At 71.1% G+C, this 55,333-nt stretch carries 53 protein-coding genes and 1 pseudogene (1 of these 54 cut by a window edge); 22 read left to right on the forward strand and 32 right to left on the reverse strand.

Annotation, left to right across the window (positions count from 1 at the left end):
• The 12 genes and pseudogenes from D9R14_RS17600 to D9R14_RS23425 all read right to left on the reverse strand — a co-directional run.
• A partial coding sequence (locus tag D9R14_RS17600) for a MutS N-terminal domain-containing protein (protein WP_500692519.1) occupies positions 1 to 1,239 on the reverse strand: 1,239 nt, incomplete at its 3' end.
• A 92-nt stretch (positions 1,240 to 1,331) separates the two neighbouring features.
• Complete coding sequence (trmB, locus tag D9R14_RS17605; RefSeq protein ID WP_121624660.1) at positions 1,332 to 2,036, reverse strand: tRNA (guanine(46)-N(7))-methyltransferase TrmB; 705 nt, start codon at positions 2,034 to 2,036, stop codon at positions 1,332 to 1,334.
• A 161-nt stretch (positions 2,037 to 2,197) separates the two neighbouring features.
• Complete coding sequence (gene metK, locus D9R14_RS17610) at positions 2,198 to 3,391, reverse strand: methionine adenosyltransferase (RefSeq protein ID WP_121624661.1); 1,194 nt, start codon at positions 3,389 to 3,391, stop codon at positions 2,198 to 2,200.
• A 108-nt stretch (positions 3,392 to 3,499) separates the two neighbouring features.
• Positions 3,500 to 3,907, reverse strand: coding sequence for a helix-turn-helix domain-containing protein (locus D9R14_RS17615; RefSeq protein ID WP_121624662.1), 408 nt, complete (start codon positions 3,905 to 3,907; stop codon positions 3,500 to 3,502).
• Positions 3,908 to 4,008: 101 nt separating this feature from the next.
• The gene (gene lnt, locus D9R14_RS17620) at positions 4,009 to 5,625 is read right to left on the reverse strand and encodes an apolipoprotein N-acyltransferase (protein ID WP_121624663.1); all 1,617 of its coding nucleotides are present in this window, start codon (positions 5,623 to 5,625) and stop codon (positions 4,009 to 4,011) included.
• A gap of 47 nt (positions 5,626 to 5,672) precedes the next feature.
• The gene (locus D9R14_RS17625; RefSeq protein ID WP_121624664.1) at positions 5,673 to 6,641 is read right to left on the reverse strand and encodes a hemolysin family protein; all 969 of its coding nucleotides are present in this window, start codon (positions 6,639 to 6,641) and stop codon (positions 5,673 to 5,675) included.
• A 23-nt stretch (positions 6,642 to 6,664) separates the two neighbouring features.
• A complete protein-coding gene (ybeY, locus tag D9R14_RS17630; protein ID WP_121624665.1) occupies positions 6,665 to 7,180 on the reverse strand; it encodes an rRNA maturation RNase YbeY in 516 nt (171 codons plus the stop codon).
• A 3-nt stretch (positions 7,181 to 7,183) separates the two neighbouring features.
• Positions 7,184 to 8,179, reverse strand: coding sequence for a PhoH family protein (locus D9R14_RS17635; RefSeq protein WP_245420866.1), 996 nt, complete (start codon positions 8,177 to 8,179; stop codon positions 7,184 to 7,186).
• Positions 8,180 to 8,295: 116 nt separating this feature from the next.
• Entirely contained in the window at positions 8,296 to 9,672 is a 1,377-nt protein-coding gene (gene miaB, locus D9R14_RS17640) for a tRNA (N6-isopentenyl adenosine(37)-C2)-methylthiotransferase MiaB (RefSeq protein WP_121624667.1), read from the reverse strand.
• Between the two features lie 930 nt (positions 9,673 to 10,602).
• On the reverse strand, positions 10,603 to 11,679 hold the full coding sequence (locus D9R14_RS17645) for a ParA family protein (protein ID WP_121624668.1): 1,077 nt from the start codon (positions 11,677 to 11,679) through the stop codon (positions 10,603 to 10,605).
• 667 nt (positions 11,680 to 12,346) lie between these two features.
• A pseudogene (gene queG, locus D9R14_RS17650) lies at positions 12,347 to 13,390 on the reverse strand (tRNA epoxyqueuosine(34) reductase QueG); the annotation flags it as partial.
• On the reverse strand, positions 13,387 to 14,076 hold the full coding sequence (locus D9R14_RS23425) for a glutathione S-transferase family protein (RefSeq protein ID WP_245420867.1): 690 nt from the start codon (positions 14,074 to 14,076) through the stop codon (positions 13,387 to 13,389). The gene D9R14_RS23425 and the pseudogene queG, both read right to left, overlap by 4 nt.
• Positions 14,077 to 14,365: 289 nt before the next feature.
• On the opposite strand from D9R14_RS23425, the gene D9R14_RS17660 reads away from it, so the two are divergent.
• Positions 14,366 to 15,172 (forward strand): undecaprenyl-diphosphate phosphatase, encoded by an 807-nt coding sequence (locus D9R14_RS17660; RefSeq protein ID WP_121624670.1) that lies wholly within the window; start codon positions 14,366 to 14,368, stop codon positions 15,170 to 15,172.
• Positions 15,173 to 15,183: 11 nt separating this feature from the next.
• On the opposite strand, the gene D9R14_RS17665 is transcribed toward D9R14_RS17660, so the two are convergent.
• Positions 15,184 to 15,414, reverse strand: coding sequence for a DUF1674 domain-containing protein (locus D9R14_RS17665; protein ID WP_394010529.1), 231 nt, complete (start codon positions 15,412 to 15,414; stop codon positions 15,184 to 15,186).
• A gap of 119 nt (positions 15,415 to 15,533) precedes the next feature.
• Between D9R14_RS17665 and secB the strand changes: the two genes are divergently transcribed.
• From secB to D9R14_RS17690, 5 genes are all read left to right on the forward strand, one after another.
• Entirely contained in the window at positions 15,534 to 16,016 is a 483-nt protein-coding gene (gene secB, locus D9R14_RS17670) for a protein-export chaperone SecB (protein WP_121624750.1), read from the forward strand.
• 439 nt (positions 16,017 to 16,455) lie between these two features.
• A complete protein-coding gene (locus D9R14_RS17675; RefSeq protein WP_121624672.1) occupies positions 16,456 to 17,751 on the forward strand; it encodes a molybdopterin-binding domain-containing protein in 1,296 nt (431 codons plus the stop codon).
• The gene (locus D9R14_RS17680) at positions 17,748 to 19,403 is read left to right on the forward strand and encodes a formylmethanofuran dehydrogenase subunit A (protein ID WP_121624673.1); all 1,656 of its coding nucleotides are present in this window, start codon (positions 17,748 to 17,750) and stop codon (positions 19,401 to 19,403) included. The genes D9R14_RS17675 and D9R14_RS17680 overlap by 4 nt, the downstream gene beginning before the upstream one ends.
• Positions 19,400 to 20,326, forward strand: coding sequence for a formylmethanofuran--tetrahydromethanopterin N-formyltransferase (fhcD, locus tag D9R14_RS17685; protein ID WP_121624674.1), 927 nt, complete (start codon positions 19,400 to 19,402; stop codon positions 20,324 to 20,326). The genes D9R14_RS17680 and fhcD overlap by 4 nt, the downstream gene beginning before the upstream one ends.
• The gene (locus D9R14_RS17690) at positions 20,323 to 21,129 is read left to right on the forward strand and encodes a formylmethanofuran dehydrogenase subunit C (protein ID WP_121624675.1); all 807 of its coding nucleotides are present in this window, start codon (positions 20,323 to 20,325) and stop codon (positions 21,127 to 21,129) included. Before fhcD ends, D9R14_RS17690 begins: the two co-directional genes overlap by 4 nt.
• Here D9R14_RS17690 and D9R14_RS17695 read toward each other — a convergent pair.
• The 7 genes from D9R14_RS17695 to D9R14_RS17725 form a co-directional block, all read right to left on the reverse strand.
• Positions 21,122 to 22,159: a hydantoinase/oxoprolinase family protein gene (locus D9R14_RS17695; RefSeq protein ID WP_121624676.1), complete on the reverse strand. Its 1,038-nt coding sequence runs from the start codon at positions 22,157 to 22,159 to the stop codon at positions 21,122 to 21,124. The two genes, D9R14_RS17690 and D9R14_RS17695, sit on opposite strands and share 8 nt — an antisense overlap.
• Entirely contained in the window at positions 22,156 to 23,124 is a 969-nt protein-coding gene (locus D9R14_RS17700; RefSeq protein WP_121624677.1) for an ATP-grasp domain-containing protein, read from the reverse strand. Before D9R14_RS17700 ends, D9R14_RS17695 begins: the two co-directional genes overlap by 4 nt.
• On the reverse strand, positions 23,097 to 24,041 hold the full coding sequence (locus tag D9R14_RS17705) for a RimK family alpha-L-glutamate ligase (protein WP_121624678.1): 945 nt from the start codon (positions 24,039 to 24,041) through the stop codon (positions 23,097 to 23,099). The genes D9R14_RS17700 and D9R14_RS17705 overlap by 28 nt, the downstream gene beginning before the upstream one ends.
• Before the next feature lies 1 nt (position 24,042).
• Positions 24,043 to 25,020 (reverse strand): methenyltetrahydromethanopterin cyclohydrolase, encoded by a 978-nt coding sequence (mch, locus tag D9R14_RS17710; protein WP_121624679.1) that lies wholly within the window; start codon positions 25,018 to 25,020, stop codon positions 24,043 to 24,045.
• A gap of 9 nt (positions 25,021 to 25,029) precedes the next feature.
• A complete protein-coding gene (locus D9R14_RS17715) occupies positions 25,030 to 25,926 on the reverse strand; it encodes a methylene-tetrahydromethanopterin dehydrogenase N-terminal domain-containing protein (protein WP_121624680.1) in 897 nt (298 codons plus the stop codon).
• Positions 25,927 to 26,069: 143 nt separating this feature from the next.
• On the reverse strand, positions 26,070 to 26,576 hold the full coding sequence (gene fae, locus D9R14_RS17720; RefSeq protein ID WP_121624681.1) for a formaldehyde-activating enzyme: 507 nt from the start codon (positions 26,574 to 26,576) through the stop codon (positions 26,070 to 26,072).
• A 215-nt stretch (positions 26,577 to 26,791) separates the two neighbouring features.
• Complete coding sequence (locus D9R14_RS17725; protein ID WP_121624682.1) at positions 26,792 to 27,826, reverse strand: aldo/keto reductase; 1,035 nt, start codon at positions 27,824 to 27,826, stop codon at positions 26,792 to 26,794.
• Between the two features lie 129 nt (positions 27,827 to 27,955).
• On the opposite strand from D9R14_RS17725, the gene D9R14_RS17730 reads away from it, so the two are divergent.
• Positions 27,956 to 28,555 carry a TetR/AcrR family transcriptional regulator gene (locus D9R14_RS17730; RefSeq protein WP_121624683.1) on the forward strand — a complete coding sequence of 200 codons (600 nt, stop codon included), beginning with the start codon at positions 27,956 to 27,958 and terminating at the stop codon, positions 28,553 to 28,555.
• 123 nt (positions 28,556 to 28,678) lie between these two features.
• Entirely contained in the window at positions 28,679 to 29,629 is a 951-nt protein-coding gene (gene htpX, locus D9R14_RS17735; protein WP_121624751.1) for a zinc metalloprotease HtpX, read from the forward strand.
• A gap of 41 nt (positions 29,630 to 29,670) precedes the next feature.
• Here the strand turns inward: htpX and D9R14_RS17740 are convergent, their stop codons facing one another.
• Complete coding sequence (locus D9R14_RS17740) at positions 29,671 to 30,546, reverse strand: NAD-dependent epimerase/dehydratase family protein (RefSeq protein ID WP_121624684.1); 876 nt, start codon at positions 30,544 to 30,546, stop codon at positions 29,671 to 29,673.
• Between the two features lie 55 nt (positions 30,547 to 30,601).
• Positions 30,602 to 31,045 carry a nucleoside deaminase gene (locus D9R14_RS17745; RefSeq protein ID WP_121624685.1) on the reverse strand — a complete coding sequence of 148 codons (444 nt, stop codon included), beginning with the start codon at positions 31,043 to 31,045 and terminating at the stop codon, positions 30,602 to 30,604.
• A gap of 105 nt (positions 31,046 to 31,150) precedes the next feature.
• On the opposite strand from D9R14_RS17745, the gene D9R14_RS17750 reads away from it, so the two are divergent.
• From D9R14_RS17750 to ftsH, 6 genes are all read left to right on the forward strand, one after another.
• Entirely contained in the window at positions 31,151 to 33,217 is a 2,067-nt protein-coding gene (locus D9R14_RS17750) for a pseudouridine synthase (protein WP_245420868.1), read from the forward strand.
• A 9-nt stretch (positions 33,218 to 33,226) separates the two neighbouring features.
• A complete protein-coding gene (rsmD, locus tag D9R14_RS17755) occupies positions 33,227 to 33,787 on the forward strand; it encodes a 16S rRNA (guanine(966)-N(2))-methyltransferase RsmD (protein ID WP_121624687.1) in 561 nt (186 codons plus the stop codon).
• Positions 33,788 to 34,194: 407 nt separating this feature from the next.
• Complete coding sequence (pal, locus tag D9R14_RS17760) at positions 34,195 to 34,686, forward strand: peptidoglycan-associated lipoprotein Pal (protein ID WP_121624688.1); 492 nt, start codon at positions 34,195 to 34,197, stop codon at positions 34,684 to 34,686.
• A gap of 156 nt (positions 34,687 to 34,842) precedes the next feature.
• On the forward strand, positions 34,843 to 35,739 hold the full coding sequence (gene ybgF / locus D9R14_RS23515) for a tol-pal system protein YbgF (RefSeq protein WP_121624689.1): 897 nt from the start codon (positions 34,843 to 34,845) through the stop codon (positions 35,737 to 35,739).
• Positions 35,726 to 36,796, forward strand: a complete 1,071-nt coding sequence (tilS, locus tag D9R14_RS17770; protein WP_245420869.1) for a tRNA lysidine(34) synthetase TilS — start codon at positions 35,726 to 35,728, stop codon at positions 36,794 to 36,796. Before ybgF ends, tilS begins: the two co-directional genes overlap by 14 nt.
• A 165-nt stretch (positions 36,797 to 36,961) precedes the next feature.
• Positions 36,962 to 38,890 (forward strand): ATP-dependent zinc metalloprotease FtsH, encoded by a 1,929-nt coding sequence (gene ftsH / locus D9R14_RS17775; RefSeq protein WP_121624690.1) that lies wholly within the window; start codon positions 36,962 to 36,964, stop codon positions 38,888 to 38,890.
• 245 nt (positions 38,891 to 39,135) lie between these two features.
• On the opposite strand, the gene D9R14_RS17780 is transcribed toward ftsH, so the two are convergent.
• Positions 39,136 to 39,483, reverse strand: coding sequence for a DUF6476 family protein (locus D9R14_RS17780; RefSeq protein ID WP_121624753.1), 348 nt, complete (start codon positions 39,481 to 39,483; stop codon positions 39,136 to 39,138).
• Positions 39,484 to 39,519: 36 nt separating this feature from the next.
• Here D9R14_RS17780 and D9R14_RS17785 point away from each other — a divergent pair, with 36 nt between their 5' ends.
• The 3 genes from D9R14_RS17785 (at position 39,520) to D9R14_RS17795 (ending at position 42,785) form a co-directional block, all read left to right on the forward strand.
• Positions 39,520 to 40,551, forward strand: a complete 1,032-nt coding sequence (locus D9R14_RS17785) for an RluA family pseudouridine synthase (protein WP_121624691.1) — start codon at positions 39,520 to 39,522, stop codon at positions 40,549 to 40,551.
• Positions 40,552 to 40,666: 115 nt separating this feature from the next.
• Positions 40,667 to 41,569 (forward strand): RNA polymerase sigma factor RpoH, encoded by a 903-nt coding sequence (gene rpoH, locus D9R14_RS17790; RefSeq protein WP_121624692.1) that lies wholly within the window; start codon positions 40,667 to 40,669, stop codon positions 41,567 to 41,569.
• A 94-nt stretch (positions 41,570 to 41,663) separates the two neighbouring features.
• Positions 41,664 to 42,785, forward strand: a complete 1,122-nt coding sequence (locus D9R14_RS17795) for a helix-turn-helix transcriptional regulator (protein ID WP_121624693.1) — start codon at positions 41,664 to 41,666, stop codon at positions 42,783 to 42,785.
• Between the two features lie 22 nt (positions 42,786 to 42,807).
• Here the strand turns inward: D9R14_RS17795 and D9R14_RS17800 are convergent, their stop codons facing one another.
• The 4 genes from D9R14_RS17800 to rpmH form a co-directional block, all read right to left on the reverse strand.
• Positions 42,808 to 43,476, reverse strand: a complete 669-nt coding sequence (locus D9R14_RS17800) for a VIT1/CCC1 transporter family protein (RefSeq protein WP_170168662.1) — start codon at positions 43,474 to 43,476, stop codon at positions 42,808 to 42,810.
• 102 nt (positions 43,477 to 43,578) lie between these two features.
• A complete protein-coding gene (gene yidC, locus D9R14_RS17805; RefSeq protein ID WP_121624695.1) occupies positions 43,579 to 45,417 on the reverse strand; it encodes a membrane protein insertase YidC in 1,839 nt (612 codons plus the stop codon).
• A complete protein-coding gene (gene rnpA, locus D9R14_RS17810; RefSeq protein WP_121624754.1) occupies positions 45,414 to 45,830 on the reverse strand; it encodes a ribonuclease P protein component in 417 nt (138 codons plus the stop codon). Before rnpA ends, yidC begins: the two co-directional genes overlap by 4 nt.
• Positions 45,831 to 45,856: 26 nt before the next feature.
• On the reverse strand, positions 45,857 to 45,991 hold the full coding sequence (gene rpmH, locus D9R14_RS17815; protein WP_121624696.1) for a 50S ribosomal protein L34: 135 nt from the start codon (positions 45,989 to 45,991) through the stop codon (positions 45,857 to 45,859).
• Positions 45,992 to 46,281: 290 nt separating this feature from the next.
• On the opposite strand from rpmH, the gene D9R14_RS17820 reads away from it, so the two are divergent.
• Positions 46,282 to 47,502, forward strand: coding sequence for a TIGR03862 family flavoprotein (locus D9R14_RS17820; RefSeq protein ID WP_184759626.1), 1,221 nt, complete (start codon positions 46,282 to 46,284; stop codon positions 47,500 to 47,502).
• On the opposite strand, the gene D9R14_RS17825 is transcribed toward D9R14_RS17820, so the two are convergent.
• From D9R14_RS17825 to D9R14_RS17840, 4 genes are all read right to left on the reverse strand, one after another.
• A complete protein-coding gene (locus D9R14_RS17825; RefSeq protein WP_121624698.1) occupies positions 47,492 to 48,046 on the reverse strand; it encodes a DUF924 family protein in 555 nt (184 codons plus the stop codon). The genes D9R14_RS17820 and D9R14_RS17825 overlap by 11 nt on opposite strands.
• Positions 48,043 to 49,248 carry a CobW family GTP-binding protein gene (locus D9R14_RS17830; protein ID WP_121624699.1) on the reverse strand — a complete coding sequence of 402 codons (1,206 nt, stop codon included), beginning with the start codon at positions 49,246 to 49,248 and terminating at the stop codon, positions 48,043 to 48,045. The genes D9R14_RS17825 and D9R14_RS17830 overlap by 4 nt, the downstream gene beginning before the upstream one ends.
• Positions 49,249 to 49,328: 80 nt before the next feature.
• A complete protein-coding gene (locus tag D9R14_RS17835) occupies positions 49,329 to 50,780 on the reverse strand; it encodes a D-alanyl-D-alanine carboxypeptidase family protein (RefSeq protein WP_245420870.1) in 1,452 nt (483 codons plus the stop codon).
• A gap of 275 nt (positions 50,781 to 51,055) precedes the next feature.
• The gene (locus tag D9R14_RS17840) at positions 51,056 to 51,652 is read right to left on the reverse strand and encodes a TetR/AcrR family transcriptional regulator (RefSeq protein WP_121624700.1); all 597 of its coding nucleotides are present in this window, start codon (positions 51,650 to 51,652) and stop codon (positions 51,056 to 51,058) included.
• A gap of 85 nt (positions 51,653 to 51,737) precedes the next feature.
• Between D9R14_RS17840 and D9R14_RS17845 the strand changes: the two genes are divergently transcribed.
• Together D9R14_RS17845 and D9R14_RS17850 are read left to right on the forward strand one after the other, a co-directional pair.
• Complete coding sequence (locus D9R14_RS17845) at positions 51,738 to 52,550, forward strand: crotonase/enoyl-CoA hydratase family protein (RefSeq protein ID WP_121624701.1); 813 nt, start codon at positions 51,738 to 51,740, stop codon at positions 52,548 to 52,550.
• A 3-nt stretch (positions 52,551 to 52,553) separates the two neighbouring features.
• Positions 52,554 to 52,973, forward strand: coding sequence for a DUF1330 domain-containing protein (locus tag D9R14_RS17850; RefSeq protein ID WP_121624702.1), 420 nt, complete (start codon positions 52,554 to 52,556; stop codon positions 52,971 to 52,973).
• Between the two features lie 19 nt (positions 52,974 to 52,992).
• Here the strand turns inward: D9R14_RS17850 and D9R14_RS17855 are convergent, their stop codons facing one another.
• Positions 52,993 to 53,703 carry a YoaK family protein gene (locus tag D9R14_RS17855; protein ID WP_245420871.1) on the reverse strand — a complete coding sequence of 237 codons (711 nt, stop codon included), beginning with the start codon at positions 53,701 to 53,703 and terminating at the stop codon, positions 52,993 to 52,995.
• Positions 53,704 to 53,784: 81 nt separating this feature from the next.
• On the opposite strand from D9R14_RS17855, the gene D9R14_RS17860 reads away from it, so the two are divergent.
• Both D9R14_RS17860 and D9R14_RS17865 read left to right on the forward strand, forming a co-directional pair.
• Positions 53,785 to 54,594: a helix-turn-helix transcriptional regulator gene (locus tag D9R14_RS17860; protein ID WP_121624704.1), complete on the forward strand. Its 810-nt coding sequence runs from the start codon at positions 53,785 to 53,787 to the stop codon at positions 54,592 to 54,594.
• Positions 54,595 to 54,954: 360 nt separating this feature from the next.
• Positions 54,955 to 55,333: the 5' portion of a xanthine dehydrogenase family protein molybdopterin-binding subunit gene (locus D9R14_RS17865; RefSeq protein ID WP_121624705.1), read on the forward strand. The gene runs 2,462 nt beyond the window's last position; the window shows 379 of its 2,841 coding nt (coding positions 1–379); the start codon lies at positions 54,955 to 54,957; its stop codon lies off the right edge, out of view.

The raw sequence follows: 55,333 nt of genomic DNA on the forward strand, positions 1-55,333 counted from the left end.
CGGCGCGGCGCCGAACACGGCGGCAAGGCCGAGCGCGCCCGCGAGCCCGTCGCGTACCGCGGCGAGATCGCGCGGGCCGCCGCGGGCGAGCGCAAGCCGGGTGAGGGCGCGCGCCATGTCGGGGGCGCGGGCGAGGCGGGCGCGCAGGTCGGCCCGCAGCCCGCCGTCCGCCGCCAGGAGGTCGAGCGCGTCGTGCCGGTCGCGGATGGCGGCAAGGTCGGTGAGCGGCTCGGCGATGCGCCGCGCCAGGAGGCGCGCGCCGGCGGCCGTCACGGTGCGGTCCACCGCATGGAGCAGCGAGCCGCGCCGCTCGCCGGACGTGGTGCGCACCATCTCCAGATTGGCGCGGGTGCCGGCGTCGATGGCCATGACGCCGTCCTGCGCCTCCTTGCGCGGCGGCGCCAGAACCGGGCGGGCGCCGAGCTGGGTGCGCTCCACATAGGCCACCACCGCGGCGGCGGCAGTCAGCTCGGCGCGGGTGAAGGCGCCGAAGCCGTCGAGCGCCGCGACGCCGAAGAAGGCGGCAAGGCGCTTGTCCGCGCTCGATCCGTCGAAGGAGGCGCGCGGCAGCGGCGTCACGGCCGGCAGATCGCGCAGGACCCCCTTGAGCGCTGGATCGTCATAGAGCGCGTCGGAGACCAGGAGCTCGGCCGGATCGATGCGCGCGAGGTCGCCGGCGAGCGCATCGGCATTGCTCGCGATCACCCGGAACGCGCCGGTGGACATGTCGGTGAAGGCGATGGCGTAGGAAAAGTCCGCGCCCGAGGCGCCGGTGCGCGCGAGGGCGGCGAGCAGGTTCTCGCGCCGCGCGTCCAGCAGCGCGTCCTCGGTGAGGGTGCCGGGGGTGACGAGGCGCGTCACATCGCGCCGCACCACGCTCTTCGGACCGCGCTTCTTGGCCTCGGCAGGATCCTCCAGCTGCTCGCAGACCGCGACCCGGAAGCCGAGGGCGATCAGCTTGTGGAGATATTCCTCCGAGCGCTCGATCGGCACCCCGCACATGGGGATGTCCTCGCCCAGGTGCTTGCCGCGCTTGGTGAGCACGATGCCGAGCGCGCGCGAGGCGGCTTCCGCGTCCTCGAAGAACAGCTCGTAGAAATCGCCCATGCGATAGAACAGCAGGCTGTCCGGGTTCGCCGCCTTGATCTCCATGTACTGCGCCATCATGGGCGTGACGCGCGCCTCCTCCGCCTTGGCGGGCGGGGCGGCGGCAGGGGGAGCGGGCGTGTGCGCGGTCATGGGCGGCGAGGCTAAAGGGCGCGGGCCGCCCTGTCAGCGCGCGCGGGCCGTCCGTCGACAGAAAACGGCTTCGGCAGGTGCGCCGACCGGCCTCATGTCCGCACGAAGGTGAGGTAGGTGGGCGTGCGCCCTTCCGCCCGCGCCTTGTGCTCGTAGCGGGTTCCGCTCCAGTGGGGATAGGGCTGAAGCCAGTCCGCGGCGGTGCGGGCGGTCCAGCGGAAGGCGCCGTGGCGGCGCACCTCGGCGAGCGTCCAGCCGACATAATGCGGCACGTCGGAGGCGAAGCGGAACGCGGCGCCCGGCGCGAGAGCCCGGGCGAGGAGGTCGAGATTGTTCGGATTGACGAACCGCCGCTTCCAGTGCCGGCGCTTGGGCCAGGGGTCGGGATAGAACAGGTCGGCCCCGGCGAGGCTCCCGGCGGGCAGGCGCGCCAGGACCAGCGCGGCATCGAGATCGATCACGCGGACGTTGGCGAGTCCCGCCTGGTCCAGGTCCACCAGCATGCGCGCCATGCCGTTCAGGAACGGCTCGACGCCGATGAAGCCGGCCTCCGGCCGCCGGGCCGCGTGGGCGATGAGGTGCTCGCCGCCGCCGAAGCCGATCTCGAGCCGGACCTCGTCCGGGCGGTGCGCGAACAGGGCGGCCGGATCGGCCGCGTCTTCAAGCGCGAAGCGGTGTCGCGGCAGAAGCCGGGCGATGGCGTCCTGCTGCTGGCCGCGCAGCGTCTTGCCCACGCGGCGGCCGAAGAAGGCGCTGCGGGGTTCGGTCTCGATGGGCTCGCGGTCGCGGGTCGGCATGCTCGGTCGGGCGGCTGGCGTCGGCGTCGGGGCGCGGGACTGGACTCGGGGGGACTCGGCGGGACTTTGCGGGATTTGGCGCCTGGTCCCGCTCCGTGCAGGCCCCGAAACGATCATGGCCGGGCAGGGCCCGGCCATGACGCGTTCGGATCGGGAAGCGCTCAGGCGAGCGCGGTCTTCAGCGCGTCGGCGAGGTCGGTCTTCTCCCAGGAGAAGCCGCCGTCGGCATCGGGCTCGCGGCCGAAATGGCCGTAGGCCGCGGTGCGGGCATAGATCGGCTTGGTGAGGCCGAGATGCTCGCGGATGCCGCGCGGGCGCAGGTTCATGACCTCGCGCAGCGCCTTCTCCACCTTGGCTTCGTCCACCTGCCCGGTGCCGTGCAGGTCCACATAGACCGCGAGCGGATCGGACACGCCGATGGCGTAAGCGAGCTGGATCGTGGCGCGGTCGGCAAGGCCTGCCGCCACGACGTTCTTGGCGAGATAGCGCGCGGCATAGGCGGCCGACCGGTCCACCTTGGTCGGGTCCTTGCCCGAGAAGGCGCCGCCGCCATGGGGCGCCGCGCCGCCGTAGGTGTCGACGATGATCTTGCGCCCGGTCAGGCCGCAGTCGCCGTCGGGGCCGCCGATGACGAACTTGCCGGTGGGATTGACGTGCCAGAGCGTGCCGTCGGTGATCCAGCCGTCCGGCAGCGCCTTGCGGATATAGGGCTCCACCAGCGCCTGCACGTCCTTGGAGGTCATGCTCTCGTCGAGGTGCTGGGTGGAGAGCACGATCTGCGTCACGCCGACCGGCTTGCCGCCCTCATACTGCACCGTGACCTGGCTCTTGGCGTCCGGGCCGAGCTGCTTGGCGGCGCCCGAATGGCGGGCGGCGGCGAGGTCCTTCAGGATCTTGTGGGCGTAGAAGATGGGGGCCGGCATCAGCTCCGGGGTCTCGCGCACGGCATAGCCGAACATGATGCCCTGGTCGCCCGCGCCCTCGTCCTTGTTGCCGGCGATGTCGACGCCCTGGGCGATGTCGGCGGACTGGCCGTGCAGCAGCACCTCCACGTCCGACTTCTCCCAGTGGAAGCCGTCCTGCTCGTAGCCGATATCCTTCACCGCCTTGCGCGCGACCTCGACGATCGCCTCCGGGGTGATGGAGGAGGGGCCGCGGGTCTCGCCGGCGATCACGACGCGGTTGGTGGTGGCCAGCGTCTCGCAGGCGACGCGCACCTGCGCCGGGTCGATGCCTTCCTTCAGCGCGGTGCCGAAGAACAGGTCGACGACCTCGTCGGAGATGCGGTCGCAGACCTTGTCGGGGTGGCCCTCGGAAACCGATTCGCTGGTGAACAGGTAGTTTTGACGTGCCATGTCGTGACCCCAATTGCGCCCGCGCCGCGAGGCGATGCCGCCGTTTTCGCAGCGCGGGATTTGCCGGTCAAGATCAAGGCGCCCGATTCGTTCGTCAAAACGAACGGATCAGGCCTCCTGCTCTCCGGCGATTGCGGTCACGAGATCGACGATCTTGCGTCGCACCTTGGCATCGGGAATGCGCATGAAGTTGCGCGTCAAGGCGAGACCGTCTGAGGTCGCGAGAAAGTCCGCCACGTAGGTTGGGGAGTGACTTTCCGTCACGCCGTCCACTTCGGGGCCGACCGAGGGCGCGCCTTCAAAGAAGAATGCGACGGGCACACCGAGAACAGTCGAAATCTGCTGGAGACGACTGGCCCCGATACGGTTCGTTCCCTTCTCATACTTCTGGATCTGCTGGAAGGTGATGCCGAGGTGTTCGCCCAGCTTCTCCTGGCTCATCTGAACCATCATGCGGCGCATGCGCACGCGCGCGCCGACATGCTTGTCAATAGGGTTAGGCGCCTTCTTGGCCATGGTCTCCCCGGCTACGTCGGAAAAGAGAATTAGCACTACTTCGCATTGCGAAGGCTGCCCTGATTGGTGGCGAACATAGGCACACAACGTGCGAGCGTCGATCAACTTTTGCGTGCAAACCGAATTCGACTTGGAATAAGCGCTAGAACAAATCCTGCGAAAACGAGACAAATCAGGATCTGACGCCCCACGGTGGAGGCGTGTGGAACCGTTTCCAGCGGCTCGGGAAGCCAGCCGTCCACCAGCGCCTCCTCGCCCAGGGAAGATCCTGCGACGATACGCCCCAGTGGATCGACGATGGCGGAGAGGCCCGTATTGGCCGCGCGCACCAGAGGCAGTCCCTCTTCGACCGCCCGAAGCCGCGCCTGAGCAAAGTGCTGGTAGGGTCCGGGGGTATTTCCGAACCATCCGTCATTGGTGACGTTGAGCAGCAGGCCGGGCCGCTCACCCTGGGGAATAACCTTTCCAGGAAAGATAATTTCGTAGCAAACAAGGGGAGCGGCCAGCGGCAGGCCGGGGACCGAAAGCGCGCTCAGAGCGGTTCCCGAGGAAAAGCCGCCGCGTACACGGGTAAGTTGCTCCAGACCAAGTTCCTCAAGGGCCGCCTGAAATGGAAGGTATTCGCCGAACGGGACCAGATGAACCTTGTCCGTGCTCTTCAGCACGTGGCCCTGATGGTCGATGACCCGGATGGCATTGAAGAACGGCGAGACCTGCCCCTTCGGCGGGGCGTCGTAGCGCACCGCGCCTGTGACGAGGATGACGTTCGGCGGCAGTGCCGCAGTGATCGCCTCTGCCGCCCACGGCTCCCGCTCATAGATGAAGGGGAACGCCGATTCCGGCCACACCAGGACGGTCACGTCCTCCAGCCCCTTCGGATAGGTGGCCGAGGACTGCGCGCTCAGGCTGAGATAATGAGCGAGGACCTCCTTGCTGCGCCCGTAGGCAAACTTTTCGTCCTGCGCCAGATTCGGCTGCATGATGCGCAGGCGCACCCCCTCCACCGGCACCGCAGGGTGGGCCGCGAGGCGCGCTTCGCCCCACAGGGCGGCCGCAACCAGCGTCACCGCCGCGGCGCCGACCAGGGCCACAGCGGGAGCGCGCGGCTTCAGCAGCAGCACCGGCGCCGCAAAGAGCAGCAGCACGAAGAAGGTGAGGCCATAGACCCCCACCAGCGCGGCGCTCTGCATCAGGGCCGGGTCCTGCCCCACCGCATAGCCGAAGGTGTTCCAGGGGAAGCCGGAGAGCACGTGCCCGCGCAGCCATTCGCTGGTGGTGAACCCGGCTGCCAGCGCGAAGATGCGCCATGGTCCGCGGCTCCAGGCCAGGAGCGCCAGCACCGCCCCGAGGGCGGTGAACAGCGCGAGGCCGGCGGGCATGGCGATGACGGCGAATGGGAGAAGCCAGCCGAACACGTCCGCTTCCACCAGGAACGCGGCGCCGATCCACCAGAGCGAGGCGAGGAAATAGCCGAAGCCGAACCACCAGCCGACGGTGGCGGCGGCGACAAGGCGCGCCTTCGTCCGGCCGGCGCCATGGGCTCCGTCCAGCAGAAGCACGAGCAGGGGAAAGCTCACCGCCAGCGCGGGCCAGGCGCCGAGCGGCGGCATGGCGAGCGCGCCGAAGGCCCCGGCGAATGCGGCGACGGCAAGCCGCCTCCACCCTTCCGCTTGGCGCACGCGCAGGAGGGCGGCGACGAGCGGCAGCAGATGCCGCATGAGCGCCGCGCGCAGTCCGCCGGCCGCCGATGGCGTTGCCGCGCCGCTCACGCCGGATCGGGCGCGGCGGCGGGTTCGGCCCCATCCGGGCGCGGGGGTATGATGCGCAGCTTCTTGACCCGGCGCGGGTCCGCCTCGAGCACCTCGACCCCGAAGCCGCCGGGCAGCGCGATCACTTCGCCCTCCACCGGCACGCGCGAGGCGATCATCACCAGCAGGCCGCCGAGGCTGTCGACCTCCTCCAGCGCCTCTTCCGACGCGAACTCCGGACCTAGCACCTCGACCGCCGCTTCCAGCGGAGTGCGGGCGTCGGCGAGGAAGCTGCCGTCGTCCTGGCGCGTGAGCAGGGTCTCGGGCGCCTCGTCGTGCTCGTCCTCGATCTCGCCGACGATCTCCTCCACCACGTCCTCGATGGAGACGAGGCCGTCGGTGCCGCCATATTCGTCGATCACCAAGGCAAGGTGGGTGCGCGCCGCCTGCATGGCCACGAGCAGATCCACCGCCGGCATGGAGGGCGGAACATAGAGCAGGCGCCGCACCAGGCCGGCATCCTCCAGGCTGCGGTCGAAATCGACCGCGCCGAGGTCGAGCCGGCTGTCGGCCTCGTCCATCACGCCGGCCGCCAGCACCGCCAGCAGGTCGCGGATATGGACCATGCCGACGGGGTCGTCGAGCGTGTCGTCATAGACGACCAGCCGGGAATGCCCGGCGCTCACGAACACCTTCAGCAGTTCGCCGAGGCCGATGTCCTTGCGCACCGCGACGATCTCGGCGCGGGGCACCATGATGTCGCCGATGCCCACATCCTTCAGGTGCAGGATGTTGCGCAGCATCTTGCGCTCGGATGGCGTGAATTCGCCTTCCTCCTGGGCCGGTTCCGTCGCCCCCAGCACCTCCTGCAGGTCGGTGCGCAGAGAGCCGTGTGGCCGGAACGTGCCCAGGAGGGCACGCAATCGATCGAGAAAACTCTGGGGCTCCGCGGAGCCGGTCTCGGTCGGCTGGTCAGTGTTCGACATGTGTCCTTCTTCGCCGGGGAACGTCATCCGTCCTGCGGCAGGCGGTAGGGATCGTCGATCCCGAGGCCTGCGAGGATGCGGCGTTCCAGCGCCTCCATTTCCTCTGCTTCGTCGTCGTCAAGGTGATCGTAGCCCATGAGGTGCAGCGTGCCGTGCACCACGAGATGGGCGAGATGATGCGCCGGCGCCTTGCCCTCGGCCACCGCCTCGGCCTCCAGCGTTTCGATGGCGACGATGATGTCGCCGAGCGGCTGCGGGGCGTCGACCCCCTCCGGCAGGTCCGCCTGGGGGAAGGACAGCACGTTGGTGGGCTTGTCCATGGCGCGCCAGTCCCGGTTCAGCACGCGGATCGCGGCATCGTCGGTGAGCGTGACGGCCACTTCGCAGGGCCAGGGAACCTCGTCGCCGCAGGCCTTGAGTGCGGCAAGCGCCGCGCGGCGCGTCACCTCCTCCGCATCCGGCACGCGCGACCAGTCGCCGGCCTCCGCCATCACGTCGATGGCGGCAGCCTCGGCCCCGGGCGCGGGCAGAGCGGACATGCCTCAGGATCCCGGCTTGCCGAGGCGCGCGGCGGCAGCCTCGATCTTCTGCGCGTCGAGCCTCTCATAGGCGGAGACGATGCGCTGCACCAGTTCGTGGCGCACCACGTCCTCGGCCTTGAAGTGGCAGACGCCGACGCCCTCGACGCCGTCCAGCAGGCGCACCGCCTCGGCGAGCCCCGACACCTGCCCGCCGGGCAGATCGGTCTGGCTCGGGTCGCCGGTGATGATCATGTGCGAGTTCTCGCCCAGGCGGGTCAGGAACATCTTCATCTGCATGGACGTGGCGTTCTGCGCCTCGTCCAGGATGACGGCGGCGTTGGACAAGGTGCGCCCGCGCATGAAGGCGAGCGGGGCGATCTCGATCTCGCCCGACTGCAGCGCCCGCTCGACGAAGGCGCGGTCCATGAGGTCGTAGAGCGCATCGTAGATCGGCCGCAGATAGGGGTCGACCTTGTCCTTCATGTCGCCGGGCAGGAAGCCGAGGCGCTCGCCCGCTTCCACCGCCGGGCGCGAGAGGATGAGGCGGTCGACCATGCGCCGCTCCAAAAGGTGCACCGCATAGGCCACCGCGATCCAGGTCTTGCCGGTGCCGGCGGGGCCGGTGCCGAACACCAGGGTGTGGCGCTTGAGCGCGCGGATATAGGCATCCTGGGCGGCGGTGCGGGCGCGGACGGGGCGGCGGCGCAGGTGGATCTCGTCGAACGACTGGCGCTGGGAGGCGGGGTCGAAGTCGAACAGCGAGCCCTGGGAGACCGCCTCCCTTATGGCACCGTCGACGTCGCCCTGGGAGATGTCGCGGCCCTTCTTCAGCGCCTCGTAGAGGTGCTCGAGAACCGCGCGCGCCTGCTCGCAGGCCTCGCGCTCGCCCTCCAGGGTGACGTGGTTGCCGCGCGAATCCGCCTTCACGCCCAGCTTGCGCTCGACCAAAGCGAGGTTCCGCCCGTAATGGCCAAACAGCTGGCTGGCCAGGCGGTTGTCGTCGAACGCCAGCACCACGTGGGCCGGCGCTTGCGTGTCCGCGCTGGCCCAGGGGGCGGTGACGGCGGCGCGGGCGGGGCCTTGAGAAGGGCCTTGGGGCGGGCGGTCTTGGTCGCTGCCGGATCTGCGCAAGCTCAGGCCTCCATGGCCGCGAGGGGGCGGGACGAAGCGAGGGCCGGCACCCGGCCGGCGAGGCTGTTGGGGCCGACCTCGGTGATGGTCACCGCAAGAAGGTCGCCGATGGCGGCGGGCGGGTTCGTCACCACCACGCTCTGGAGATAGGGCGAGCGGCCGATCATCTGGCCCTCATGGCGCCCGCTCTTCTCCAGCAGGATCTCCAGGGTCCTGCCCTTCAACGAGGTATCGAACGCCACCTTGGACGCCTCCAGCAGTTTCTGGAGCGCGGCGAGGCGCGCGGACTTCACGTCCTCCGGTGCTTGGCTACCGTGTCCCGCCGCCGGCGTGCCGGGCCGGGGGGAGTATTTGAAGGCGTAGGCGCCGGCGAATCCCACCTCGCGGACAAGGTCCAGGGTGGCCTCGAAATCGGCGTCGGTCTCGCCCGGAAAGCCGACGATGAAGTCGGACGAGAGCGCCAGATCCGGCCGCACGGCGCGCAAGTCCCGCACCAGATCCAGGTAAGTCCCCCGAGAATGGCCCCGGTTCATCAATTCTAGCACTTTGTCCGATCCCGACTGCACGGGCAGGTGCAGGTAGGGCATCAATTGGGGCAGATCGCGATGGGCGGCGATCAGGTCCGCGCCCATGTCGCGCGGATGGGAGGTGGTATAGCGCAACCGCGCGAGCCCCTCGATCCGGGCGAGGGCCTCCATCAGCCGGGCGAGGCTCCAGGGGCGGCCGTCCGGGCCGTCGCCGTGGTAGGCGTTCACGTTCTGGCCGATGAGGATGAGCTCGCGCACGCCCTGGCCGACGAGCCGCTCCGCCTCGGCGAGGATCTTCGCCGCCGGGCGGGAGACCTCGGCGCCGCGGGTATAGGGCACGACGCAGAAGGTGCAGAACTTGTCGCAGCCTTCCTGCACGGTGAGGAAGGCGGCCGGGCCGCGGGCGCGGGTGGCGGCGCGGGAGGGGGCGGCGAGGTGGTCGAACTTGTCCTCGACCGGAAACTCGGTGTCCACCACCCGCGCGCCGGTGCCGGCGGCGCGCAGCAGCTCGGGCAGGCGATGGTAGCTCTGCGGGCCGACCACGAGGTCCACCACCGGGGCGCGGCGCATGATCTCGGCGCCCTCGGCCTGGGCGACGCAGCCGGCGACCGCGATCATCGTGTCCGAGCCCGCCTCCTGCTTGGCCTTCCTGAGGCGGCCGAGCTCGGAATAGACCTTCTCGGCGGCCTTCTCGCGGATATGGCAGGTGTTGAGGATGACGAGGTCGGCGTCGGCCGGGTCCTGCGTCTCGGTAAAGCCCTCGCGCGCCAGGGTGTCCGCCATACGCTGGGAATCGTAGACGTTCATCTGGCAACCGAAGGACTTCACATAGAGCTTGCGGGGCTGCTGCATCGTGCCGTGTCTGCCGTGGTCATTCTCGCGCCTGGGCGCGACGCAATCATGACGCCGGCTCCCGTCGCTCTCCCTCGTGGTTCGAAGGGGGTATGTTTAGAGGCAAACGGGGGGTTTGGGAATGGTGGGGGTGGCGCATCAGGCGCCGGCACACGACGCAGACCTCACGGCTGTCTCAGCCGGCGGCCCCGGGCCTGGAGATGCCATGCCGTGAAAACAAAGCGGCGGGCCTAATTGGAAATCGTGCGCCCGCGATGCATCACCAGCGCCGAACCCTCTCCCGCTTGCGGGGGAGGGCAGGGTGGGGGAATTCCTGCGCGTCGCGCCGAATCCGGTGAAGTCCCAGCCGCGCTTGCCTCCTCCCCGCTCCCTCCCCCGCACGCGGGAGAGGGAGCGGGGTTTGGGCTACATTCAATGCGCCTGATGGCGTGGCGATCATGATGACGGCTCCCGCCGCTCTCCCTCGTGGTTCAGGAGGGGATATGATTAATAGCAAACGGGCGGTTGGGAATGACGGGGGTTGGGGAAGGGGAGAAGGGCCGAATCTGACCCATAGCTGCCCGTCGACAGCCCTTGTTGGGACGTCCGCTTCGGGGTGGCAAGAAGACTGATAGCTTCTGGGCGCCCAAGCTTAAAAAGCTGCCATTCAATTGGTCGTCGATTCCTAGCAGGAATGCTCCTTCATACCAGTCACTCATGACTAGATGCTGAAAATTCGCGAAGGCTGGGGGGCTGAGGACCATTGGAGAATACAAAGCAATGAATAACGACAGCGAAGATCCTCGATCTCTCGCGGTCGTTGCAGGCGACAGTATCATATACTACATCGCCACCAGGCGACCGATCAGAGAATATCTGAATGGGTATCTGGTTTGTGGTGCAGAAAGTTGCCCCGTACACCAATCAAGCGTGTCAATTGGTCGTCAGATCTTAGAGTTTTTCAACGAATTCATTAAGGTGTTCCAAGGACTCTTTGTAGTTGGACTTCGGCATATTCACTACTGTGTCGTCAGGCATGGTATAGGTGGTGTGAAGGGGCAATTTGTGAAGAGGGATGCCTAGGCTAGACGATACTTTACCCGACGTGTGAAAGTCCTTAACGTTCGACATAAAGATCTCCTCCCATTGCTTATTGGTCGTCGGTTCGACCGATAGATGGGCGAATACGCTTGGATCCGCCTGATACTGTTTCCAGGCGAAGTCAGAGATTTCGTTTTTAATGGACGCATATGCGGTCGCTACACCGACATTGGTGGTGAAATTATTGAACGGCAATTCGAAGATGCGCGGCAGAGGCAGCTTGAAGTTCTGAACCTGCTTATTGAAAGTCAGCACCTTGTCAGCGTAGGTCTTGGCAGCCGACGATGGGTACTTGCCATAGAGGAGCATCATGATACCTTTAATTCCCTCTAGCGAGCTGTAGTCTGCCATCACCGGAATGACGATATGGTCAGCCGAGACTAGCGCCATCTGGGTGTAGACCGAAAAACTCGGATTGCAGTCGATAAAGACGGCCATATCTTCGTAATCCGGCACCCTAGCCAGTTCCGCTTCGCAGAGACGCCGGATCGCCGTCACATACTCCGCCCATGCGTTGACGTTGCCGGGGTTCATCGTGGCAAAGTTCAGCGCCAAAGACAGGGACTCTAGAAATGAATCGCCCGCGATCAGGTAGAGGTTCTTAGCGATTTGGCCATTATGCCTCGACACCTGGGTCATGTAGCTAGAAGGAATGCTGGTGAAACCGGAATTCCCGCTGAGGAGCCAATCCATAAACCCCACGATATTGCGGCGTGTGGCTTGGGATTGCAGCTTCTGGTTCTCGGCATAGCCCTTCTTCCCACCGCCCAAGAAAAACTGAGAGATATTTCCCTGAGGGCAAAGATCGATCACTAAGATGAGTTTTTCTGGATTCCGTTCTGCATAAAGGCTAGCCGCGTTCTGGCAAAGGGTCGTTTTCCCGACCCCACCTTTGTTGTTGTAGAATGCGTAAATATCTGTCGTCACTGAATTCCTCCCTCGGGGTTCTGGACGGTGGCGATTTTGCCGCCTTTTTTGCAATTCTTTACCAACGCTAATTCTTTGGCCCTCGCCAGCTCTTTGGATTATCTTTATCTGGATTCTGCCCTCAGAAGGGCGGATTGGTGTTAGCTCCTAACATCGCCGCGAAGCAAATCGCAACATAGCCCCTGGTCACCCCTCCGCCCTTCCGGGAACAGGGTCCCGATATCAACCAATGTCTAGCTCCGTGGCTTAGGGAATGCCGCCGGCTCCTTCAGATTGTTCCCGGCGCTTCGGCACTAGGCCATTCTGGATTAACGGGTAAGATGGCATGACTATGAAATTCAAGCATAGAGCGTGCTTATGCGGCGCACAACTACATTTGAGATGGCCTTGTCTGTTCACAATCACATGGTGCCAAAAAGCGGACAGTCTGGAAACGGCCCGACTCGGCCGTTGGTCGCATCCACAGCGAACGGCAGGTTCCGGGCATCGACGGAAGAACCGTAGACGGCGACAATGGGATCGTAAGTCGTCGTCTAGATCAGCCTGCTGTCGATGGAAGCTATTCGACCCTCGGCCTCCACACTCACGAGCGGACAATCTGGATCCATACCTGAAAATCATGCACGCACTTGGCGATGTCTCTTTCTGGAACAGAAATACTCTACCCTAGCCGCCCCAACGCCCACCCCGCCGCATCCCTTACCACCTCCGCCTCATCCTCCAGCCGCGCCTCCACCACCCCCCGCAGGCTCCCATCCCCCGAGTTCCCGATGGCGATCAGCACGTTCCGCACGAACCGGTCGCGCCCCACGCGCTTGATGGCGCTCTTGGGAAACCGCGCCCGGAACGCCGCGTCGTCCAGCGTCACCAGCGCGGCGAGGTCCGGCGCGTCGTTCTCGGCGCGGGCGGCGAGCTTCGCCTCGCGGCCCGCCACGGCGAACTTGTTCCAGGGGCAGGCGGCGAGGCAATCGTCGCAGCCATAGATGCGGTTGCCCATGAGGGGGCGCAGCTCCAGCGGAATGGGTCCCTTGTGCTCGATGGTGAGGTAGGAGATGCAGCGCCGCGCGTCGATCACATAAGGCGCCGGGAAGGCGGCCGTCGGGCAGGCCTCAACGCACGCGCGGCACGAGCCGCAATGGTCGCGCTCGACGCCCGTCGGGGCAAGCTCCAGCGTCGTGGCGATGGCGCCGAGGAACAGCCAGGAGCCGAGATCGCGCGAGACGAGGTTGGTGTGCTTGCCCTGCCAGCCGAGGCCCGCCGCTGCCGCCAGCGGCTTCTCCATCAGCGGGGCGGTGTCCACGAACACCTTCACGTCGGCGCTGACGCCGCGCGCCGACGCCTCGGCGAGCAGCGCGCGGGCGATGCGCTTCAGCCGGGGCTTGATGACCTCGTGATAGTCCTCCGCCCGCGCATAGACCGAGATGGCGCCCTTGGTGCGCTGCGCCAGCACGGCGCGCGGGTCCTCCGCCGGGCCGTAGTTCAGCCCCAGCATGATGAGCGCGCGCACCTGCGGCCACAGCGTGCGCGGATCGGCCCGGCGCTCCAGCGTGTCGGCCATCCAGCCCATGTCGCCGTGCGCGCCCTCGGCTACCCAGGCCTTCAGGTGCGCGCTGGCCTCGCCGAGGGCATCCGGGGCGGCGATGCCGAACGCGTCGAAGCCCTCCTCGGCGGAGAGGCGGCGGGCGATCTCCTCCAGGGGGGCAGGGTTCAGAAGTCCAGGTCCGCGTAGGTCTTGGAGGGCGGCATGCCGGGGATGCTCTCCGCCAGGAGCTGGCGGAAGGTGGGGCGGGACTTCACCCGCGCATACCAGTCCCGTGCGTTCTCGTCCTCGTCCCACGGCACGTCGCCCAGATAGTCGGCCACCGAGAGATGCGCGGCGGCGGCAAGGTCGGCCTGGCTGAAGCGCTCCCCGGCGAGCCAGTTGCGCGCCTTGGAAAGCCAGCCGATATATTTCAGATGATAGCGCAGATTGGCGCGCGCCATGCGCAAGGCGGTGGCGTCCGGCGGCCCGCCGCCCTGCTCGCGGTTCATGTAGCGCTTGTAGATGCGCTCGCGCACCAGGGGCTCGGTGCATTCCACGAACATCTTCTCGTGGAACCAGGAGGTGAGGCGGCGCACCTCCACCCGGCCCAGCGGGTCCTCGGGCAGAAGGCGGCGTTCGGCGAGCGCGAGGCCGCGCGTCTCGTCGAGATACTCGGCGATGATGGCGGCGCCCGGCACAGAGGGCGCCTGCGCCTCCGCGATCACCGGCGTGTCGCCGGCCGGGTTCAGCGCCAGCAGGCCCGGGCGGCGCTCCCACACCCGCTCCTCCACCAGCTCCGGCTCCAGCCCGTATTCGGCGAGCAGCAGGCGGACGAAGCGCGAATGGGGGCAGAAGGGATGATGGTGCAGCTGCATGGGGGAAGGCGGCTCTCGGAAGCGGGGTCGGCGGACCGGCGGGAAAACCTTAAGCGGCGAATCTTTCCGTTTGGTTCCGCGCGGGGGGACGGGGCGCGATGCGCCGGCCGGAAGGGGCGCACCGTGCCACAGCGGCGGGGAAAGATTGTGGCCCGAGCGCCACAGGCGGCCACAAAGCGGGCCTGACGCAAGGTTCGCTTCCGGGCCGCGCCCGCGCCTCGCATTGCGCCCCGCAGGGCGAGCGGCGAGGATGGCGCGCCGCTCGCGCCTTAACCCTCCGGAAGCAAAAATGACCCTCGGCGACATGCTCGAAGCCCTCGTCCTCGGCCTCCTGGAGGGGCTCACCGAGTTCATCCCGGTCTCGTCCACCGCGCACATCCTGCTCGCCGGGCACTTCCTGGGCTTCGAGAGCACCGGGCGCACCTTCGAGGTGCTGATCCAGCTCGGCGCGGTGCTCGCCATCCTGACCGTCTATTTCCACCGCTTCCTGAACGTCGCCAAGGCGCTGCCCACCAATCCGGCGGCCCGGCGCTTCGTCATCGGCATCCTCATCGCCTTCCTGCCGGCGGCGGTGATCGGCGCGTTCGCCCACGGCTTCATCAAGAGCGTGCTGTTCGAGAGCCCGGGCCTGATCTGCGCCATGCTGATCCTCGGCGGCATCGTGCTCCTGTTCGTGGATCGCATCGTGCCGGAGCCGCGCTACGACAACGCCATGGCGCTGCCGCCGATGACCGCGCTGAAGATCGGCTTCTGCCAGTGCCTCGCCATGATCCCCGGCGTGTCGCGTTCGGGCTCCACCATCGTCGGCGCCATGCTGTTCGGGGTGGACAAGAGGGCGGCGGCGGAATTCTCGTTCTTCCTCGCTTTGCCCACCATGTTCGGCGCCTTCGCCTACGACCTCTACAAGAACCGCAACGCGCTCTCGGTGGATGACGGGCTGCTGATCGTCATCGGCTTCATCGCCGCCTTCTGCGCGGCGGTGCTGGTGGTGCGCACGCTGCTGGAGTTCGTGGCGCGGCACGGCTACGCGCCGTTCGGCTGGTGGCGCATCTTCGTCGGCACCGCCGGGCTGATCGGCCTCTATCTGGTGCGCTGAGGGGCCGCCGTTCAGAAGTCGGTGGCGATGCCGCCCACCTCCCAGTCGCCGTAGCGCACCGGCTCCGGGCCGTTGCGGCCATTCAGTTCCTTCGGGCGGTCGCTCGCCGCCGCGTCGATCGCGGCGCGGCGCGCCTGCGCCTCCGCGAGGGCGCGCTTCGCCGCCTCGCTGAGCACCTTGCCGGGGGCGCCGCCGGGGGCCGCGGGCGGGGTAGATGTTTCGTCGGCCATGGGTCCTGACATGGGTCCTGGTCCTCGATCGCGGCGGGGCGCCGTCCTTGCGGCACGGGGGGAAGCGTGCTAGCGGACGCCCGCCTTTCGAGGCCCACCTTACCAGAGCTTCCAACCTTATGGAGACGCGCATGGCGACGCAGAATGGCGGCCCCACCGAGAACAAGGCGCCGTCGCTGAACGTGCTGGCGCAGTTCGTCAAGGACTTCTCGTTCGAGAACCCCCACGCTCCGCGCTCGCTGATGGCGCCGCAGAGCCAGCCGGACGTGAACATCCAGATCAACGTCAACGCCAAGCCCGGCGCCAATGGCGAGTTCGAGGTGGAGCTGAAGATCGAGGGCGGCGCCAAGGTGGAGGGCAACACCCTGTTCGCCTTCGACCTCAGCTATGGCGGCATCTTCCGCATCCTCAACATCCCCGAGCAGAGCCTGCAGCCGGTGGTGCTGATCGAGTGCCCGCGCCTGCTGTTCCCGTTCGCGCGGCAGATCATCGCGGACGCGGTGCGCAACGGCGGCTTCCCGCCTCTGATGATCGACCCGGTCGACTTCGCCGCGCTCTACCAGCAGCGCATGAACGCCGAGATGCAGCGCCAGGGCGCCGTCGGCCAGGCCTGAGCCTGCTTCCTCAGCCAAGGCGGCGGGAGAGGGTCGAAGTCGGCAACAGCCGACTTCGAGGGGAGAGGGATGGGGCGGGGGGCCGCCGGCCGATCCGCATCGCGGCGCCTGCATCCCCTGCCGCCCAACCCCTCACCCTGCCCTCTCCCCCGCGGGGAGGGGGTTCCGTGCCCCCGGAGCATGAACGGCCCACGGACGGCTCGCGGGCAGGCCGCAGTTTGACCGCGCCCGCCCGTGTGCTACTTCTCCGCCAACACCGGACGCATGGCGCAGGGGCAGGTGAGCCCCGCGCACTGCAACGACAAGCGGGCAACCGCCGCGGCGTCTTGATCGGGTTCATCCCCCCTGTCCAAGGCGAAGCCATGGGTCCGCGCGTCGACACTCCCTCCCCTCCCGGATCTTCCCGCCCGTTCTGCGCGGTCGCGCGCACGGTCGCGCCATGAGCGCGGAAGCGGTCCATCGCGACGTGCTGTGCCCGTTCTGCGGGCTGGGCTGCGACGACCTGGAGGTGGCGGTCTCGGGCCGCGCGGTGCGCGCGGTGCGCGCCTGCGGCGATGCCGCCCGCCTCTTGGAGCGCAGCGGCGAGCCGCCGCCCCCCTGCCGGGTGGACGGACGCCCGGCACCCTTCGAGGCGGCGGTGGCCGCCGCCGCCGGCCTCCTCGCCTCCCGCCGCGCCATCGCGATCGCCGGCCTCGGCGCCGACATGGAGGGCCTCGGCCGGCTCTACGACCTCGCGATGACCGCGGGCGCGAGCCTCGACCACGCCGCCTCGGGCGGCCTGTTCGCCAATCTCGACCGCCTCGCCCGCAAGGGCTGGGTCGCCGCGACGCTCGCCGAGGTGCGGAACCGCTGCGACCTGCTGGTGGTGCTCGGCCCCGATCCAAGCGCCGCCTTCGCCCGCTTCTTCGAGCGCGCGCTTCCCGCCCCCGCTCTGGCGGCGGGAGACGCGGCGGCGCCCATGTTCGTGGACCGCACCGTGCGCCGGCGCGTCTGCGTGCTCGGCGGGCCGCTCAGCGCCGGCGGGCGCCGGGCGCTCGCGCCGCACGACGTGGCCGAGGTGCCGCTCGATGCCGCCGCGCTGCCTGCGGTCGCGGCGGCGCTGGCGACCGCCCTGAAGGGCGGCGACCTTGCCGGCGCCGGCCTGCCGCCGGAGATCGCCGCCACCGTGTCCGAGCTCGCCGGCGTGCTGGCGAAGTCGCGCTATGCGGTGTTCGCCTGGGATGCGGCCCGCCTGCCGGCGGCCGATGCGGCGCGCGTGGCCGAGGCCGCCGCCGAGGCGGTGGCGGCGCTCAGCCGCACCACCCGCGCCGCCGTCTTCCCGCTCGGCGGGCGCGACAATGTGGTGGGCGCGCACCAGCTCGCCTTGTGGCGCTTCGGCTGGCCGCTGCGCACGGCGGTGGGGCCGGGCGGCGCGCGCCATGCGCCGGACCTCTACGAGACCCGCGCCGCGCTCGCCGATGCCGACCTGCTGCTGTTCGCCAGCGCGCTGCGTCCCGATGCGCCGCCGGCCTTCGCGCGCGGCCCGGTGATCGCGCTCGGCCATGCGCAGACCGTGTTCCCGCGCGAGCCGGACGTGTTCATTCCCGTGGGCACGCCCGGCGTCGACCATGCGGGCCACGTGTTCCGCATGGACCAGGTGGTGTGCCTGCCGCTCGCCGCCTTGCGGCCGGCGGCGCTGCCGAGCCTCGCCGAGGCGGCGGGGGCGATCCTCGCGGCGCTGGAGGCGCGGCCATGAGCCGGCGCATCCGGATCACAAGCGGGCGCATCTACGACCCCGCCAATGGCGTCGCCGATGCGGTGCGCGACCTGCTCATCGCCGACGGCTGCATTGTCGCGGACGCGCCGCCGTCCGCGCACGAGACCCGCATCGATGCGGCCGGCGCGGTGGTGATGGCGGGCGGCATCGACCTGCACAGCCACATCGCCGGCGGCAAGGTGAACCTCGCGCGCCTGCTGATGAGCGAGGACCGCGCCGCCTTCCCGGAGCCGGAGGGCGCGTTCTGCGGCTGCGGCGGCGGGCGCGCCGCGCCCACCACCCACGAGACCGGCTGCCGCTATTCCCAGATGGGCTACACCGCCGTGTTCGAGCCGGCGGTGGTGGGCGCCAATGCGCGCCACGCGCACCTGGAGATGGCCGACATCCCCAATATCGACACCGGCGGCTTCCTGGTGCTCGGCAATGACGACTTCCTGCTGCGCCTGATCGCCGAGGGCGAGGGACAGCAGGCGGTGAACGACTATGTGGCGTGGATGCTCAAGGCCACCCAGTGCTGCGCGGTGAAGATCGTCAATCCCGGCGGCATCTCGGCGTTCAAGTTCAACGCCCGCGCGCTCGATCTCGACGAGGCCGGCCCGTTCTACGGCCTCACCCCGCGCCGCATCCTCACGACCCTCCAGCGGGCGGTGACGGAACTAGGCGTGCCGCACCCGATCCACCTGCATGGCTGCAATCTCGGTGTGCCGGGCAACGTGGCGACCACGCTCGCCACCATCGGCGCCACCGAGGGCTTCCCGCTCCACCTCACCCACGTCCAGTTCCATGCCTATGGCATCGAGGGCGACCGGCGCTTCTCCTCCGGCGCGGCGGAGATCGCCGCCGCCGTGAACGCGAGCCCGCACATCTCGGTGGACGTGGGCCAGATCATGTTCGGCCAGACCGTGACCGCCTCGGCGGACCTCATGTCGCAATACCGCAACCACCGCCTCGCCAGCCCGAACAAGTGGATCGGCATGGACATCGAGTGCGACGCGGCGTGCGGCGTGGTGCCGTTCCAGTATCGCGACCAGTCGTTCGTGAACGCGCTGCAATGGGCCATCGGCCTGGAGCTGTTCCTGCTGATCGAGGACCCGTGGCGGGTGTACCTCACCACGGACCATCCCAATGGCGGTCCCTTCACTTCCTATCCGCATCTGATCCGGCTGCTGATGGACAAGGATTTCCGCGACCATCATCTCGGCCGCATCCATCCCGCGGCGCGCGCCCATACCCGCCTTTCCGAGATCCGGCGCGAATACACGCTGGAGGAGATCGCCGTGGTCACCCGCGCCGCCCCGGCCCGCACGCTCGGCCTGAAGGACCGCGGCCATCTCGGGCCCGGCGCGCGGGCGGACGTGGTGCTCTATGCCGATCAGGCCGACCGGGAGGCCATGTTCGCGGCGCCGCGCCTGGTGCTGAAGGACGGCGCCGAGGTGGTGCGCGACGGCGCCATCACCGCGCTTGCGCGCGGGCGGACCTATGCGGTCCACGCGGCCTATGACGGCGCCATGGACAGGCGCCTCGACCAGTGGTTCGACGCCGCCATCGGCCTCAAGGCGAAGCATTTCCGCATCGCCGACGGCGAGATCCGGGGCGGCGAGGGACCGGAGCTGGTGGAGCTTCAGCCATGAGCGGCGCCCCCGATCTCGTCCTCAACGGCGTCTGCGTGCGCGACGGCTTCGCCGAGGCCTTCCCCATGGCGGCGACGCGGCTTCTCGTCACCGCCGACACGGCGCGCTGGGCGCTCACCGCCGCGCGCAGCATGACGGGCTTCGCGACGTCGGTGATCGGCTGCGGCTGCGAAGCGGCGATCGAGCGGGAGCTCGCCCCCGCCGAGACGCCGGACGGGCGTCCGGGCGTCGCCGTGCTCGTCTTCGCCATGTCGCTGAAGGATCTGAAGAAAGTGGTGCCGCTCAGGGTCGGGCAGAGCGTGCTCACCTGCCCCACCACGGCCTGCTATGCCGGCATCGAAAGCGGGCCGTCGATCCCGCTCGGCCGGGCGCTGCGCTATTTCGGCGACGGCCATCAGGTGTCGAAGCGCCTCGCCGGCAAGCGCATCTGGCGCATCCCGGTGATGGAGGGCGAGTTCGTCTGCGACGAGACGACCGGCGCGGTTCCGGCGGCGGTGGGCGGCGGCAACTTCCTGATCCTCGCCCGCTCCCGCGCCGCCGCGCTCGCCGGCGCCGAGGCGGCGGTGGAGGCAATGGCGCAGGTGCACGGCGCGGTGATGCCGTTTCCCGGCGGCGTGGTGCGCTCCGGCTCGAAGGTGGGCAGCAAGTATCCCGGCCTCATCGCCTCCACCAACGGCGCCTATTGCCCGACGCTGCGCGCGGTGACGCCGACCGCCTTGCCGCCGGAGGCGGAGAGCGTGCTGGAGATCGTCGTCGACGGGCTGTCGGAAGCCGCGGTCGCCGCCAGCATGCGCGCCGGCATCGCGGCGGTGTGCGATCTCGGCGCCGAGGCGGGCATCCTCGCCGTCGACGCCGGCAATTACGGCGGCACGCTCGGCCCGTTCCACTTCCATCTGCACGCCATCATGGGGGGCGCGCCATGAGCGGGCTGCGCCTCGTTTTGAAGGCGCCGCTTGAGGCGCGGCTCGACTGCACCGGGCTCTTGCCGGCGGCGCTGTCCGGGCTCAGCGAGGCGGCGGCGGAGCGGCGCGTCCTGCCCTACGGCACAAGCCGGGCGGCGCTGGGCGACCTGTTCACGGTGACGCGCGGCGCCTCGGCGGCGCTGGTGATCTCGGGCGATGCGCGGCTCGATTTCGTCGGCGCCGGCCTCGGCGCGGGCGAAATCCTGGTGGACGGCCCCATCGGCGCCGGCGGCGGGTGGGGGATGACCGGCGGACGGCTGGTGGTGCGCGGCGCGGCGGGGGACGACCTCGCCGCGGGCCTGGCGGGCGGGCGCATCGAGGTGTCCGGCGCCGCAGGCGCGCGGCTCGGCGGCCCCCTTCCGGGCGCGCGCACGGGTATGCGCGACGGCCTGGTGAAGGTCGGCGGCGGCACCGGGCCACTCGCCGGCGTGCGCCAGCGCGGCGGGCTCATCCTCATCGCCGGCGATGCCGGCGAGCGGGCGGCGGAAGGCATGATCGCGGGCACGCTGGCGGTGGCAGGCGGCATCGGCCCGCGCGCCGGGCGCGGCATGCGGCGCGGCTCGCTGCTGCTGGGCCGGGCGCCGGACCTCGTGCCGGACGGTTTCGCGTCCTGCGGCGCGGCGGATTTCGTGATGCTGCTGCTCATCGCCCGGCGCGTGCCGGAGCTCGCCGCTGCGTTCGGCGGTGGCCTCTCCGGCCGGGCCGAGCGCCTGGTGGGCGACCGGCTTTCCGGCGGCGAAGGCGAGATTCTGGTTCTCAGCTGAGCGCGCGGCCGAGCCGCGCCACCGCCACCGCCGGAGCGCAATCGGCGGCCGCGCCGGCAAGGTCGGTGCCCTCCGCCAGCAGCGTCCCGATATCGCGGTAGGGCCGTCCCGCGCGCACCGCGAGGCGCGCCATCAGGCCGCGCCCCACGCCCGCGCCCACCAGCGGCGCGTCCTCCGGCAGGCCGGCGGCGGCCAGCACCCGCCCGAGCCCGCGCATCAGGAGCCCGAACTGCGCCTCGCTGGCGGCGGCGGCGAGCACGCCCGCCTCGTCGAGGCCGCCAGGGCCGAGGTCGCGCCCCACCATGCGCAGCAGGCGGCGCGCGCTCGCCTCTTCGGTCTTCTCTCCGCCGTCCGCCGCGGGGTGCAGGTCCGCGCACTCGGGCAGTTCGCCGATGAGGCGGTAGATGTCGGCGGTGGTGGCGAAATGCTCCGCCATCAGCGGCACCCAGGTGCCCCGGAACGGCAAGGCCGGGGCGAGCGCCATCACCGGCGTGCGGGCGATGCCGCTATAGACCAGCTCCCCCGCCACCAGCCGGTCGGCATCCGCATAGGCCACGGCCCGCACCGCGCCGTCCGCGAACGGCACGAAATCGGTGGTGGTGGAGCCCATGTCGGCGAGGAGGCCCGCCGGCAAAAGCTGCGCCAAGGCGCTGGCCGTGGCGTGCCAGTTGGCCGAGGCGATGTCGCCTGCATGAGCGGCGAGCGCGTCCGCGCCGACGAAGCCCGCCGGCCCGGCATAGAATTGCGTCTGCGCGCCGAGCCGTTCGGCGAGCGCCTGCCCCAAAGCGGCGACGCCGGTCGCCCGGTCGGGCCACAGGTCCACCAGTTCACCCGTCATGGTGACGAAAGAGGTCCCCTGAGACGGCGCCTGCGGTGCCGGCGGCAGGCCATCGAGCGCCTGGTCCAGCCGACCCAGCCCCTGCCACAGCGCGCACGGGGCGATGGCGACGGAAGCGAGCCGCCCGTCGGTGCCGAGCACGGCGCGCTTCAGGTGGGCGCCGCCCACGTCCCAGCCGATGACGGGTCTCATCTCAGTGCGATCTCCACTTGTGTCGCCGGTGGCAGATGGGGCAGAGCCGGCGGCGTGCCGGCGCGGATCAGCTCCGGCAGGAAGGCGGCGGGGTTCACCCCGAGCGCGGCATGAAGCCCGGCATAGGCGGTGGTGACGCGCGGGTTCACCTCCACCACCACCGGACCGGCCGGCGTCAGCACGATGTCGATGCCGATGATGCCGGCAAGGCCGGGAAAGGCCGCCGCCACGTCCTGCGCGAGCCGCGCCAGCGCGCCGTCCGGATCGGGAAGGCCGCCGACCGTGAGGCCGGTGAGGCTGAGCGCGCCGTCCGCCACCGCCACGTGCTGGCGGTTGGCCGCGAGCAGCCGCGCGCCGTCGGGCCGCACCAGCACCGAGAGGCTCGCCGGGATGCCCGCCACATAAGGCTGCACGATCAGGCCGGGCGCCGCCGGCGGCCGGGACCCCGCCGGCCACAGGCGGGTGTTCTCGCAGCCCGCCCCGTCGTCCGGCTTGGTGAGGCGCGGCCAGGGAAGATCATCCGGCGCCGCAGCGGCGGCAAAGGTCGGAATGTGCGGCAGGCCGGCGACGGCGAGGCGGCGGGCGGTCGCGCTCTTGCTGGAGCAGGTTTCCACCGCCTCGACGTCGCTGGCGATCAGCCGCGCGCCGCCGCGCCCCAGCCGGCGGATCATGGCGGCGAGCAGCCCGCCGGTCTCCGGCGCCACCGGCCAGACCACGTCCGCCTGCGCGGCCAGCGTGCTCCAGATCGCCCAGGGGTCGGCGCCCTCCGGCACCGGGATCGCGGCGTCGCTGGGCGCGGGCAGCCGGTCGTCATGGGCGGTGAGAACCTCCCGCACGCCGGGCAGCAGCGCGAGGTCGGCGCAGATGGCGTCGCGCATGCGCATGCCCTCCGGCACCAGGGTCTCGGGCAAAGGCGCGTCCCTCAGGCCGCCCGCCGTCACGAACTCACAGACGAAGACGCGCACAGCGGGCTTCCTTCGGGCGGGAGGGGGCGGGCGGCGGCGAGCCGCGCCGCGAGCGGTTCGGCCATGTCGCGGCCGGTGGCCTCATAGAGGCCCTTCCAGGCGGGCATGGAATTCACCTCCAGAACATAAAGCCGCCCGTCCTTGTCGGCGATGATGTCCACCCCCGCATGGTCGGCGCCCACCGCCGCCGCCGCCCTCACGGCGAGCGCCGCGAGCGGGCCCTCGGCCGCGACCGCTTCGCCGACGGCGCCCTGATGGATGTTGGTGATCCAGCCGGTGCCCCGCCGCACCATGGCCGCCTCCGCGCGCCCGCCCACCACGAACACGCGGAAGTCCTCCGGCGCGGCGGCGGCGACGAAGTCCTGGAGATAATAGACCGACCCCACCGTTTCCGGCTCCGGCAAGGGCGCGCCGGGAGAGAGGCGCGCGAGGCCGCGGCCCTGGGCGCCGAACAGCGGCTTCAGCACCGTGTCGGCGGGCGCCGCATCCACCCGCATCTGCGCCGCGACACGATCCTCCAGCACCACGGTGCGCGGGGTGGGCAGGCCGGCGCGGGCCAAAAGGAAGGTGGTGGCGCTCTTGTCGACGCAGCGCTCGATGGCGCGCGCGTCGTTCATCACCGGAACGCCGAGCGCCGACAGAGCGTGCAGCAGGCCGAGCCGCGCCGTCACCTGCTCGAAGCTGCCCGCCGGCACCGAGCGCACGAAGCAGGCGGCGGGCAGAAGGTCGCCGAAGCCCGGCAGCAGCAGGCCGTGGGCGGTCTCGCCGACGGCGAAGCCGCACGCCTTCAGGGAGAGGAGGCGCCCGCGGCAGCCGTGCCGCTTCAGCGCCGCCAGGAGCCCGCGCACATGCCAGTCGGCGCTTTCCGCGAACACGACGATGCCGGCGTCGCGGCTGCCGGGGCGCGCGCGCGCCATCTCAGCCGCCGAACGAGCGGGCGACGAGGTCCGGCGCGAAGCTCCCGGCCGTGAAGCTCGCACCGTGCTCCAGCGCGCTCACCGTGACGCGCGCCGGGGAGAACAGCAGCGGGTCCACCTGGTAGAAATCGCACCCATAGGCGGCGAACACCTCGGCGAACGGCCGGCCGTGGTCGCGCGAGGTGCCGGAGGGCAGGCGCGCCGAAAGGTCGCGCGCCGCCTCGGCCGGGCCGGACACAAACAGGTGGACGTCGCCGCCATAGAGCACCGCGTCGTTGGTGCGTCCCATGGCGGCGAGGAAGTCCGGGGCCGGCGGCGGCAGCGGCGCGCTGGCGAGCCCGTCGACGATGCGCGCCAGCGGGAAATGCAGCGCATGCGCCTTGTGCAGCGCCACCTCCAGCGTGCGGGCGACGATCTGCACCGTGCCGGCGAGCGAGGCGGTGGGGGTCAGGATCAGCGTCACCGCCTGCGGCGGGACGCCCGAGCGCGCGGCGATCTCGGCCACCACCGCCTCGGGCGGCGTCTGCGCCGTCTCCAGCACCAGCGTCACCGTGTCCGCCTTGTCGGCATAGCCGAGCTCCGCGAACAAAGGCTCGACGCAGGCGACCGCGCGCCCGGGGCCGGAGCCGAGGGCGAAGAAGTCGCCGGCCGCAAGGCTCCAGCCGGCATACTGGCTGGCGAGGCACGCCATCACCGGGTCTTCGCTCGACACCGAGACCAGGGTGGACCAGGGCGAGAAGCGGTCGGACGGCGTCAGCGCGACGCGCCCCCGCCCGCCCATGCAGATCTCGGCGATGCGCCGTCCGGCCTCGATGCCGCCCGGAACGGCGATGCCGGCATCGACGATGCGCGCCCCCAGCGGGCCGCTGGAGACCGCAAGGCGCAGCCGCGCGGCGTCGGCCACCAGGGCCTCCACCAGCGGGCGCACGCTTTCAGCAATGCTGGTGGGGGAGGGCGGGGCTGCGGGCGGGGTGGTCATCGGCCCGCCTCAGGCAAGTTCGCGCGCCAGCGCGAAAATGGTGGGCAGGTCGACGAACAGCGCCGTCCGGGTGTCGAGCAGCCGCCGGAACAGCGCCTGCTGGACCCGGTACTTGAGATCGCCGATGGCGAGCGGGCCGATGCCCGTTCCGGTGCCGCCTGCGAGCGGGGCTCCGTCGTCATGCGCGCCGATGCCGGCGATGCCGGCGGGCGGCACGGCGTTCACGTCCGCGGCCACCAGAACCGTCTCCGCGGCGGCGACCAGGGAGGCAGAGAGGATCTCCACGCCCGCCCGGCCGGCGCTGATCACCACGTCGCTGGCGGCGAGCAGCGCCGCCTTCTCCGCGTCGGTCTCGGCGTTGGCGCAGGCGAGATCCACCCTGAAGCGCTGCTGGAACTCGGCCGCCTTGATCGTCACCGGCGTCAGCCCGCGATGGCTCACCAGCGTCACCTTCGCGCCGGCCTCGGCGGCGATCACCGCGGCGATGGAGCCGACCACGCCGGTGCCGCCGAACACCTTCACCTGCGCGCCCATGAGCGCGCCGGGCCGGCGGCCGGACAATTGCCGTTCCACCTTGGCGATCACGGCGGCGGCGGTGGTGAACGCGCCGGCGGGATCGGGAAACACCGAGATCTCGAACGGCGGGAACAGCGCGGCGCGCGCCGTCTGCGCCATGTCGAAGGCGAGGCTCGCATCGCGTCCGCCGATGAACAGCGCGGTGCGGGCGGCCGCAGCCGGGGGGCGCGAGAACATCATGTCCTGGGTGAGCGCGCGCACCTCGTCGAGCGTCACGTGGGGATAGGGCGCGATCCGCCCATAGCCGGCGTCGAACGCCATGTTCACGTCGAACGGGCTCACCTGCGAGAGCGGCGAGATCATGTGCAGGATGGGCGTCGGGTCCGCCATGGAGGATGCTCCAGTTGGGGGAGGCATCGGCGGGTGGCCGCGCCGCGATCAGGGACCACGGCGCGGCGGTTTCAGCCCCGCGCGCAGGAATGCCGGGCGGCCTGCAGCCGGCGCGAAGAGCGCCGGCCCGGCCACGCGGGACGTCAGGCGGCGAACGGGTGCTTGGCCTTGTCGCGCTCGGCGGTCACGGTCGCCGCGGTGGGCGTGCCGGCGACGGCGCGCTCGATCGAGAGCTTGGTGGCCTCGTAATTGTACTGCTGGATCTTGGCGTCGTCCGCCGCCTCCCAGTGGATGAACACGCCGACGCAGATGAAGATGTCGTCGGCCTCCTCCATGGGGATGGTGCCCTCGGCGACGCAGTCCTGCACCGCCTTGGCGACGCCGTACTGCGCCGGGCCGAACATCTGCACCGCCTGGCGCGCATCCTTGATGGTCACCTTGTTGAACATCACCGTGTTGGGCTTGCACGGCAGGTTCGGGGCGATCACCGCCAGGAGCGAGGTGAAGCCGTCCTTGTTGTTGGTGAGGCTGGTGCAGAAGGCGGTCTCGACCGCGCTGCCGCGCGGGCCGATCAGGAGGTCGATGTGGGCGACCTCGTTGCCGTCGCCCACCAGCGCCTCGCCCACCAGGACCTTGGAAATCTTCGCCATCTTGAGCCTCCCTCGCCGGATCTCAGGGTGACCGCCGCCGCATGGAGGGGACAGCGGTTCCACGCCGCCTATCCTTGTTGCAGCATCCGGCGGGAGGCCGGACCGGTTCGCCAGATAGCGCGGCCGAACCTAGCCGAGCCCCCCGCCGCCAGCAAGCGGCGCGGGGCGCGGCGCCGGGACACGGCGCGAGGATCAAGTGCTGGCCACGGCGGGCGTCACGCCGCGGCCCGTTCGGCGGCCGGGCGCCGCCGCAGCACGGCGTGGGCGAGGGCGGGCGGGACATAGGCCGCCCGCTCCAGCGGGGCGATGTCGCTGCCGGGCGGCACGATCGCGTCGATGCGGTCGAGCAGCGCGTCGTCCAGCATCACGCCGGCGCCGGCGAGATAGGCGTCGAGCTGCTCGGGCGTGCGCGGCCCGATGATCGCCGCCGTCATGGCCGGGTGTGCCACCACGAAGGCGAGCGCCATGTGGGGGAGCGCGATGCCGGCTTCGTCCGCGAGCCGGATCAGCTGCTCCACCGCGTCGAGGCTGGCCTCGTCGGACATCGCCCGAGGGAAGTAGCTGGCGCGCAGCGAGGCCGGCGCCGGGCGGCCCTTGCGGTACTTGCCGGTGAGCATGCCCTTGGCGAGCGGGCTCCAGGCCAGGACGCCCATGCCGAAGCGCTCGCACGCCGGCAGGACGTCGCGCTCGATGGACCGGTTCAGGATCGAATAGGGCGGCTGCTCGGTGCGGAAGCGGGCGAGCGCGCGCCGCTCGGCCACCCACTGCGCCTCGACGATGTCGGCGGCGGGGAAGGTGGAGGCGCCGATGGCGCGCACCTTGCCCTGGCGCATCAGGTCGGTGAGGGCGGACAGCGTCTCCTCCATGTCGGTACCGGGCACCGGGCGGTGGAGCTGGTACAGGTCGATATGGTCGGTCTGGAGCCGGAGCAGGGACTCCTCCACCGCCTGCACGAGCCAGCGCCGCGAGCCGCCGCGCCGGTTGGGGTCGTCGCCCATGGGCAGGACCGCCTTGGTGGCGAGGACGACGGCATTGCGGCGCCCCTTGAGCGCCTTGCCGACGATCTCCTCGGACTCGCCGTTGCTGTAGGCGTCTGCCGTGTCGATGAAGTTGATGCCGGCATCGAGCGCCTTGTGGATCATCCGGACGCATTCGTCGTGGTCGGAATTGGCGAGGCTCCCGAACATCATGGTGCCGAGGCAATAGGGGCTGACCTGGATGCCGGTGCGGCCGAGCGGGCGATGGTGCATGGAGGGGCTTCCCCGTGGCAGGTGCGGCGCGTGCTTGTCGGCGCCGCTCCCGCGCGGTAGGAGTAAAAACGGAACGTGCTCCGTTATAATACGGAACATGTTCCGTTTAGCAAGGGGGCCATCCTGGCCATGGAATCGCACGACCCGGACGCGGCGGCGCCAGGCGGAGCTCCGGCCCGCAGGGGCCAGCGCGCCGATGCGCAGCGCAACCTCGAAACCCTGCTGCGCGCCGCCAAGGAGGTGTTCGCGCAGGCGGGCCTCGACGCGCCCGTGCGCGACATCGCCGCGCGCGCCGGGGTCGGGGTCGGCACCGTGTACCGCCACTTTCCGCGCCGCCCCGACCTGATCGCCGCGGTTTTCCGGCAGGAGATGGATGCCTGCGCCGATGCCGCCGACGCGCTCGCCGCCACCCATCCGCCGTTCGAGGCGCTGGAGCTGTGGATGCAGCGCTTCGTGGACCTCGCCGCCACCAAGTATGGCCTCGCCCGGGCGCTGCATTCCGGCGATCCCGCGTTCGACGGCCTGCCGGAACGGCGGGAGCAGCGCCTGTGGCCCGCCTTCCGCGGCCTGTTCGAGCGCGCCCGCGCGGACGGCGCCATCAAGAGCGACATCGCCGCCGACGACTTCCTCTATGCCGCCGGGCATCTGTGCCTGTCGGTGCAGGACAGCCGCCCCGAGCAGGCGCGGCGCCTGGTGGGCCTCCTGGTCCAGGGGCTGCGCCACGCCTGAGCGCGGCGGCGGGCGCCTCTTGCAGCGGAAAGCTCCGCTTCCCATCCTTATTGCGACGATCCGGCGCAACGCCGGCAACCGGATGCAATGGGGCCGGCCGGATACCGGCTCCTGGAGGAGAAGATGAACCACCTGAAGACGGTGATCATGCTCGCGGGCATGACCGCGCTGTTCATGGGCGTCGGCTACATGATCGGCGGCCAGGGCGGCATGATGATCGCCTTCGTGGTGGCCGCGGGCATGAACGTGTTCAGCTACTGGAACGCGGACAAGATGGTCCTGCGCATGTACGGCGCGCGCGAGGTGGACGACCGCACCGCGCCGCAGCTGGTCGGCATGGTGCGCCAGCTCGCCCACAATGCGGGCCTGCCCATGCCGAAGGTCTACATCATGGACAACCCGCAGCCGAACGCCTTCGCCACCGGCCGCAACCCGCAGAACGCGGCGGTCGCCGCCACCACGGGCCTGCTGGAGATGCTCACCCCCGACGAGGTGGCGGGCGTGATGGCGCACGAATTGGCGCACATCAAGCACTACGACACTCTCACCATGACCCTCACCGCCACCATCGCCGGCGCCATCTCCATGCTGGCGAACTTCGGCATGTTCTTCGGCGGCGGGCACAACCGGGAGGGCGGCAGCCCGTTCGGCGCCATCGGCACCATCGCCATGGTGATCCTCGCCCCGCTCGCCGCCATGGTGGTGCAGATGGCGATCTCCCGCTCGCGCGAATACGAGGCCGACCGGGGCGGCGCCGAGATTTCCGGCAACCCCATGGCGCTCGCCAGCGCCCTCGCCAAGATCTCCGGCGGCGTCCACCAGGTGGAGAATTACGAGGCCGAGGCGAACCCCGCCACCGCGCACATGTTCATCATCAACCCGCTGTCGGGGGCGCGGATGGACAATCTGTTCTCCACCCATCCGGCGGCGGAGAACCGCATCGCCGCGCTCACCGAGCTCGCCCGCCGCATGGGCGGCAGCGTCCGCCCCGCTCCCGCCGGCCCGGCGCCGCGTGCGCCGTGGGGCGGCCAGAGCGGTGGGCAGGGTGGCCCCCGGCGCGGCCCCTGGGGCTGAATGACGTGCCGCTTTCAGGCCGCGGCCGAGAGTGGCACCGCTCAGGCGGCGCCTTCGCCGGCCGCGCGCAAGGCGGAAAGACCCTCGCGATAGGTCGGGTGGGCCAGCACCACGCCGAGCTCGCCCTTCAGCCGGGCGTTGGAGACGCGCTTGTTGTTGGCCCAGAAGCTCAGCGCCATGGGGCTCATGGCCTTGGCCGCCTCGGCGAAGGGCACCACCTCCGGCGCCGGCAGGCCGAGCAGCGCCGCGGCGTGCAGGATGGGATCGCTTGAGGCGGCGGGTTCGTCGTCGGTGACGTTGAGCACGCCCGAGAAGCGCCGTTCCACCACCGCGAGAATGGCGCTGGCGATGTCGTCCACATGGATGCGGTTGAACACCTGGCCCGGCCGCGCGATCGCCCGCGCCTCGCCGGCGCGCACCTGCACCAAAGCGTTGCGGCCGGGGCCGTAGATGCCGGCGAGCCGGAGCGCCGCCACCGGGATGCCGGCGCGCCGGCCGAAATCGAGCCAGGCCGCTTCCGCCTCCAGCCGCCGCACCAGGCGCGGGCTGTCCGGGCGCGGGGCCGTCGCCTCGTCCACCCAGGCGCCGTCATGGTTGCCGTAGACGCCGAGCGTGGTGAGATAGACCACCTGCGACAGGCGCCCGGCCGCGAGCGCCGGCCCGGCGATCCGCAGCACGGGGTCGCCGGTCTCGTCCGGCGGGGCGGAGGCCACGAGCACATCGGCCCGCGCCAGCGCCGCCGCCAGATCGGGCGACAGCGTCTGCCCGTCGAACACGAAGCCCTCCACGCCCGCCGGCATGGCGCGCGCCTTCTCGGGCGTGCGGGCGGTGCCGATCACGCGGGAGAAGGCGCCGGGATGGAGCGCCACCAGATGGCGCGCGCAATAGCCGAAGCCGAGGGCGGCGAGGGTCGTCATGACCCGGTCTTGCCCGAGCGGGAGGCCGCAGGCAAGCGCGCCCCGGCCGCCGCCTTCACCGCCGCTCCCTGAAGAACGCCTTCAGCACTTCCGAGGCCTGCCGCTCGGCGATGCCGCCATAGACTTCGGGGGCGTGGTGGCAGGTCGCCTGCGAGAAGAAGCGCGGGCCGTGCTCCACCCCGCCGCCCTTGGGATCGGCGGCGGCGAAATAGAGCCGGCGGATGCGGGCGAACGAGATCGCCGCCGCGCACATGGCGCACGGCTCCAGCGTCACGTAGAGGTCGCAGTTCAGCAGCCGCTCGGACTTCAGCGCCGTCCCGCCGGCGCGCAGCACCAGGATTTCCGCGTGGGCCGTGGGATCGGACAGCTCGCGGGTGCGGTTGCCGTCGCGGGCGATCACCTGGGAGCCGCGCACCAGCACCGCGCCGACCGGAACCTCGCCCCGCTCCGCGGCGGCGCGCGCCTCGTTGAGCGCCATCTGCATGAAGGTTCCCGACATCCGATCTCCGCAACTGCCGCAAAAGCGCCGCTCGCGGCCGCGCCCGCGCTGTGCTATCGCCCCTCCATGCCCCGCACCACACCGCCCCGCAAGGAAAAGAACCGCGTGCCGCGCGACAAGCGCGCGCTCCCCGCAGCCCCCCAGAAAGACGCCGAGCGCGTCGCCAAGGTCATCGCCCGCGCCGGGCTCGGCTCGCGCCGCGAGATCGAGGACTGGATCACCGAAGGCCGCGTCGCCGTGAACGGCACGGTGCTGGAGAGCCCGGCCTTCACCGTGACCGCCGCCGACGCCATCATGGTGGACGGCGCGCCGCTGCCCGAGCGCGAGCGCACCCGCCTCTTCCTTTACCACAAGCCGCGCGGCGTCGTGACCACCAACCGCGACCCGGAAGGCCGCACGACGCTGTTCGAGATCCTGCCGCAGGGCCTTCCGCGCCTGGTCAGCGTCGGCCGGCTCGACCTCAATTCCGAGGGCCTGCTGCTGCTGACCAATGACGGCGGCCTCGCCCGCGTGCTGGAACTGCCGGAGACCGGCTGGCTGCGCCGCTACCGGGTGCGCGCCAATGGCAGCGTCGACCAGGCGCAGCTCGACGCGCTCATCAAGGGCATCACCGTGGACGGGGTGGAGTACGGCCCGATCGAGGCGACGCTCGACCGCGCCCAGGGCGCCAATGCCTGGCTCACGGTGGCGCTGCGCGAGGGCAAGAACCGCGAGGTGCGCAACGTGCTCGGCGCGCTCGGCCTCACGGTCGGGCGGCTGATCCGCGTCTCCTATGGGCCGTTCCAGCTCGGCGACATCGCCGAGGGCGGCATCGAGGAGGTGAAGACCCGCATCCTGCGCGACCAGATCGGCGCCGAGATCGCCGCCGCCTCCGGGGCCGACTTCGCCGGCCCGATGGTGGAGCGCGAGATCGAACAGGTGCCGGTCCGTCCGCTGCGCCCCGCCGGCAAGCGGCAGGCCGAGCGCGAGGAACAGACCGGCGCCGCCCGCCGTCCCGGCCGAGTCCGGCAGGAGCGCGCCGTCGACGACGCCCCCGCCCCGCGCGGCCGCGATCGCAAGCGGCGCGAGGAGCGCGAACTGGAGAGCGTCGGCACGGTGGCGGACCGCAAGGGCCGTACCGTGACGGTGGAGCGCGTGGTGAAGACCGAGGCCCCGGCCCGTCCCGCCCGCGGCGGCAAAAGCGACGGCGCGCGGCGCGGTCGGCCCGGCGGCAAGGATGGCGGCAGGGACTTCGACCGCCCCGAAGGCCGCTTCGGCGAGAAGCCGCGGCGCGCCGGCCCGGGCCGCTTCGCCCGCGAGGAGGGCACCGAGGGGCGCCGCGAGGGGCCGCGCGGCCGCCCGTCCCGATCGGACGAGCGCGAGGCGCGGCCCGATTTCCGCAAGGGCGGCGCCAGGAGCGGCGAGCGCCCCCGGAGTGGCGAGCGCGGTGAATTTGGCGAGCGCCCCGCCCGCGGCTTCGCCGACCGGCCGCCCCGCGCCCGCCGGGAGGATGCCGGCGGCGAGCGCCCGCAGCGCAGCTATCAGGACCGTCCGCCCCGTGCACGGCGCGAGGATGCCGGCGGCGACCGCCCGCCGCGCGCGCCCCGTTCGGGCGACGGCGACCACCGCATCGGGCGCGCGCCGGGCGGCCCGCGCCGGGACGACTTCGCTGGCGACCGCGCCGAGCGGCCCTCCCGTCCGCCCCGTCCGCGCGGCGAGGAGGAGCGGGGCGGCGCCCGGCCGCAGCGCAGCTATCAGGACCGCCCGCCCCGCGCGCGGCGGGACGATGACGCCGGCGCCCGTCCGCCGCGCGGCGAGCGTCCGTCCTATGGCGACCGGCCGCCCCGGCGCGAGGGTGCCCCCGGCGCCGGCCCGCGCGGTCCGGGCCGCGGCTTCGCCGAACGCTCCGACGGCCGCGAGGATGGTCGCCCGCCCCGGCGCAGCGTCGGCGGCGGCTTCCGCAGCGAAGGCGGCAGAGAAGGCGGCAGGAGCGAGCGTCCCCGCAGCGAAGGCTTCGCCGGCGAGCGGCCGCGCGGCGCCGGGCCGAAAGGTCCGGGAGCCAAGGGGCCGGGCAGCCGCGGTCCCGGCGGCAAGGGCGCCGGGCCGAAGGGATTCAAGGGTGGCCGGCCGTCCGGCGGCCCGAAGTCTGGCCCGAAGTCCGGCCCCCGCAGCGGGCCGCGCGGCAAAAGCTGAGGCGGCGCGGTGCGCATCGTCGGCGGCAGCCTCAAGGGACGGGTGCTGAAGGGGCCGCGCGCCGGCCTCATCCGCCCCACCTCCGACCGGCTGCGCGAGAGCCTGTTCAACGTGCTCGCCCACGCTTATGGCGACCCCTGCGCGGGCGCACAGGTGCTGGACCTGTTCGCCGGGACCGGCGCGCTCGGGCTGGAGGCGCTCTCGCGCGGCGCCCGCTTCTGCCTGTTCGTGGACGACAGCGCCGAGGGGCGCGGCCTGATCCGCGACAATGTGGAGGCGCTCGGCCTCACCGGATCGACGAAGATCTTCCGCCGCGATGCCGGCCGGCTCGGCCCGGCGGGGCCCAATGACGGGCCGTTCGGCCTCGTCTTCTGCGATCCGCCTTATGGCAAGGGCCTCGCCGAGGCCGCGCTGGCGGCGGCGCGCGACGGCTGGCTCACGCCCGACGCCTTGGTGGTGGTGGAGGAGCGCACCGGCGCCTTCGCCGCGCCCGAGGGCTTCCGCGAGCTGGAACGGCGCGCCTATGACGACAGCGAGCTGACCTTCCTGGAGCGCGCCGGGCCGGCCTGACCGGCCGCCGACTGTTGCCCTCGGGCAACGCTCCGGCCCGCAGAAGCGGCCCCACGGCCCTGCCCCAACCCCTGCCCCAACCCCTGCACCCCCTCGCCATGATGACGCCACGAGAGCGCATCAGTGAAGGCCCGTCCGGGGGCACGGGCTTCGATCCCGCCCGGCCGCTCCCAGCGCCGAGCCGATGCCGCGTCCGTTCCCGGCCGCGCGTCGCCCGGCATTGCGGCGCTCAGGCACGACACGGGCGGCGCGACAAGGTTTGAGAAACCATGCGCCGCGGTTTGCGTCTTCCGGCGATCGAATTGCGGCTCGCGCCGCTGCGGAAGGCGCTCCACGGAAGGTTCGCTTAACCGGACGGCGGCTAGATGGAGCCTCCGGTACGCGTGTTGAGAAGGGAGACACCGGAAATGCGTTTCATCGGCTTTGCTCGCGGCTTCCGGTTCGCGGCTCTTTTCGGCTTCGCGCTGGCGCTCGCCGCGTGCGCGAACACGCCGAACCCCAATGCGGCAGGCGGCCAGGCCGGTCCTCCCGGGTCTCCCCAGGAGTTCATCGTCGCGGTGGGCGACCGCGTGTTCTTCGAGAGCGACCAGACCGACCTCACCCCGCAGGCCCGCGCCACCCTCGACCGGCAGGCGCAGTGGCTCCAGCAGTGGAACCGCTACACCTTCGTCATCGAGGGCCATGCGGACGAGCGCGGCACGCGCGAGTACAACATCGCCCTCGGCGCCCGGCGCGCCCAGGCGGTGCGCGACTATCTCGCCTCGCGCGGCATCGACATCGCCCGCATGCGCACCATCTCCTACGGCAAGGAGCGCCCGGTGGCAGTGTGCAACGACATCTCCTGCTGGTCGCAGAACCGCCGCGCCGTCACGGTGCTGAACGCCGGCGGCGCCTCCTGAGGCCCGCCGTCTCCCGCGGGGCGACCCGCGGGAGATTGCCGCCGAACGGCGGAAACCCGTTGCGGGGTCACACTTTGGACGCTATCCCCACGGTAACATGAGGGCTGAGGACGGTTCCCCGTTCCTCCCACGAAACCGAGCGCCCCGTTCTCGATCATGATCCATCGTCTGCCCATGGCCGGCGCTCTGGCCGGCGCCCTCGCCGCGGTCCTGTGCGCCTTTCCGCCCGCCGCCTCTGCCCAGCAGGACGGCGGGCTGTTCGGCAACCTGTTCAAGCCGCCGGGCCAGGTCCAGGAGCATCCCCAGGGCGTCGACGCCACCGAACTGGTGACGCGCATGGAGCGGCTGGAGAACGCGCTGCGCCAGCTCACCGGGCAGGTGGAGCAGCTCCAGTACCGCAACCAGCAGCTCGAAGCCCAGATCCGCCGCCTGGAGGAAGGCGGCGGCGTGCCGCGCCCGCCCGCCGCGACGGGCGCCGCGCCCGCAGCCAAGCCGCCGCTCGCCCCCGCGGCCAACGGCCGGCGCTCCGATGCCTTCGATCCCAATGCGGAGCCGGGCGCCCCCGGCGCGCCGCAGCAGCTCGGCTCGCCGGCGAGCGCCTCCGGCGGTCTGGTGCGTCCGCCCGTCGGCCCGGCCGGAGCCCAGGTCGCCGCGCTGCCCGGCCCCGGCGCCAGCCCGCGCGAGCTGTACGACGCCGGACAGGGCCAGATCCAGCGCCAGGACTATGCCGGCGCGGAGCAGACCTTCCGCCAGATCGCCCAGACCGGCGGCAACGACCGCGTCGTCCCCGACGCCACCTTCATGCTGGGCGAGAGCCTGTTCCTGCAGAAGAACTACAAGGACGCCGCCAACTCGTTCCTCGACGTGACGGTGAAGTATCCCAACTCGCTGCGCGCCCCGGAGGCGCTGCTGCGGGTCGGGCAGTCGCTCGCCATCCTCGGCGAGAAGGAGGCCGCCTGCGCCACCCTGTCCGAGGTGGAGCGCAAGTATCCCCGCGCGCAGGCCCCGGTGCGCCAGGCGGTGGAGCGGGAGCAGAAGCGTGTCGGCTGCTGACGGCGACCCCTCCTTACGAGGGCTGCGCGGCGCGCGTGCCGAACCGGTCGGCGACCATGAGCTTGAGGGCCTGTTTGCCCCCTTCCTCGACCATCCCGGCGTCCTGATCGCCGTTTCCGGCGGGCCGGACTCCACCGCGCTCGCCGTGCTCGCCGCCCGCTGGCGCAAGGCGCGCGGTCACGGCCCCATGCTGGGCATCCTCACCGTCGACCATGGGCTGCGGCCGGGCTCGAACCGCGAGGCGGAGGCGGTCGGCGCGCTGGCGGATGCCATCGGCCTCTCCCACGCCACGCTGGTCTGGCGCGGCGCCAAGCCCACGACCGGCGTCCAGGAGGCCGCGCGGACGGCCCGCTACCGGCTTCTGATCTCCCAGGCGAAGGCGCGCGGATGCGGCGCGATCGCCCTCGGCCATACCCTCGACGACCAGGCGGAGACGGTGCTGTTCCGCCTGTCCCGCGGGTCCGGCCTCACCGGCCTGTCCGCCATGCGCCCGGCGAGCCGCCGCGACGGCATCGCCCTGCTGCGGCCGCTGCTCGGCGTGCCGAAGGCGCGGCTGGTCGCCACGCTGAGGGCCGCGGGGGTGCCGTTCGTCGAGGACCCGAGCAACGTCGACACGCGCTATGCGCGGGCCCGCCTCCGGGTGCTGGCGCCGCTTCTGGCGGAGGAGGGCCTGACCCCGGCCCGGCTCGCGCTGTTCGCGCGGCGCATGGCGCGGGCGGACGAGGCGCTGGAACGCGCCGCCGACCAGGCCGGCGCGCGCACCGCCCTGGGGCCGTGGCAGGATGGCGGGCCGGTGCGCCTCGACCTTGCGGGCTTCGGGGACCTGCCGAAGGAGATCGGCCTGCGCCTGCTCGCGCGCGCCATCGGTCATTGCGGCCGGGAGGGGCCGGCCGAACTTGCCAAGCTGGAGGCGATGGCCGAGCAGATCCACGCGCGGTTGAAAGGTGAGCCGACCCCACTTCGTCGCACCCTGGCCGGTGCCCTGGTGACGATCCGGCGGGGCGAACTCTGCGTATCGGCGGCGCCGGACCGCAGGAAGAGATCCGTCTCGCACTGATTTCAGGCCGCGCGGCGCGCCCTCGCCTTGGCAAGAGGGGGGGCGCAACCTAGATTAGGGAACGGACGTAGCGGGAATGGAGCCTCATCCGCGCCCGGCCGGAGCGATTTCCGGAAGGGAAGGGAGGACGGGTGCCATGCTTTCGGGCGTCCCCAAGAGGGTTCAATGAACGCCAATTTACGTAATTTCGCCCTTTGGGTGATCATCGTCCTGCTGCTGCTTGCGCTGTTCTCGCTGTTCCAGAGCCCTGGCCAGCGCACGAACGCCAACGAGATTTCGTTCTCCCAGCTGCTGTCCGACGTGGACGCGGGCAAGGTGCGCGAGGTCGTGATCGAGGGGCCGAACATCACCGGCACCTATTCCGACCGCCCCGGCTCGTTCCAGACCTATGCGCCGAGCGACCCCTCGCTGGTCCAGCGGCTGTATGGCAAGGGCGTGCAGATCACCGCCCGGCCGCCGTCCGACAACGTGCCGTGGTTCGTGAGCCTGCTGGTCTCCTGGCTGCCGTTCCTGGCGCTGATCGGTGTGTGGATCTTCCTGTCGCGCCAGATGCAGGGCGCCGGCGGCAAGGCCATGGGATTCGGCAAGTCGCGCGCCAAGCTGCTCACCGAGGCGCACGGCCGCGTGACCTTCGAGGACGTGGCCGGCATCGACGAGGCGAAGAGCGACCTCACCGAGATCGTGGAATTCCTGCGCGACCCGCAGAAGTTCCAGCGCCTCGGCGGCCGCATCCCGCGCGGCGTGCTGCTGGTCGGCCCGCCCGGCACCGGCAAGACGCTGCTTGCCCGCGCCATCGCCGGCGAGGCCAACGTGCCGTTCTTCACCATCTCGGGCTCCGACTTCGTGGAGATGTTCGTGGGCGTCGGCGCGAGCCGCGTGCGCGACATGTTCGAGCAGGCGAAGAAGAACGCGCCCTGCATCATCTTCATCGACGAGATCGACGCGGTGGGCCGCCACCGCGGCGCCGGCCTCGGCGGCGGCAATGACGAGCGCGAGCAGACCCTCAACCAGCTGCTGGTGGAGATGGACGGCTTCGAGGCGAACGAGGGGATCATCCTCATCGCCGCCACCAACCGTCCGGACGTGCTCGACCCGGCGCTGCTGCGCCCGGGCCGCTTCGACCGCCAGGTGGTGGTGCCGAACCCGGACGTGGTGGGCCGCGAGCAGATCCTGAAGGTGCATGCCCGCAAGATCCCCGTCGCCCCTGACGTGAACCTGAAGACCATCGCCCGCGGCACGCCCGGCTTCTCGGGCGCCGACCTCGCCAATCTCTGCAACGAGGCGGCGCTGATGGCGGCCCGGCGCAACAAGCGCATGGTCACCATGTCCGAGTTCGAGGACGCCAAGGACAAGGTGATGATGGGCGCCGAGCGCCGCTCGCTCGTCATGACCGAGGAAGAGAAGATGCTGACCGCCTATCACGAAGGCGGGCATGCCATCGTCGCCCTCAACGTCCCGGCGACCGACCCGGTGCACAAGGCCACCATCATCCCGCGCGGCCGCGCTTTGGGCATGGTCATGCAGCTGCCCGAGCGGGACAAGCTGTCCATGTCCTACGAGCAGATGACCTCCCGCCTCGCCATCATGATGGGCGGGCGCGTGGCGGAGGAGCTGGTGTTCGGCCACGACAAGGTGACGTCCGGCGCCGCCTCCGACATCGAGCAGGCGACCCGCCTCGCCAAGATGATGGTGACGCGATGGGGCTTCTCCGACCTGCTCGGCCAGGTGGCCTATGGCGAGAACCAGGACGAGGTGTTCCTGGGCATGTCCATGCAGCGCCACCAGAATATCTCGGAGGCCACCGCCCAGACCATCGACAAGGAGGTCCGGCGTCTGGTGGACGAGGGCTACCAGGAGGCCAAGCGCATCCTCACCGAGCGGTCCAGCGACCTTGAGACCCTGGCCAAGGGCCTCCTGGAGTACGAGACCCTGTCGGGCGACGAGATCATCGACCTCATGGACGGCAAGACGCCGAACCGCGAGAGCGTGATCGATCCGCCGAACCCGCGTGGCTCGGCGATCCCGACCGCGGGCAAGAACCGTCCCCGTCCCGGCGGCGCCGGCGGCTCGATCGAGCCGCAGCCCCAGGCCTGAGGCCGGCCCGCCGCGACCGGGCGGGTATTGCCGAAACGAAAACGCCCGCCGCAACCGGCGGGCGTTTTGCTTTCGCGGGCTTGCGAGAGCCCCGGATGGGTCCCGTATGGACACCGCACGGACCCGGCATGGGTCTGCGCCAGCCGCATGGCGTTTCGGCATGGCGGAGTGCTGGCGCGCGGGTGGACGGCAACGCGAAGCGGCGCAAGCCGGAGACGGGCCTTTTCGGGCCGCCGGATCGCCCCTCAGGGCTGCGCGGCGAAGCGCAGGGTGCCGGCGGGGGCGAGGGTGCGCGCGTCGAACGTGCGAATCTCCACCGAACCGCCTATATCCAGCGTCACGACCACCACGTCGCCCGCGACGGCGGTGGAGACGATCTTCGCCCCCTTGGGCAGCAGCACCGTCTGGGCGCCCTCGGCGAGCGGCTTGGCGCGCATCATCCGGTAGGCGATCACGCCCATGACGCTCGCGACGCCCAGCACCATGATCAGCATGGAGATGGTGGAGAAGCGCCGGAACTTGGCGATGACGCGCTCCTGCTCGGGGGTCAGCGCCTCGTCTGGCGTGTCGATGGGCGGCGGACGGTGGAACATGAGCGGGCCTGGGGTCTGATGGTGCCGATACACGGGATGGACGATCTGGACGACGCGCTGTCCGAGGGGCTCGACCCCGCCGCGGGGGCGGAGCGCCCCGTCGTGGCCGCGCCCGAGGACGCGGGCGAGCGGCTCGACCGCGTGCTGGCGCGGCACCTCGCCGATCTCAGCCGCACCCGCATCAAGCGCCTGATCACCGAAGGGCAAGTGGCGCTCGACGGCCGAGTGGTAGGGGACGCGGCCCAGAGGGTCAATGCCGGCGACGCCTTCGTGGTGAGCGTGCCGGCGCCCGAGCCGGCCGCGCCGGTGCCGGAGGACCTTCCGCTCGCCATCGCCTTCGAGGACGCCCACCTCGTCGTCATCGACAAGCCGGCCGGCCTCGTGGTCCATCCGGCGCCGGGCCATGCCGGCGGCACGCTGGTGAACGCGCTGCTGTACCATTGCGGCGACACCCTGTCCGGCATCGGCGGGGTGAAGCGGCCCGGCATCGTCCACCGCATCGACAAGGATACCTCCGGCCTCCTGGTGGTGGCGAAGTCGGATGCGGCCCACAAGGGTCTCGCCGCCCAGTTCGCCGACCACGGCCGCACCGGGCCGCTGGAGCGCGCCTATCTCGCCTTCGTCTGGGGCGTGCCGGAGACGCGCGGCAGCGTCGACGCCCCCATCGACCGCCACCCCACGCACCGGCAGAAGATGACGGTGCGCCAGAGCGGGCGGCACGCCATCACCCATTGGGAGCTGGTGGAGACGTATCCGGGCACCGATGGCGCGCCCCTCGCGAGCCTGGTGCGCTGCCGGCTGGAGACCGGCCGCACGCACCAGATCCGCGTGCACATGGCCCATATCGGCCATCCGCTCCTGGGTGACGAGGTCTATGGCCAGGGCTTCCGCACCAAGGCCGCGCGGCTGCCCCAGGCGGCGCGCGACACGCTGGCGCGGCTGGGCCGGCAGGCGCTGCATGCCGAGCGCCTCGGCTTCGCCCACCCCGTCACCGGCAAGCCGCTGAGCTTCGACAGCGCGCTTCCGGAAGACCTCGCCGCGCTGCGCGACGCCCTCTCGGCGACGTGAGCGCGGAAACCTATTCGCGCCCCGAACGTATCTGTATGATTGGACGACGCGGCGGGCGTCATGCCGCCGCGAAAGCGGCCGCCCGGACGGGGACCGCAGCGCAAGGAGGCCTCTGATGGCCCAGGTCAAGAACGTTCCCATTCCCTCTGCCGAGGGCGGGCTCACGCGGTATCTCGAGGAGATCCGCCGGTTCCCCATGCTGGAGCCGCAACAGGAATATATGCTCGCCAAGAGCTGGCGCGAGCACGGCGACCGCGAAGCCGCTCACAAGCTGGTGACCAGCCATCTGCGCCTCGTGGCGAAGATCGCCATGGGCTATCGCGGCTACGGCCTGCCGATCTCCGAGGTGATCTCCGAGGGCAATGTGGGCCTCATGCAGGCGGTGAAGCGCTTCGAGCCCGACAAGGGCTTCCGCCTCGCCACCTATGCCATGTGGTGGATCCGCGCCTCGATCCAGGAATACATCCTGCGCTCGTGGAGCCTCGTGAAGATGGGCACCACGGCGGCGCAGAAGAAGCTGTTCTTCAATCTGCGCAAGGCCAAGAGCCAGATCTCCGCGCTGGAGGAGGGCGACCTTCGCCCCGACCAGGTGAAGCAGATCGCGACCAAGCTCGGCGTCACCGAGCAGGACGTGGTCGACATGAACCGCCGCCTGTCGGGCGACGCTTCGCTCAACGCCCCCATCCGCGAGGACAGCGAGGGCGGCGAGTGGCAGGACTGGCTGGTGGACGAGCGCCTCGACCAGGAGGAACAACTCGCCGAGAGCGAGGAGCTGGACAACCGCCGCTCTGCTCTGGCCGGCGCGCTCTCCGTGCTCAACGACCGCGAGCGGCGCATCTTCGAGGCGCGGCGCCTCAGCGAGGACCCCATGACGCTGGAGGACCTCGCGAGCGAGTTCGGCGTCTCGCGCGAGCGCGTGCGCCAGATCGAGGTGCGTGCCTTCGAGAAGGTGCAGAAGGCGGTGATGGATCGCGTCCGCCAGACCGAATCCCCGAGCGCGGAGCCGGTGGGCGCCTGATCGCCCACCGATCCGCCGGGCCGGCGCAAATCCCGTTGCATCGCGCGAGGCGCTCACTTTAAGTGAGCCATTCGACGCGCCGTGCGGAGGGGGGATGGCCGCTCGCGATCTGCTGTCCGTGGTCGACAGCGTCTATGCCGCTGCGCTCGAGCCGGAGCGCTGGCAGCAGGCGCTCGGAGACCTGTCTCTGGCGCTCGGCGCGCTCGGCACCACCATGATCCCGCTCGGGACGGACGGGCCGCTGGTCGGGCTCGCCTCCGACAGCCTCGCCGAGGCGAATGTGGACTACCAGCAGGGCTGGTGGCGCCACGACACCCCCAGCATGCGCGTGGTGCAGCGCGGCCTGAAGCCTGGCATCGTCGGCACCGACCGGGTGGTGATGACCGAGGAGGAGATCGCCCGCGATCCCTTCTACCAGGACTTCCTGCGCCGCCATGGCATCCGCCAGACCATGGCGGCGATCGCGCCGCTGGGCCAAGGGCGGCTCCTGTCCATCGGCGTGCAACGCAGCGTGAAGCGCGACCTGTTCCAGGACGAGGACGTGGCTGCGCTGGCGCGCCTCGCGCCCCATCTCGGGCGCGCCATCGCCGTCACCGCGGCGCTGGTGGAGGCGCGGCGGATGTCGGCCGATGTCGCGGTGGCGCTGGCGCACCTCGCCTGGGGCGTGGTGATGCTGAACGCGGCGGGCGACGTGCGCCACGTGAACGCCGTCGCCGAGAGCCTCCTGGGCGACGGCCTGCTGGTGGCCGGCCGGCGCGTCTCGGCCGCGGGACGGGACGACGACGCCCGGCTCCAGGGCGCCATCGGGGCGGCGCTGCCGGACGGCGGCGGCCTGCCGGCCGCCAAGGCCGTGCTGGTGCGCCGGCCCTCCGGCAAAGGCTGGCTCATGGTGGAGGCCGTGCCGATCCGGCCCCGGCTCGATGCGCTGGAGATCATCACCTTCGGCGCAGGCGGCGCGCTGCTGCTAATCCGCGCGCTCGATGCCGCGCCGCGCGCGGTCGCCCCTCTGCTCCAGGACATGGGGCTGACCCCGGCCGAGGCGAAGCTCGCGGAGGCGCTCGGGCAGGGCGGCGCCCTGAGGGACGTGGCCGCGGCCGGCGGCATCAGCTACGAGACCGCGCGCTCGCACCTGCGGGCGATCTTCGGCAAGCTCGGCATCAGCCGGCAGGGCGAACTGGTGGCCATCGTCATGCGCCTCGCCGCGGCCCGCCCCTGAGCCGGACGGCGCGCCGCCCGCATCAGGACAGGAAATGCCCCATGGCGACGCCGGCGAGCGCGGCGGAGGCGGCGATGGCGAGCGTCTCCAGAGTGGCGCGCACCACCGAGCGCTTGCCCACCAGCCCCCGGCCGACGCCGAGCGCCACCAGCAGCACCGTGGTGAGCACCAGCGAGACGATGCGGGCGCTCTCCATGGGCAGGAAGGCAAACGGCAGCACCGGCGTGAAGCCGGCGAACAGATCGGAGACGAACATCCAGAAGGCGTGCGAGGCCGGGCTTGCCCCGTCCTCCGCGTCGGCGAGCTCGGCGCGCAGGCCGGCGGCGGCGGAAGGGGCGCGGCCGAGGGCTGCGGCGACCGTGCTCACATCCTGCGGGGCCATGCCGCCGCGGGCGAGCGCGGCGGCGATCGCGTCGGCCTCAGCCTTCGCTGCCGCCGGATCGACCACCCGGCGCCGGGCGGCGCGGGCATCGCGCACCGATTCCGCGTCGAGATAGCTGCCGGCCATCATGGAGACCGCCGCCGCGGCCGCGCCGGTGGCGCCGGCGATCAGCACGGTGTGCGGATCGCTGGTGGTCATGGCGACGCCGAACACGAGGCCGAAGATGGAGACGGTGCCGTCCTCCATCCCGAACACCACGTCGCCGATGGACGCCTTGAGCGAAGAGAGGATGCGCGCGCCTGCCGACATGGGTCCGTCCAGGTCCATCCGGAACGCCGGCGGGCGTTCCGGTTCCACAAGAGGCGGCTGTCGGCCGATCAGCCGTTGTCGGAGATCAGCCGTTCCTGAAGATCAGCTTTTGGCCGACGCCTTCTTCGAGAAGATGCCGCGGATGTTGTCCCACAGTTCGATCTTCACGCCGTGGCGCTTCATGATGAGCGCCTGCTGCGCCACCGAGAGCGTGTTGTTCCACGCCCAGTAGATGACGAGGCCGGCGGCGAAGTGGGCCAGCATGAAGGTGAAGATGATCGGCATCCAGTTGAAGATCATCTGCTGCGTCGGGTCCGGCGGCGCCGGGTTGAGCTTCATCTGCACCCACATGGTCACGCCCATGATGAGCGGCCAGGCGCCGAGCATCAGGTAGGCGCCGACGATCGGCACCGACGAGGGATCCCACGGGATCAGGCCGAACAGGTTGAAGACGGTGGTCGGGTCGGGCGCCGAAAGGTCGCGGATCCAGCCGAAGAACGGCGCGTGCCGCATTTCGATGGTCACGAACAGCACCTTGTAGAGGGCGAAGAACACCGGGATCTGGATCAGGATGGGCAGGCAGCCCGCCACCGGGTTGATCTTCTCCTTCTTGTACAGCTCCATCAGCATCTGCTGCTGCTTCGCCTTGTCGTCGGCGTAGCGATCGCGGATGGCGGTCATCTCCGGTTGCACCGCCTTCATTTTCGCCATGGAGGCGTAGGACTTGTTGGCGAGCGGGAAGAACACCAGCTTCAGCGCCACGGTGATGACCAGGATGGCGATGCCGAAATTGCCGACCAGCCCGTAGATCCAGTCGATGGCGAGGAACAGCGGCTTGGTGATGAAGTAGAACCAGCCCCAGTCGATCAGGCGGTCGAAGCGGTCGATCTTGTAGCGCTCGGCATAGCCGTCCACCAGCTGCACCACCTTGGCGCCGGCGAACAGCTGGCCGTTGGCGGCGATGGTGCCGCCCGGCTCCACGGTGAGCGGCGCGGCCAGGAAGTCGGCCTGGAAGGTCGGCACGTTGCCGATCATGCCGGCGGAGAACTTGCCGTCCACCTTCACGCTCTGGTCGGGGATGACGGTCGCCGCCCAGTACTTGTCGGTGATGCCCAGCCAGCCGCCGGTGGCGGCGGCGGTGACCTGCTTCTCCTTCTCCATGTTGGCGTAGGTGATCTCGTGCAGGCCGCTTTCGCCCAGCACGCCGATCAGGCCCTCATGGAGGATGTAGAAGCCCTCGATCTTGGGCCGGCCGTGGCGCGAGACCAGGGCGTAGGGGTAGAGCGTGACGGCGGCGCCGGTCTTGTTCTCCACCTCGTCCTTGACCGCGAACATGTAGTGGTCGTCCACCGTGAAGGTGCGGCGGAAGACGAGGCCCTGGCCGTTGTCGTAGGTGAGGACGAGCGGCGTCTTCTCGGTCAGCGCGGCGCCGGCCGGGGCGGTCCACACCGTGTCCGCGCCGGGCAGCCTCAAGGTCGCGCCGGCGGCCGAGGTCCAGCCGAACTCCGCATAGAACGGGTTCGGCGCGCCCGAGGGCGACAGGAGCACGATGTTCGGGCTCTTGGGGTCGACGGTCTCGTGGTACTGCGTCAGCTCCAGGTCGTCGACCCGGGCGCCGCGCAGCGAGATCGAGCCCTTCAGGCTCGGGGTGGCGATGGCGGCGCGCGGGCTGGCGGCGAGCGCCTGGGCGCGGGTCACCGGCGCGGCGGCGGCCGGTGCGGCACCGCCCGCCTGGGGCACCGAGCCCGGCGCGCCTGGCGCAGCGCCCGGCGTGGGCGCCGCGGACCCCGGTTGCGCCGGGGCAGGCTGCTGCTGCTCCGCGATGCGCTGCTGCTCCTGGCGCTGGCGCTCGGCCTGCGGCACGCCATAGAAATACTGCCAGCCGATCAGGATCGCCATCGACAGCGCGATGGCGATGAACATGTTGCGGTTGTCGCTCATTGCGAATGGCCTCCGTCGGCGGCGGCGTCGGCCCCTGGGCTTTCCGGTCGCGGGATCGCTGACAGCTTGGGGCGGGATTTGGGCTTGCCGGGGGCGTTCACCCGGCCTACGGCGCGTTCGAGGTCGCCGACCAGATCGGCGAACGGGGCGCGCAGCGCCTCGGCGCGCGCCACCAGCACATAATCGAAGCCGGGCCGGGCGCGGCCTGGCATCACCTGGCGCACCACTTCGCGCAGGCGGCGGCGGATGCGGTTGCGCACCACGGAGCCGCCGGTCTTCTTGGTGACGGTGAAGCCGACGCGAACCTCGCCCGCATCGCCCCGGTCACGCGCCTGCAGCAGAAAGGCAGGCACGCCGGCCCGGGCGGCCTTGGCGGCGGCGAGGAAGTCGCGGCGCTTGCGGAGGCGATCCACGACGGGCAGCTCCGCGGTCTCCACCCTCAGGCGGACAGGCGCTTGCGGCCCTGGGCGCGGCGGGACGCGATGATCTTGCGGCCGTTGCGGGTCGCCATGCGCGCACGGAAGCCGTGGCGGCGCTTGCGCACGAGCTTGCTCGGTTGATAAGTGCGCTTCACGGGTCTGGTCTCCGGGGTTCCTGTGGTGGCCGCGGCGACACGGATCCCAGCAGCTTCGCTGCGGCGGCGCCGTGCGCCGTGCCCGCTCGATCGGCTCGACAGGCGAGATCGTCTCGAGGAATGAGGGCTGGGCTCCGGCCGCCGGAGCCGCCTGAGTTCGGGGCGCTTATAGGGGGGCGAGGCGCGCGCGTCAATCGCCGCGCGCTTCCGCGGTGCGCCGGGGGGCCTCCCGCACGGGCGGCGGCGGCTCCACCCTTCCCAATCGCCGCGGCCGCGCTTAAATGGCGGCCATGGTCTCTGAGAAGGATGCGCCGCTCGTCGCGATCATCGGCGCCGGCCCTGCGGGCCTCGCCGCCGCCGAGCGCATGGCCGCCGCCGGCCTCGCGGTCGCGGTCTATGACCGCATGCCGTCGCTGGCGCGCAAGTTCCTGATGGCGGGACGCGGCGGGCTGAACCTCACCCATTCCGAGCCGTTCGAGCGGCTCGTCACGCGCTACGGCGAGGCGAGCGAGCACCTCCAGGCCGCGCTCGCCGCGTTCCCGCCGTCCGCCCTCATGGACTGGGCGCAGGGCCTGGGCGAGGAGACCTTCGTCGGCACCAGCGGGCGGGTCTTCCCCAGGAGCTTCAAGGCCTCGCCGCTGCTGCGCGCCTGGCTCGGCCGGCTCGCGGCGTCGGGCGTGACGTTCCACGCGCGCCACGCCTGGCGCGGCTGGGACGCGGACGGACGCCTCCTGTTCGACACGCCCGACGGCCCCGTGACGGTGGCGCCGGCCGCGACCGTGCTCGCGCTCGGCGGCGCCTCCTGGCCGCGGCTCGGCTCGGACGGGTCGTGGCAGGCGCTGCTCAAGGAGAAGGGCATCCACGTCACTGATTTCGCGCCCGCCAACATGGGCATCCGCGTACCGTGGTCGGAGCCCTACCGCAGCCATTTCGCCGGCGCGCCGCTGAAGCGCATCGCGCTCGCCATCGACGGCGTCCGGGTGCGCGGCGAAGCGATGGTGACGCAGGAGGGCCTGGAGGGCGGCGCCGTCTACGCGCTGTCGAAGCGCCTGCGCCGTGCGACGCAGGACGGCCCGGCCCGGCTGCTGGTCGACCTGCGTCCGGACGTGGAGACCGACCTGCTCGCCGCGCGCTTCTCGGCCGCGCCGCGCAAGCTCTCCTTCTCCAATCTGATGCGCAAGGCGGCGGGCCTTGCCCCGCCGGCCGCCGGGCTGGTGCGCGAGGCGCTCGGGCCGGACGGGCCGCGCGATGCCGCCCATCTCGCCACTTTGGTGAAGGCGGTGCCCGTCACCGTCACCGGCACGTCCGGCCTGTCACGCGCCATCTCCAGCGCCGGCGGCATCGCCTGGTCGGAGGTCGGGCGCGACTATGCCCTGCGCGGGCGCGCCGACACCTTCGTGTGCGGCGAGATGATCGACTGGGAGGCGCCCACCGGCGGCTACCTGCTGCAGGCCTGCTTCTCCACCGGACGGGCGGCGGCGGACGGCGTCATCGCCCGCCTCACCCCTTGAAGCCGTCCTGGTCAAGATAGGCCTGCTCCTCGGGGCGCATGGGGCGGCCCAGGATGGGGTTGCGGTGCGGGAAGCGGCCGAAGCGGTCGATGATCTCCTGGTGGATCAGCGCGTATTTCAGCCCGTTCTCGTCGCCGGTCCGGCGGTAGAGGTCGACGCAGCGCGCCTGCCGCGCCGGGTCCTCCGCATGCATCAGCGGCAGATAGAAGAAGTTCGCCAGCGCCGCAAAGGCGCCGAGGTGCGCCGGATCGTCGTCGCCGCGCGCCAGCGCCGCCTCCGCGGCGTGGAGCGCGGCAGGGTCGGTGGCGAAGGCGCGCGGCGTGCCGCGGAACACGTTGCGCGGCACCTGGTCGAGCAGCAGCACGAGGGCGAGCGCGCCCTCGGCCGTTTCCGCCCAGGCGTCCAGCCGGCCGGCGGCGGCCGCCTCGTGCAGCGGCAGGAGCGCGTCGCGCACCGCCGCGTCGAAGCCGGCATCGGCGGTGAACCATTTTTCCGGCCCTGCGGCGAGCCAGAAGCCGAGCACGGCGGCGGGGGTGTCGATCATGGGCGCAGTCCCGGCGGTGCGAGGGGATTGTCGGCGAGCACGGCGGCGTCCGGCGCGTCCACCTGCGGCACGCCGAGGAAGGCGTGGAACAGGCGCTCGATCACGTTCGGGTCGAGGTCGCGCACGATCATCACGAGGCGTGTGCGATGGTCGTCGTCCGGCCAGGCGGGAAGGCGCGCGGGCGGGTGCATGAGGTGCTGCACGCCGTGCAGCACCAGCGGCATCTCGGGATGCTCCTTCACCTTCACGATCGCCTTCATGCGCAGCAGCTTGGCGCCGTGGGTGGCGCGCAGCAGCTCCAGGAACAGGTCGAGCGTCGCGAGCGGGATTGCCGCGTCGGTGGCGAGCGTGAAGGCGCGGATGCGCGCATCGTGCCGGTTCGGGTCGTGCGCGTGTCCGTGCCCCTTGCCGGCGGCCTCCTGCGCCGCGGCCACCTGCTCGGCGGCGAGCCAGCGGGCGACGTCGGGGATCTTGCCGGAGGGGTCGTAGAGTCCGGCTTCCAGCAGGCGCGCCGCATCCGCCTCGCCCGCCGCGGCGTCGAGGATGGGGGCGGCGGGCGCGAGCCGCCGGAGGCGCGCGGTGAGCGCGGCGCGCGCGCCCTCCGCGTCCGGGCCCGCCAGCAGGTCCGACTTGGCGAGCACGATGCGGTCCGCCACTGCCACCTGCTTCACCGCCTCCTCGTGGGCGTCGAGGGAGGCGGCGCCGTTCACCGCATCCACCACGCAGATCACCCCGTCGAGCCGGTAGCGCAGAGCGAGGTAGGGGTGGCCCATCAGGGTCTGGAGGATCGGCGCGGGATCGGCGAGGCCGGTGGTCTCGACGATGACGCGGGAGAAGGGCGGCAGGCGGTCGTTGTCGCGCCCGCGCAGCAGGTCCTCCAGCGCCGCGACGAGGTCGCCGCGCACGGTGCAGCACAGGCAGCCGGAGGAGAGCAGCACCACCCCCTCCTTCACCTCGCGCACGAACAGGTGATCGAGGCCGATCTCGCCGAACTCGTTGATGAGCACGGCGGTGTCGGCGAGCGCGGGATCGGCGAGCAGGCGGTTGAGCAGCGTCGTCTTGCCGGCACCGAGGAAGCCCGTCAGCACCGTGACGGGGATCGGCGGCGGCGGCTGGCGGCGCAGCGGCGCCGCGGTGGCACCGGAGGCGCTGGAGTCTTGCGCATGGGCCACGTTGGAATGGGAGGCGCTGGGATCGGGCATGGGCCCGATCTAGCACGATTTCCCCACCGTCGCCCTTCCCGCCGCCCTCTTGCGCCGTCGCGGCAGAGGGCGCGCGCGGATCAGCCCTGGGGCTTCGACGGCGGCAGCGGCGCCGCCTGGGTCTCGGGCTTGGTGTCGCTCTTGGTGTCGCTCTTGGGCTTGGGCTTCGGCTTGGTGGCCGGCGTCGCGCCGGCCGTCACCGGAGCCGCGTTGGGATCGACCGGCTTTTTCGAGCTGGCGGCGGCAGCGGGTTTGGCGCCGTCCTTGGTGCCCGACGGGGCCGAAGCGACCGCGCTCGGCTTGGCCGCCGGCTTCGTCGCCGGCTTGGCCGTGCCGTCCGCGGGCGCGCTGCGGGCGGCCTCCTGGACGGCGGGCTTCTTCTTCGGCTTTTCGGCGCTGGCGACGCCGGTCTCCGTGTCGGCGGCGGGCGCCTTCACCCCCGCATAGACCCGCACCGGCGGCATGGAGGGCGGGAGCTGCTGCTGCAGCAGCACGGCGCCGGAGAACTGCACCGGGGCGGCGAAGGAGAAGGGCGAGCCGGCGTCATTCTGGGCGGCCACCAGCTCGTCCTCGTTCTCGGCCGCGGTGCCCCTGCGCTTGGCGTTGCAGACCACGTCGCGCATGTCGGTGGGCGGGCCGCCGGCATTCTGCAGCGAGGCGAGGCTCGTGCCGCCGCCGAAGATCGACCAGGTGTGGTGGAAGCCCTTCTCGAACAGCACCGCCGCTTCCTCGTTGCGGCCCACCGCCGAGGACGCGCCCAGCACCACCGCGATCAGGCGCTTGCCGTTGCGGGTGGCGGTGGCGACGAGGTTGAAGCCCGAGCCGCAGATGAAGCCGGTCTTCATGCCGTCCGCGCCGGGATAGCGGTCGATCAGGCGGTTGTAGTTGCGCAGCACGATCTTGCCGAACCGGATAGCCGGGATGCGGAACAGCATCTCGTGCTCGGGAAAATGGTAGATGATGGCGCGGGCCAGGATGGCGAGGTCGCGGGCGCTCGTCACCTGGTCGGGATCGGGCAGGCCGTTGGGGTTCTCGTAGTGCGTGCCGCTCATGCCCAGGCGCAGGGCGGTGGCGTTCATCTCGGCCACGAACGACGGCATGGAGCCGCCGACGCCCTCGGCGATCACCACGGCGATGTCGTTGGCGGACTTCACCATCAGCATCTTGAGGGCGTTGTCGAGCGTGACCTTGGTGCCGGGCGGGAAGCCCATCTTGGAGGGCTGCTGCGAGGCTGCGAGCGCCGAGACGGTGAACGGCGTGTCCATGGTCACGCGCCCGTCCTTCACCGCCGCGAGCGCCACATAGACGGTCATGAGCTTGGTGACGGAGGCCGGATACCAGGGCGCCCCGGCGTCCTGCTGCTCGATCACGCGGCCGCTATCGGCTTCCACCAGGAGATAGGGATGGGCGAGCGCCGGCGGCGCGCCGGACAGCCCCGCCGTGGCCAGCCCCGCCAGAGCGAGGGTGAAGGCGGCGAGCGTGCGCATGGCAGGCGCCAGGATGGCAGGCGAAAGGAAGGTGGTGCGCGCCAAGCCTACGGCTCCTCGATCTCAGGTGCAGCCCCCGAATGTTCCCGCCTCTCCTTATCCGCTTTCCGCACCGCCGAAAAGCCGGAACCCGCCCGCAGGGCGACAATGCGGGGTAAAACGGGTGCTGGTCTCGATCCGGCGTGGATCAGTGCCGGCCATGATTTGGCCGCATTCCGGCAAGGTCTGGCGCGGTCGCCGGCATCGCGCGGCGATGACTTGAGCGAATCTTGGCAATTCCGGCCGGGACGCGGCAAAGACCGCCGTTCCGGCGGCGTTCCTCAGGCGGCCGCGCCGCCGGCCGCCGCCCGCGGATGGGCCGCGACGAGCGCCTGCGCGGCCTCGCCCGCCGCCTCGAACCAGCTGGCGTCCCGGTGCACCAGAGAGGCGGAGAAGGCGCCGTCCAGCAGCAGCAGGATGTGGCGCGCCAGCGCCTCGGGCGCGGCGAAGCCGGCCTGTGACATCTCGCCAGCCAGCCACGCCGCGAATGCGCTCTTGTGCCGCGCGCCGATCTTCACCGCCGGATGACCCGGCAGGGCGGCCAGCTCCGCCGTGGTGCGCAGGAAGCCGCAGCCCTTCCACTTGGGATGGCGCGCCGCGCGCGCCAGCGCGGCGAAGATCGCCGCCACCTTCTCGTCCGGCCCGCCCGCGGCGGCGGCGTACCAGCCCGCCATCTGCTTCAGGTTGGGCTGGTCGCGGGCGTCGAGATAGGCGGCGACGAGCTGGTCCTTGCTCTCGAAATGATAATAGAGCGTGCGCTTCGTCACCCCGGCCTTCTCGGCGACCGCGTCCACGCTCACGCGGCCGATGCCCTCCGCGTAGAACAGGCGGGAGGCGGCGTCGATGATGCGGGCGCGGGTGTCGGAGGGCTTCGGCATGGCGCCAATGTATACTGACCAGTGAGTATACTCAACCGCGCCCTTCGCCCATGCTCCTGCCAACGCAATCAGGAGGAGTGGACCCATGTACCTGCCGGTTCTCATCGCGCGCAACGGGACGATCGCGACGCTGACGCTCAACCGTCCGGAAAAGCTCAATGCGCTCAACTACGCGACCATCGACGCGCTGCTCGGCCACCTGGACGCCATCGAGGCGGACGACGGCGTGCGCGGCGTCATCCTCACCGGCGCCGGCGAGCGCGCCTTCTCGGCGGGCGGCGACATCCCCGAGTTCGCGCGCTCGGTGGCCGAGAGCCCGGAGGCCGCGCTGCGCGACTTCGTCGCCCGCGGCCAGCGCCTCACGGCGCGCATCGAGGCCTATCGCAAGCCCATCGTTGCGGCGGTCAACGGCCTCGCCTTCGGCGGCGGCTGCGAGGTGACGGAGGCGGCGCCGCTCGCCATCGCCAGCGACCGGGCGCTGTTCGCCAAGCCCGAGATCCGGCTCGGCATGCCGCCCACCTTCGGCGGCACCCAGCGCCTGCCGCGCCTCGCCGGCCGCAAGCGCGCCATGGAGCTGCTGCTCACCGGCGCGCCGTTCCTGCCCGAGCGGGCGCTCGAACTCGGGCTCGTCAACGCGGTCGTGCCGCACGCGGACCTGCTGCCGGCGGCGCGCGCGCTGCTGGAGGCGATCCTGGTGCATTCGCCGCTCGCCGTCGCCACCATCCTCGCGGCGGTCACACGCGGCATCAATCTGCCCATTGCCGAGGGACTGCTGGTCGAGGCGGAGCAGTTCGCCCGCATGGCGCCCACCGCCGACCTGCGCGAGGGGCTCGACGCCTGGATCGCCCGGCGCGCGCCGGACTATCCCGGCCGGTGGTCGGCGCGGGCGGGAGCGTGAGCCATGGAGGCCTATACCAGCTTCGCCAAGCCGGTGTTCGAGGCGTTCCGCGCCGACGACCGGCCCGGCCCGGTGCACATGCTGAACCTGATCCGGCTGCGGGTTCAGGCGGCATATGAAGACCGGCGCGCGGCCACCGGGATCGAGGCCTACCGCGCCTATGGCCGGCTCAGCGCGCCGGTGCTGGCCGACCTCGGCGGGCGCATCGTCTGGCGCGGCGGCTTCGAGCTCAGCCTCGTCGGCCCGGCGGGAACCGCGTGGGACATCGCCTTCATCGCGGAATATCCGAGCCCGGCCGCGTTCGTCGCCATGTTCGCCGATCCGCGCTACCGCGCGGCGCTCGTGCACCGGCAGGCGGGCGTGGCCGACAGCCGGCTCGTGCGCTTCCGCCCCCTGCCGGCCGGCGCGGGCTTTTCCGGCTGACCGGCCGCCCGCGCGCCGCTCACCCGGCCGGGCGCGCGGGCTCGGCCGGCGGCGCGGCGGACAGGACGAGGATCTCCGCCAGCGCCACCAGCGGCGGCAGCAGGAAGCACCAGACCCCCACCGCCCGGTAAAGCAGAGCGGCGACCGCGCAGCCGCCGCAGAAGCTCGCGAAGAACAGCGCGAAGCGGCGCAGGCGCAGGCGCACGGGCTCCGGGAGGCCGCCGGCGGGCGGGCGCATCGCCTGCGTCGCATCGAGCAGCACCTGCGTCATGGTGCCGGTCATCACGGTGGAGGGCGGCGCGTCGGTGAGGTGGGTGCGATGCAGCGCGTTCTGCAGCGCCATGGCGCTCACCAGCGTCATGCCCGTCATCACGGCATTGGGCGTGTCGGCGGCGAGCGGCAGGCCGACCTGGATCGCCACCAGGGCGGCATGGGCGAGCAGCACGAGCTTCGCCGCCATCAGCACGCGGAAGTCGTCGATGCCGCGCTGCGCCAGCGCCTGGCTGAGCAGCCGGGCGGCCACCACTACCACGCAGAACACCGGCACGGCGATGATCTTCGACAGGTCCGGCATGCGCCCGTCCGCCAGCGCCGCCGCGAAGGTGACGAGGTTGCCGGTGACGTGCGCCGCGAACAGGCCGTTGAGGGCGACGAAGCCGGCCGTGTCCACGAAGCCGGCATTGAAGCACAGCAGGCTGGGCAGAAGGTACTTCATCGCGGCGTGACCCATCCCTCTCCTGCCCCGGTCCGGCTTGCCAATCGACCGCCCAGCCGCCACACAAGGACGGAGCCCTGCGACAGCGAGTGCCCGATGACCCGCGATATCGGCCCCATGCCCGACGACGCCGTGCCGCTGCTCGGCGAGGACGACGTGCGGGAGATCGTCCGGCTGCTCGGCGACGTGATTGTCTCGCGCCAGGATTTCTCAAGCGTAAAGCGGCAGCTCGTGGAGGGCATCTGCCGGCTGATCGATGCCGACGCCTGGACCTGGAGCCTCGGCTGCTTCGCCGAGCCGGGCGCGCAGCCGGTCTATCTCGGCATGGCCCATGGCGGGTTCGACGAGGCGCGCTACACCCGCCTGCTGCTCGCCGCCAGCCACCCGGACATGGCGTGGACCTCGGAACGGCTGCTCACCGAGATGCGCACCAAGGACACCCACGTCACGCGCCTCCGGCAGCAGGTGGTGGACGAGGCGACGTTCGTCGCCTCCGGTGTGGACGGGCACCTGCGCGCGGCCGACATCGGCCCCTTCATCTTCTCCCTGCGCCCGATCGACGACCGGGCGGTCAGCATCATCGCCTTGTATCGCCGGCAGGGGGCGTCGGACTTCTCGGAGCGCGAATCGCGCATCGCCCACATCCTGCTCACCGAGCTGCCGTGGCTGCACGAGCAGGGCTGGCCGCAGGACCGCGGCGCCTCGGTGCCGCGCCTCTCCCCGCGGCTGCGCCTGGTGCTGAACCTGCTGCTGGACGGGCGCAGCCGCAAGGAGATGGCGGCGAACCTGTCCTTGTCCGAGCACACCGTCGCCCAGTACCAGAAGGCGCTCTACCGCCATTTCGGCGTCACCTCCCACGCCACCCTGCTGCGGCGCTTCCAGATGGGCGACGGCGGCGACCGGTAGCGCGCGGTCTGAGGTACCTCGATCCCGCCGACCGGAACGGAGAGCCGCCGGCTTTTGCTGCGCCGCTTCTTGGACGAACGGCGGCACGGCGCGGTTTATCTTGCACTGCGAAAGACTCTATCCCTCAAATGTGGGAATAGTCAGGGACCCGTCCGGTCTGCTACCCGGATTCCTGCGTGCTCGGCTGATAACTCCGTCAGCAGTCCAAGATCAGCCCCCGCGCCGCCACGCGCTTCAACCTTCGCCCGCAAGGCCTTGGAGGGTTTGGGCGACCAATCGCCTGTATGATGTAACCGTCGACAAGTCTTTCAGTCCGCCGTCGAAAAGAAAAATCGTTTTCTTCTAAAACAAAGCGTACGCATGGGAAGCTCGCGGGGCTCCCGCGGCTTCGGCGCGTCGCCGTTGGCATCACAGGGGGGGCATCCAGTGACGGAACCGTCGCGGCGGGACGTGTTGAAATGGAGCGCCGCCGGCGGCATCGCGCTCAGCCTGTCGCGGCTTCCGGTCGCCATGGCGGCCGCGTTCGACGATACGCAGACCCTGCCGGGCCGCGCGCGGCCCAATCCGGCGGCGGCCGGGCACGGGCGGATCGATGCCGTGGCGAAGGTCACGGGCGCCAAGCTCTACGTCTCCGACTTCCGCGCCGCGGACATGGAGGGCTGGCCCGCCACCACGGCCCATGCCCTGCTGGTGCGGGCGGCCGACGCCACCCACGTGCTCACCGGCATCGACCTTGGCG

The organism is Xanthobacter tagetidis, from assembly GCF_003667445.1.
In the GTDB taxonomy this organism is placed as follows: Bacteria; Pseudomonadota; Alphaproteobacteria; order Rhizobiales; family Xanthobacteraceae; genus Xanthobacter; species Xanthobacter tagetidis.

Coding starts and splice junctions, on each gene's coding strand:
- trmB (WP_121624660.1), bottom strand. CDS start 2,036: ATGCCGACCCGCGACCGCGAGCCCATCGAGACCGAACCCCGCAGCGCC.
- metK (WP_121624661.1), bottom strand. CDS start 3,391: ATGGCACGTCAAAACTACCTGTTCACCAGCGAATCGGTTTCCGAGGGC.
- D9R14_RS17615 (WP_121624662.1), bottom strand. CDS start 3,907: ATGGCCAAGAAGGCGCCTAACCCTATTGACAAGCATGTCGGCGCGCGC.
- lnt (WP_121624663.1), bottom strand. CDS start 5,625: ATGCGGCATCTGCTGCCGCTCGTCGCCGCCCTCCTGCGCGTGCGCCAA.
- D9R14_RS17625 (WP_121624664.1), bottom strand. CDS start 6,641: ATGTCGAACACTGACCAGCCGACCGAGACCGGCTCCGCGGAGCCCCAG.
- ybeY (WP_121624665.1), bottom strand. CDS start 7,180: ATGTCCGCTCTGCCCGCGCCCGGGGCCGAGGCTGCCGCCATCGACGTG.
- miaB (WP_121624667.1), bottom strand. CDS start 9,672: ATGCAGCAGCCCCGCAAGCTCTATGTGAAGTCCTTCGGTTGCCAGATG.
- D9R14_RS23425 (WP_245420867.1), bottom strand. CDS start 14,076: ATGCAGCTGCACCATCATCCCTTCTGCCCCCATTCGCGCTTCGTCCGC.
- D9R14_RS17660 (WP_121624670.1), top strand. CDS start 14,366: ATGACCCTCGGCGACATGCTCGAAGCCCTCGTCCTCGGCCTCCTGGAG.
- D9R14_RS17665 (WP_394010529.1), bottom strand. CDS start 15,414: ATGTCAGGACCCATGGCCGACGAAACATCTACCCCGCCCGCGGCCCCC.
- secB (WP_121624750.1), top strand. CDS start 15,534: ATGGCGACGCAGAATGGCGGCCCCACCGAGAACAAGGCGCCGTCGCTG.
- D9R14_RS17675 (WP_121624672.1), top strand. CDS start 16,456: ATGAGCGCGGAAGCGGTCCATCGCGACGTGCTGTGCCCGTTCTGCGGG.
- D9R14_RS17680 (WP_121624673.1), top strand. CDS start 17,748: ATGAGCCGGCGCATCCGGATCACAAGCGGGCGCATCTACGACCCCGCC.
- fhcD (WP_121624674.1), top strand. CDS start 19,400: ATGAGCGGCGCCCCCGATCTCGTCCTCAACGGCGTCTGCGTGCGCGAC.
- D9R14_RS17690 (WP_121624675.1), top strand. CDS start 20,323: ATGAGCGGGCTGCGCCTCGTTTTGAAGGCGCCGCTTGAGGCGCGGCTC.
- D9R14_RS17695 (WP_121624676.1), bottom strand. CDS start 22,159: ATGAGACCCGTCATCGGCTGGGACGTGGGCGGCGCCCACCTGAAGCGC.
- D9R14_RS17705 (WP_121624678.1), bottom strand. CDS start 24,041: ATGGCGCGCGCGCGCCCCGGCAGCCGCGACGCCGGCATCGTCGTGTTC.
- mch (WP_121624679.1), bottom strand. CDS start 25,020: ATGACCACCCCGCCCGCAGCCCCGCCCTCCCCCACCAGCATTGCTGAA.
- D9R14_RS17715 (WP_121624680.1), bottom strand. CDS start 25,926: ATGGCGGACCCGACGCCCATCCTGCACATGATCTCGCCGCTCTCGCAG.
- fae (WP_121624681.1), bottom strand. CDS start 26,576: ATGGCGAAGATTTCCAAGGTCCTGGTGGGCGAGGCGCTGGTGGGCGAC.
- D9R14_RS17725 (WP_121624682.1), bottom strand. CDS start 27,826: ATGCACCATCGCCCGCTCGGCCGCACCGGCATCCAGGTCAGCCCCTAT.
- D9R14_RS17730 (WP_121624683.1), top strand. CDS start 27,956: ATGGAATCGCACGACCCGGACGCGGCGGCGCCAGGCGGAGCTCCGGCC.
- htpX (WP_121624751.1), top strand. CDS start 28,679: ATGAACCACCTGAAGACGGTGATCATGCTCGCGGGCATGACCGCGCTG.
- D9R14_RS17740 (WP_121624684.1), bottom strand. CDS start 30,546: ATGACGACCCTCGCCGCCCTCGGCTTCGGCTATTGCGCGCGCCATCTG.
- D9R14_RS17745 (WP_121624685.1), bottom strand. CDS start 31,045: ATGTCGGGAACCTTCATGCAGATGGCGCTCAACGAGGCGCGCGCCGCC.
- pal (WP_121624688.1), top strand. CDS start 34,195: ATGCGTTTCATCGGCTTTGCTCGCGGCTTCCGGTTCGCGGCTCTTTTC.
- ybgF (WP_121624689.1), top strand. CDS start 34,843: ATGATCCATCGTCTGCCCATGGCCGGCGCTCTGGCCGGCGCCCTCGCC.
- ftsH (WP_121624690.1), top strand. CDS start 36,962: ATGAACGCCAATTTACGTAATTTCGCCCTTTGGGTGATCATCGTCCTG.
- D9R14_RS17780 (WP_121624753.1), bottom strand. CDS start 39,483: ATGTTCCACCGTCCGCCGCCCATCGACACGCCAGACGAGGCGCTGACC.
- D9R14_RS17785 (WP_121624691.1), top strand. CDS start 39,520: ATGGACGATCTGGACGACGCGCTGTCCGAGGGGCTCGACCCCGCCGCG.
- rpoH (WP_121624692.1), top strand. CDS start 40,667: ATGGCCCAGGTCAAGAACGTTCCCATTCCCTCTGCCGAGGGCGGGCTC.
- D9R14_RS17795 (WP_121624693.1), top strand. CDS start 41,664: ATGGCCGCTCGCGATCTGCTGTCCGTGGTCGACAGCGTCTATGCCGCT.
- D9R14_RS17800 (WP_170168662.1), bottom strand. CDS start 43,476: ATGTCGGCAGGCGCGCGCATCCTCTCTTCGCTCAAGGCGTCCATCGGC.
- yidC (WP_121624695.1), bottom strand. CDS start 45,417: ATGAGCGACAACCGCAACATGTTCATCGCCATCGCGCTGTCGATGGCG.
- D9R14_RS17820 (WP_184759626.1), top strand. CDS start 46,282: ATGGTCTCTGAGAAGGATGCGCCGCTCGTCGCGATCATCGGCGCCGGC.
- D9R14_RS17825 (WP_121624698.1), bottom strand. CDS start 48,046: ATGATCGACACCCCCGCCGCCGTGCTCGGCTTCTGGCTCGCCGCAGGG.
- D9R14_RS17830 (WP_121624699.1), bottom strand. CDS start 49,248: ATGCCCGATCCCAGCGCCTCCCATTCCAACGTGGCCCATGCGCAAGAC.
- D9R14_RS17840 (WP_121624700.1), bottom strand. CDS start 51,652: ATGCCGAAGCCCTCCGACACCCGCGCCCGCATCATCGACGCCGCCTCC.
- D9R14_RS17845 (WP_121624701.1), top strand. CDS start 51,738: ATGTACCTGCCGGTTCTCATCGCGCGCAACGGGACGATCGCGACGCTG.
- D9R14_RS17850 (WP_121624702.1), top strand. CDS start 52,554: ATGGAGGCCTATACCAGCTTCGCCAAGCCGGTGTTCGAGGCGTTCCGC.
- D9R14_RS17855 (WP_245420871.1), bottom strand. CDS start 53,703: ATGGGTCACGCCGCGATGAAGTACCTTCTGCCCAGCCTGCTGTGCTTC.
- D9R14_RS17860 (WP_121624704.1), top strand. CDS start 53,785: ATGACCCGCGATATCGGCCCCATGCCCGACGACGCCGTGCCGCTGCTC.